General features: G+C 69.4%; 55 protein-coding genes and 1 pseudogene (1 of these 56 cut by a window edge). 38 read left to right on the top strand and 18 right to left on the bottom strand.

Features of this window, described 5'->3' with window-relative positions; all coding sequences use genetic code 11:
- A pseudogene (locus tag SK571_RS00280) lies at positions 1–870 on the top strand (acyltransferase family protein); its annotated part reaches 90 nt to the left of the window's first position; the annotation flags it as partial.
- Between the two features lie 47 nt (positions 871–917).
- On the opposite strand, the gene SK571_RS00275 reads toward SK571_RS00280, so the two are convergent.
- A complete protein-coding gene (locus SK571_RS00275) occupies positions 918–1,670 on the bottom strand; it encodes a maleylpyruvate isomerase family mycothiol-dependent enzyme (protein ID WP_319981990.1) in 753 nt (250 codons plus the stop codon).
- 225 nt (positions 1,671–1,895) lie between these two features.
- Between SK571_RS00275 and uvrA the strand changes: the two genes are divergently transcribed.
- From uvrA to SK571_RS00260, 3 genes are all read left to right on the top strand, one after another.
- Positions 1,896–4,775, top strand: coding sequence for an excinuclease ABC subunit UvrA (uvrA, locus tag SK571_RS00270; protein ID WP_319981989.1), 2,880 nt, complete (start codon positions 1,896–1,898; stop codon positions 4,773–4,775).
- A complete protein-coding gene (locus tag SK571_RS00265) occupies positions 4,775–4,957 on the top strand; it encodes a hypothetical protein (protein WP_143027994.1) in 183 nt (60 codons plus the stop codon). The genes uvrA and SK571_RS00265 overlap by 1 nt, the downstream gene beginning before the upstream one ends.
- Before the next feature lie 129 nt (positions 4,958–5,086).
- Entirely contained in the window at positions 5,087–5,551 is a 465-nt protein-coding gene (locus SK571_RS00260; protein ID WP_319981988.1) for an SRPBCC family protein, read from the top strand.
- Here SK571_RS00260 and SK571_RS00255 read toward each other — a convergent pair.
- Genes SK571_RS00255 through SK571_RS00245 form a run of 3 tightly spaced genes read right to left on the bottom strand, consistent with a single transcriptional unit; the run spans position 5,548 to position 8,497 of the window.
- A complete protein-coding gene (locus SK571_RS00255; protein ID WP_319981987.1) occupies positions 5,548–6,735 on the bottom strand; it encodes a hypothetical protein in 1,188 nt (395 codons plus the stop codon). The genes SK571_RS00260 and SK571_RS00255 overlap by 4 nt on opposite strands.
- On the bottom strand, positions 6,732–7,856 hold the full coding sequence (locus tag SK571_RS00250; RefSeq protein ID WP_319981986.1) for a VWA domain-containing protein: 1,125 nt from the start codon (positions 7,854–7,856) through the stop codon (positions 6,732–6,734). The genes SK571_RS00255 and SK571_RS00250 overlap by 4 nt, the downstream gene beginning before the upstream one ends.
- 44 nt (positions 7,857–7,900) lie before the next feature.
- Positions 7,901–8,497 (bottom strand): TetR/AcrR family transcriptional regulator, encoded by a 597-nt coding sequence (locus tag SK571_RS00245; protein ID WP_319981985.1) that lies wholly within the window; start codon positions 8,495–8,497, stop codon positions 7,901–7,903.
- 75 nt (positions 8,498–8,572) lie between these two features.
- On the opposite strand from SK571_RS00245, the gene SK571_RS00240 reads away from it, so the two are divergent.
- Together SK571_RS00240 and SK571_RS00235 are read left to right on the top strand one after the other, a co-directional pair.
- Complete coding sequence (locus tag SK571_RS00240) at positions 8,573–9,733, top strand: FAD-dependent oxidoreductase (RefSeq protein WP_319981984.1); 1,161 nt, start codon at positions 8,573–8,575, stop codon at positions 9,731–9,733.
- 70 nt (positions 9,734–9,803) lie between these two features.
- On the top strand, positions 9,804–10,967 hold the full coding sequence (locus SK571_RS00235) for a hypothetical protein (protein ID WP_319981983.1): 1,164 nt from the start codon (positions 9,804–9,806) through the stop codon (positions 10,965–10,967).
- Positions 10,968–11,016: 49 nt separating this feature from the next.
- On the opposite strand, the gene SK571_RS00230 is transcribed toward SK571_RS00235, so the two are convergent.
- The 4 genes from SK571_RS00230 to SK571_RS00215 all read right to left on the bottom strand — a co-directional run bounded on the left by SK571_RS00230 (position 11,017) and on the right by SK571_RS00215 (position 17,489).
- Positions 11,017–13,107 (bottom strand): alpha-galactosidase, encoded by a 2,091-nt coding sequence (locus tag SK571_RS00230; RefSeq protein WP_319981982.1) that lies wholly within the window; start codon positions 13,105–13,107, stop codon positions 11,017–11,019.
- Between the two features lie 98 nt (positions 13,108–13,205).
- The gene (locus SK571_RS00225; protein ID WP_319981981.1) at positions 13,206–14,603 is read right to left on the bottom strand and encodes a GntP family permease; all 1,398 of its coding nucleotides are present in this window, start codon (positions 14,601–14,603) and stop codon (positions 13,206–13,208) included.
- Positions 14,600–16,183 (bottom strand): N-acyl-D-amino-acid deacylase family protein, encoded by a 1,584-nt coding sequence (locus SK571_RS00220; RefSeq protein ID WP_319981980.1) that lies wholly within the window; start codon positions 16,181–16,183, stop codon positions 14,600–14,602. Before SK571_RS00220 ends, SK571_RS00225 begins: the two co-directional genes overlap by 4 nt.
- A gap of 13 nt (positions 16,184–16,196) precedes the next feature.
- On the bottom strand, positions 16,197–17,489 hold the full coding sequence (locus SK571_RS00215) for an amino acid deaminase (RefSeq protein WP_319981979.1): 1,293 nt from the start codon (positions 17,487–17,489) through the stop codon (positions 16,197–16,199).
- 85 nt (positions 17,490–17,574) lie between these two features.
- Between SK571_RS00215 and SK571_RS00210 the strand changes: the two genes are divergently transcribed.
- The 6 genes from SK571_RS00210 (at position 17,575) to SK571_RS00185 (ending at position 21,476) form a co-directional block, all read left to right on the top strand.
- A complete protein-coding gene (locus tag SK571_RS00210; RefSeq protein ID WP_319981978.1) occupies positions 17,575–18,540 on the top strand; it encodes a sugar kinase in 966 nt (321 codons plus the stop codon).
- Positions 18,540–19,286: an IclR family transcriptional regulator gene (locus tag SK571_RS00205; RefSeq protein ID WP_319981977.1), complete on the top strand. Its 747-nt coding sequence runs from the start codon at positions 18,540–18,542 to the stop codon at positions 19,284–19,286. The genes SK571_RS00210 and SK571_RS00205 overlap by 1 nt, the downstream gene beginning before the upstream one ends.
- A 12-nt stretch (positions 19,287–19,298) precedes the next feature.
- Positions 19,299–19,679: a RidA family protein gene (locus SK571_RS00200; protein ID WP_030481733.1), complete on the top strand. Its 381-nt coding sequence runs from the start codon at positions 19,299–19,301 to the stop codon at positions 19,677–19,679.
- Positions 19,680–19,831: 152 nt separating this feature from the next.
- Positions 19,832–20,422, top strand: a complete 591-nt coding sequence (locus SK571_RS00195; protein ID WP_319981976.1) for a hypothetical protein — start codon at positions 19,832–19,834, stop codon at positions 20,420–20,422.
- On the top strand, positions 20,419–21,072 hold the full coding sequence (locus SK571_RS00190) for a hypothetical protein (RefSeq protein ID WP_319981975.1): 654 nt from the start codon (positions 20,419–20,421) through the stop codon (positions 21,070–21,072). Before SK571_RS00195 ends, SK571_RS00190 begins: the two co-directional genes overlap by 4 nt.
- Positions 21,069–21,476: a hypothetical protein gene (locus tag SK571_RS00185; protein WP_319981974.1), complete on the top strand. Its 408-nt coding sequence runs from the start codon at positions 21,069–21,071 to the stop codon at positions 21,474–21,476. Before SK571_RS00190 ends, SK571_RS00185 begins: the two co-directional genes overlap by 4 nt.
- Here SK571_RS00185 and SK571_RS00180 read toward each other — a convergent pair.
- Positions 21,457–21,798, bottom strand: coding sequence for a DUF1844 domain-containing protein (locus SK571_RS00180; protein ID WP_090012317.1), 342 nt, complete (start codon positions 21,796–21,798; stop codon positions 21,457–21,459). The two genes, SK571_RS00185 and SK571_RS00180, sit on opposite strands and share 20 nt — an antisense overlap.
- A gap of 298 nt (positions 21,799–22,096) precedes the next feature.
- Between SK571_RS00180 and infC the strand changes: the two genes are divergently transcribed.
- From infC to SK571_RS00155, 5 genes are all read left to right on the top strand, one after another.
- On the top strand, positions 22,097–22,708 hold the full coding sequence (gene infC, locus SK571_RS00175) for a translation initiation factor IF-3 (protein WP_319981973.1): 612 nt from the start codon (positions 22,097–22,099) through the stop codon (positions 22,706–22,708).
- A 49-nt stretch (positions 22,709–22,757) separates the two neighbouring features.
- Positions 22,758–22,952: a 50S ribosomal protein L35 gene (gene rpmI, locus SK571_RS00170; RefSeq protein ID WP_258948200.1), complete on the top strand. Its 195-nt coding sequence runs from the start codon at positions 22,758–22,760 to the stop codon at positions 22,950–22,952.
- Positions 22,953–23,028: 76 nt separating this feature from the next.
- Positions 23,029–23,418, top strand: a complete 390-nt coding sequence (gene rplT, locus SK571_RS00165; RefSeq protein WP_090067920.1) for a 50S ribosomal protein L20 — start codon at positions 23,029–23,031, stop codon at positions 23,416–23,418.
- On the top strand, positions 23,415–24,257 hold the full coding sequence (locus SK571_RS00160) for a TrmH family RNA methyltransferase (RefSeq protein ID WP_319982532.1): 843 nt from the start codon (positions 23,415–23,417) through the stop codon (positions 24,255–24,257). The genes rplT and SK571_RS00160 overlap by 4 nt, the downstream gene beginning before the upstream one ends.
- Positions 24,258–24,294: 37 nt before the next feature.
- On the top strand, positions 24,295–25,176 hold the full coding sequence (locus tag SK571_RS00155) for a S41 family peptidase (RefSeq protein ID WP_319981972.1): 882 nt from the start codon (positions 24,295–24,297) through the stop codon (positions 25,174–25,176).
- On the opposite strand, the gene SK571_RS00150 is transcribed toward SK571_RS00155, so the two are convergent.
- A complete protein-coding gene (locus SK571_RS00150; protein WP_319981971.1) occupies positions 25,173–27,875 on the bottom strand; it encodes a hypothetical protein in 2,703 nt (900 codons plus the stop codon). The two genes, SK571_RS00155 and SK571_RS00150, sit on opposite strands and share 4 nt — an antisense overlap.
- A gap of 2 nt (positions 27,876–27,877) precedes the next feature.
- Positions 27,878–29,671: an HSP90 family protein gene (locus tag SK571_RS00145; RefSeq protein ID WP_319981970.1), complete on the bottom strand. Its 1,794-nt coding sequence runs from the start codon at positions 29,669–29,671 to the stop codon at positions 27,878–27,880.
- 73 nt (positions 29,672–29,744) lie between these two features.
- Here SK571_RS00145 and SK571_RS00140 point away from each other — a divergent pair, with 73 nt between their 5' ends.
- The 8 genes from SK571_RS00140 (at position 29,745) to SK571_RS00105 (ending at position 36,167) form a co-directional block, all read left to right on the top strand.
- Positions 29,745–29,909 carry a hypothetical protein gene (locus SK571_RS00140; protein ID WP_319981969.1) on the top strand — a complete coding sequence of 55 codons (165 nt, stop codon included), beginning with the start codon at positions 29,745–29,747 and terminating at the stop codon, positions 29,907–29,909.
- 62 nt (positions 29,910–29,971) lie between these two features.
- Positions 29,972–31,039 carry a phenylalanine--tRNA ligase subunit alpha gene (gene pheS / locus SK571_RS00135; protein ID WP_319981968.1) on the top strand — a complete coding sequence of 356 codons (1,068 nt, stop codon included), beginning with the start codon at positions 29,972–29,974 and terminating at the stop codon, positions 31,037–31,039.
- A 5-nt stretch (positions 31,040–31,044) separates the two neighbouring features.
- Positions 31,045–33,522 carry a phenylalanine--tRNA ligase subunit beta gene (gene pheT / locus SK571_RS00130; RefSeq protein ID WP_319981967.1) on the top strand — a complete coding sequence of 826 codons (2,478 nt, stop codon included), beginning with the start codon at positions 31,045–31,047 and terminating at the stop codon, positions 33,520–33,522.
- A 222-nt stretch (positions 33,523–33,744) separates the two neighbouring features.
- Positions 33,745–34,185, top strand: coding sequence for a hypothetical protein (locus tag SK571_RS00125; protein ID WP_319981966.1), 441 nt, complete (start codon positions 33,745–33,747; stop codon positions 34,183–34,185).
- A gap of 3 nt (positions 34,186–34,188) precedes the next feature.
- On the top strand, positions 34,189–34,578 hold the full coding sequence (locus tag SK571_RS00120) for a hypothetical protein (protein ID WP_319981965.1): 390 nt from the start codon (positions 34,189–34,191) through the stop codon (positions 34,576–34,578).
- Complete coding sequence (locus tag SK571_RS00115) at positions 34,575–35,039, top strand: hypothetical protein (RefSeq protein ID WP_319981964.1); 465 nt, start codon at positions 34,575–34,577, stop codon at positions 35,037–35,039. The genes SK571_RS00120 and SK571_RS00115 overlap by 4 nt, the downstream gene beginning before the upstream one ends.
- On the top strand, positions 35,036–35,386 hold the full coding sequence (locus tag SK571_RS00110) for a hypothetical protein (protein ID WP_319981963.1): 351 nt from the start codon (positions 35,036–35,038) through the stop codon (positions 35,384–35,386). The genes SK571_RS00115 and SK571_RS00110 overlap by 4 nt, the downstream gene beginning before the upstream one ends.
- Before the next feature lie 283 nt (positions 35,387–35,669).
- On the top strand, positions 35,670–36,167 hold the full coding sequence (locus tag SK571_RS00105; RefSeq protein WP_319981962.1) for a hypothetical protein: 498 nt from the start codon (positions 35,670–35,672) through the stop codon (positions 36,165–36,167).
- A 36-nt stretch (positions 36,168–36,203) separates the two neighbouring features.
- Here SK571_RS00105 and SK571_RS00100 read toward each other — a convergent pair whose 3' ends face one another.
- Positions 36,204–36,872 carry a DNA alkylation repair protein gene (locus SK571_RS00100; RefSeq protein ID WP_319981961.1) on the bottom strand — a complete coding sequence of 223 codons (669 nt, stop codon included), beginning with the start codon at positions 36,870–36,872 and terminating at the stop codon, positions 36,204–36,206.
- A 146-nt stretch (positions 36,873–37,018) separates the two neighbouring features.
- On the opposite strand from SK571_RS00100, the gene SK571_RS00095 reads away from it, so the two are divergent.
- Positions 37,019–38,020, top strand: coding sequence for a hypothetical protein (locus SK571_RS00095; protein WP_319981960.1), 1,002 nt, complete (start codon positions 37,019–37,021; stop codon positions 38,018–38,020).
- Here the strand turns inward: SK571_RS00095 and SK571_RS00090 are convergent.
- Positions 37,986–39,026: a 2-oxoglutarate and iron-dependent oxygenase domain-containing protein gene (locus SK571_RS00090; protein WP_319981959.1), complete on the bottom strand. Its 1,041-nt coding sequence runs from the start codon at positions 39,024–39,026 to the stop codon at positions 37,986–37,988. The two genes, SK571_RS00095 and SK571_RS00090, sit on opposite strands and share 35 nt — an antisense overlap.
- Positions 39,027–39,109: 83 nt before the next feature.
- On the opposite strand from SK571_RS00090, the gene sthA reads away from it, so the two are divergent.
- Positions 39,110–40,525: a Si-specific NAD(P)(+) transhydrogenase gene (gene sthA, locus SK571_RS00085; protein WP_319981958.1), complete on the top strand. Its 1,416-nt coding sequence runs from the start codon at positions 39,110–39,112 to the stop codon at positions 40,523–40,525.
- Here sthA and SK571_RS00080 read toward each other — a convergent pair whose 3' ends face one another.
- From SK571_RS00080 to SK571_RS00070, 3 genes are read right to left on the bottom strand one after another with little or no spacing between them, the layout of a single operon-like run.
- Complete coding sequence (locus tag SK571_RS00080) at positions 40,526–41,167, bottom strand: response regulator transcription factor (RefSeq protein ID WP_319981957.1); 642 nt, start codon at positions 41,165–41,167, stop codon at positions 40,526–40,528.
- 10 nt (positions 41,168–41,177) lie between these two features.
- Entirely contained in the window at positions 41,178–42,650 is a 1,473-nt protein-coding gene (locus SK571_RS00075) for a sensor histidine kinase (RefSeq protein ID WP_319981956.1), read from the bottom strand.
- Complete coding sequence (locus SK571_RS00070; RefSeq protein ID WP_319981955.1) at positions 42,647–44,143, bottom strand: sensor histidine kinase; 1,497 nt, start codon at positions 44,141–44,143, stop codon at positions 42,647–42,649. Before SK571_RS00070 ends, SK571_RS00075 begins: the two co-directional genes overlap by 4 nt.
- Before the next feature lie 117 nt (positions 44,144–44,260).
- Here SK571_RS00070 and argC point away from each other — a divergent pair, with 117 nt between their 5' ends.
- The 9 genes from argC to SK571_RS00025 all read left to right on the top strand — a co-directional run bounded on the left by argC (position 44,261) and on the right by SK571_RS00025 (position 52,239).
- On the top strand, positions 44,261–45,289 hold the full coding sequence (gene argC, locus SK571_RS00065) for an N-acetyl-gamma-glutamyl-phosphate reductase (protein ID WP_319981954.1): 1,029 nt from the start codon (positions 44,261–44,263) through the stop codon (positions 45,287–45,289).
- Positions 45,286–46,458: a bifunctional glutamate N-acetyltransferase/amino-acid acetyltransferase ArgJ gene (gene argJ, locus SK571_RS00060; RefSeq protein ID WP_319981953.1), complete on the top strand. Its 1,173-nt coding sequence runs from the start codon at positions 45,286–45,288 to the stop codon at positions 46,456–46,458. Before argC ends, argJ begins: the two co-directional genes overlap by 4 nt.
- On the top strand, positions 46,455–47,327 hold the full coding sequence (gene argB, locus SK571_RS00055; protein WP_319981952.1) for an acetylglutamate kinase: 873 nt from the start codon (positions 46,455–46,457) through the stop codon (positions 47,325–47,327). Before argJ ends, argB begins: the two co-directional genes overlap by 4 nt.
- Before the next feature lie 88 nt (positions 47,328–47,415).
- Positions 47,416–48,573: an acetylornithine transaminase gene (locus SK571_RS00050; RefSeq protein WP_406601919.1), complete on the top strand. Its 1,158-nt coding sequence runs from the start codon at positions 47,416–47,418 to the stop codon at positions 48,571–48,573.
- Positions 48,570–49,502 carry an ornithine carbamoyltransferase gene (gene argF / locus SK571_RS00045; protein ID WP_319981951.1) on the top strand — a complete coding sequence of 311 codons (933 nt, stop codon included), beginning with the start codon at positions 48,570–48,572 and terminating at the stop codon, positions 49,500–49,502. Before SK571_RS00050 ends, argF begins: the two co-directional genes overlap by 4 nt.
- Positions 49,499–49,984: an arginine repressor gene (locus SK571_RS00040; RefSeq protein ID WP_319981950.1), complete on the top strand. Its 486-nt coding sequence runs from the start codon at positions 49,499–49,501 to the stop codon at positions 49,982–49,984. The genes argF and SK571_RS00040 overlap by 4 nt, the downstream gene beginning before the upstream one ends.
- Positions 49,977–50,243, top strand: a complete 267-nt coding sequence (locus SK571_RS46290; protein WP_402904957.1) for an argininosuccinate synthase — start codon at positions 49,977–49,979, stop codon at positions 50,241–50,243. The genes SK571_RS00040 and SK571_RS46290 overlap by 8 nt, the downstream gene beginning before the upstream one ends.
- 12 nt (positions 50,244–50,255) lie before the next feature.
- Entirely contained in the window at positions 50,256–51,647 is a 1,392-nt protein-coding gene (argH, locus tag SK571_RS00030) for an argininosuccinate lyase (protein ID WP_266041858.1), read from the top strand.
- The gene (locus tag SK571_RS00025; protein WP_319981949.1) at positions 51,637–52,239 is read left to right on the top strand and encodes a DNA-3-methyladenine glycosylase; all 603 of its coding nucleotides are present in this window, start codon (positions 51,637–51,639) and stop codon (positions 52,237–52,239) included. Before argH ends, SK571_RS00025 begins: the two co-directional genes overlap by 11 nt.
- On the opposite strand, the gene SK571_RS00020 is transcribed toward SK571_RS00025, so the two are convergent.
- Positions 52,231–53,274 (bottom strand): toll/interleukin-1 receptor domain-containing protein, encoded by a 1,044-nt coding sequence (locus tag SK571_RS00020; RefSeq protein ID WP_319981948.1) that lies wholly within the window; start codon positions 53,272–53,274, stop codon positions 52,231–52,233. The two genes, SK571_RS00025 and SK571_RS00020, sit on opposite strands and share 9 nt — an antisense overlap.
- Before the next feature lie 42 nt (positions 53,275–53,316).
- Between SK571_RS00020 and SK571_RS00015 the strand changes: the two genes are divergently transcribed.
- Positions 53,317–54,537, top strand: a complete 1,221-nt coding sequence (locus SK571_RS00015; protein WP_319981947.1) for an SMI1/KNR4 family protein — start codon at positions 53,317–53,319, stop codon at positions 54,535–54,537.
- Here the strand turns inward: SK571_RS00015 and SK571_RS00010 are convergent.
- Complete coding sequence (locus SK571_RS00010) at positions 54,521–54,919, bottom strand: hypothetical protein (protein ID WP_319981946.1); 399 nt, start codon at positions 54,917–54,919, stop codon at positions 54,521–54,523. The genes SK571_RS00015 and SK571_RS00010 overlap by 17 nt on opposite strands.
- 112 nt (positions 54,920–55,031) lie before the next feature.
- On the opposite strand from SK571_RS00010, the gene tyrS reads away from it, so the two are divergent.
- A complete protein-coding gene (tyrS, locus tag SK571_RS00005; RefSeq protein WP_319981945.1) occupies positions 55,032–56,306 on the top strand; it encodes a tyrosine--tRNA ligase in 1,275 nt (424 codons plus the stop codon).
- Positions 56,307–56,695: the final 389 nt, after the last annotated feature.

The raw sequence follows: 56,695 nt of genomic DNA, 5'->3' as shown, positions 1-56,695 counted from the left end.
CACCACGCCACGCTCACGAGCGTCAGCAGCCATCCCGACCTCGGGCCGTTGCCGTTCACCTTCCCGATGTCGATGGGCGCCAGCACGTTGATGGTCGTCTCGGCGTTCTTCGCCTGCGTGTCGCTCGACAGCGGCAAGCCAGGACGGTTCCTGTGGAGAAGACTCGCCAGACTGCTGCCCGCGTACATGGCGGCGGTCCTGCTCACATATTCGGTGCAGAGATGGATCGCGCCGGAGGGGTGGAGTCAGCTCGACGGCAGAGACGTCGTCTACAACCTGTTGCTGATCAACCAGTGGATGCCGGACGTCGACATCGTCGACTTCGCCTACTGGACCGTGCCGGTGCAGCTCGCCGCGTTCATCGCCGGTGCCGTGCTCGTGAAGTTCCTGAGAGGCACGCGGCTCCGGATCTTCCTGTGGGCGCTCGTCGTCGTGCCGCTGCTGCTCAGGCCGTTGCTGGACCACTCGCACGCGCTGTTCGTGGTCTACAACGGTCTCGCGCTGCACAGGGCGCAGCTGTTCGCGGCCGGCATCGCGATCTGGCTGTGGCACAAGGACAGGCTGAGGACGCCGCACCTCGTCGCGCTCCTGGCGGCCACGCTGGTCGCGCAGGCGGTGCACACGACCGAGTACGGATCGACGCTCGGCTTCGCCGTGCTGCTGCTCATGGTGTGCGCGGCGGCAGCCGGTCCCGACTGGGTGTTCTTCGACCCGGTCGCGCGGCCCGTCACGTGGCTCGCGGGCATCTCGTACGGGGTCTACCTCGTGCACCAGCAGATCGGCACCGTGGTGATGGACCGCATGCACGCCGTTGGGCTGCGGTCCTGGTGGCTGCTCGCCGGCTTCGTCACCTCGGCGCTGGTGCTCGGCTGGGCGATGACGAAGTTCGTCGAACGCCCCGCCTACAAGCTGCTCACTCAGATCCAGTCGGGCAGGTCCGGCAACTCCCCGCGCAGGTCCGAGCCGTCGGTCCTGCCGGTCAGCCACCCCAGGACGGCGCTCGCCGACCCGCTGACGGAGTTGCGGCTCACCGGGCCGTTGAGCGTCCAGCTGCGCTGACTGCCGTCGGGCAGGGTCACCTCGACGCCGAAGGGGTCGACCCTGCCCTCGAACTGCTTCACCGCGTCGTCGAGGAACTCCTCCACGAAGTCGGCGGGCAGGTCGCCGAACCCGACACCGGCGTTCAGGTCGATGAGGTGGATCCAGATCTCGCGCAGGCGGAACAACGGCACGACGGACGCGGGGATCGGCTGGCCCTTGGGCGCCGTCACCTCCGAACGCCACGCGTGCGCGGGGAACTCGCGGCACGCGACGTCGAACCGCTGGCACGCGGAGTCCAGGTCGGCCTTGAGCACCTGCAGCAGCCGGTGGGAACCCTCCTCGATGTCGGCGTCGCGGTCCGTGCGGGAGGTGTAGGCCTGGTGCTCGACCCCGGTCTTCGCCCACGTGAGCAGGTTCACCAGCGCGTCGGCGTTGCGCGCGAGGTGGGTGATGACGTGTCCGCGGGTCCAGCCGGGCAGCAGGCTCTGGCCGCGCACCGCGGCCTCGTCCAGCTCCTCGACGACCTCGTACAGCACGTCCGTCGCCTCGCGCACCGCGGTGATGTGCCGGTCTGGCACCCCTCGCGGTGCAGGTACGGACGTGTGCTGCGTGGACGGCGTGTAGGTCATGTGCTGCCTCTCCCCGACGTTGAGGCTCCTGATCGAAGTGACCAGACTATGAGTAAAGCCAGCTCAGGGGAATGCGATAGCCCTCGGAACCGTTTTTGTCAGGGGTCCGCCCTAGCATGGTCGGCGGGTCGTTCGCAGCCTCCGAACCGATGCTAGTACTCTTCGAACGCTTGTTCGGAAGAGTGTGGCGTGAGTGACCCGCCAATCGCAGCCGAAGGGACCCCAGTGGCAGACCGTCTTGTTGTTCGCGGCGCCCGCGAGCACAACCTGCGCGGCGTGGATATCGACCTGCCGCGGGACAGCCTGATCGTCTTCACGGGGCTGTCCGGCTCCGGCAAGTCGAGCCTGGCTTTCGACACGATCTTCGCCGAGGGCCAGCGCCGCTACGTCGAGTCGCTCTCGGCCTACGCGCGCCAGTTCCTCGGGCAGATGGACAAGCCCGACGTCGACTTCATCGAGGGCCTCTCGCCCGCGGTCTCGATCGACCAGAAGTCCACGAGCCGCAACCCGCGCTCGACCGTGGGCACGATCACCGAGGTCTACGACTACCTGCGCCTGCTCTACGCCCGCGCCGGCAAGCCGCACTGCCCGCAGTGCGGCGAGGCGATCGGCAAGCAGACGCCGCAGGAGATCGTCGACCAGGTGCTCGCGATGGAGCAGGGCACCAAGTTCCAGGTGCTCGCGCCGGTCATCCGCGGCCGCAAGGGCGAGTACCTCGACCTGTTCCAGAACCTGCAGACGCAGGGCTACTCGCGCGCGAAGGTCGACGGTGTCGTCTACGCGCTCGCCGAGGTGCCCAAGCTCAAGAAGCAGGAGAAGCACCACATCGCGGTCGTCATCGACCGGCTGTCGGTCAAGGCCTCGTCCAAGCAGCGCCTCACCGACTCGGTGGAGACGGCGCTGCGACTCGCGGACGGCCTGGTCGAGCTGGAGTTCGTCGACCTCCCGGAGACCGACCCGAAGCGGATCAGGGGCTTCTCGGAGAACCTGGCGTGCCCCAACGGCCACCCGCTCGCGATCGAGGACCTGGAGCCGCGGTCGTTCTCCTTCAACTCGCCCTACGGCGCGTGCGTGGTCTGCACGGGCATCGGCGTGCGCAAGGAGGTCGACCCGGAGCTCGTGGTCCCGGACGACGAGCTGAGCCTCGAGGACGGTGCGATCGCGCCGTGGGCGGGCGGGCAGACCGCGGAGTACTTCCTCCGGCTGCTGCAGTCGCTCGGCGAGACCATCGGCTACCGCATGGACACGCAGTGGCGGCACCTGCCCGCCAAGGTGCAGAAGGCGATCCTGCACGGCATCGACGAGCAGGTGCACGTCCGCTACAAGAACCGCTACGGCCGTGAGCGCTCCTACTACGCCAACTACGAGGGCGTCATCCCGTTCCTCGAACGGCGCCAGGAGCAGACCGAGTCCGAATACATGAGGGAGAAGTACGAGGGCTACATGCGCGAGGTCCCGTGCCCCGCGTGTTCGGGCACCCGCCTCAAGCCGGAGATCCTCGCCGTCACGCTGCACCACGGCAAAAAGGGCGACAGGTCCATCGCCGAGGTCTGCGCGATGAGCGTGTCGGAGTGCTCCGACTTCCTCGACGGCCTCAAGCTCGGCAAGCGCGAGTCGATGATCGCGGGCGCGGTGCTCAAGGAGATCCAGGCCCGCCTGCACTTCCTGCTCGACGTCGGCCTCGACTACCTCTCGCTCGACCGCGCGTCGGGAACGCTGTCCGGCGGCGAGGCGCAGCGCATCCGGCTCGCCACCCAGATCGGCTCCGGCCTGGTCGGCGTGCTGTACGTGCTGGACGAGCCGTCGATCGGCCTGCACCAGCGCGACAACCACCGCCTGATCGAGACGCTGACGAGGCTGCGCAACCTCGGCAACACGCTCATCGTCGTCGAGCACGACGAGGACACGATCCGCGCGTCGGACTGGGTCGTCGACATCGGCCCCGGCGCCGGCGAGCACGGCGGCAAGGTCGTGCACAGCGGCCCGTACAAGAAGCTGCTGACGAACAAGGAGTCGATGACCGGCGCCTACCTGTCGGGTCGCAAGTCGATCCCGATGCCGGCCAAGCGCCGCAAGATCGACAAGAAGCGCCAGCTCACGGTCGTCGGCGCGCGCGAGCACAACCTGCGCGGCATCGACGTGTCGTTCCCGCTCGGCACCCTCACCTCGGTCACGGGCGTGTCCGGTTCCGGCAAGTCGACGCTGGTCAACGACATCCTGGCCACGGTGCTCGCGAACAAGCTCAACGGCGCGCGCCAGGTGCCGGGCCGCCACACCCGCATCAACGGCCTGAACGAGGTCGACAAGCTGGTGCGCGTCGACCAGTCGCCGATCGGCCGCACCCCGCGGTCGAACCCGGCCACCTACACCGGCGTGTTCGACCACGTCCGCAAGCTGTTCGCGGCGACCACGGAGGCGAAGGTCCGCGGCTACCAGCCGGGCCGCTTCTCGTTCAACGTCAAGGGCGGCCGCTGCGAGGCGTGCGCGGGCGACGGCACGATCAAGATCGAGATGAACTTCCTCCCGGACGTCTACGTCCCCTGCGAGGTCTGCAAGGGCGCGCGGTACAACCGCGAGACGCTGGAAGTGCACTACAAGGGCAAGACGATCTCCGAAGTCCTCGACATGCCGATCGAGGAGGCGGCCACGTTCTTCGAGCCGATCAACGCGATCTACCGCCACCTGCGCACGCTGGTCGACGTGGGTCTCGGCTACGTGCGGCTGGGCCAGCCGGCGCCGACGCTGTCCGGTGGTGAGGCGCAGCGCGTGAAGCTCGCGTCGGAGCTGCAGAAGCGCTCGACGGGCAAGACGGTCTACATCCTCGACGAGCCCACGACGGGCCTGCACTTCGAGGACATCCGCAAGCTGCTGGGCGTGATCAACGGCCTGGTGGACAAGGGGAACACCGTCATCGTCATCGAGCACAACCTCGACGTCATCAAGACGTCCGACTGGATCGTCGACATGGGTCCCGAAGGGGGCTCCGGCGGCGGTATGGTCATAGCAGAGGGCACGCCCGAGCAGGTCTCTCAGGTCGAGAAGAGCTACACGGGGCAGTTCTTGCTGCAGGTGCTCGAAAATGAGGAGGTGTCAGCAGCAGGGTGATGATCCCACTCGATGCGCTGGCCCACCGCGAGCGCGCCCTTCAGGCGTCGCGCGGCGAGCCCACGGCGTACCCCTTCAGCCTCGTTGAGGTGCTCGACTCGTCGGAGCAGGCACTCCGTCGCGTCGCGGCTGTCGGTTGGTTGCGGGCCCTGGAACGGCTTCCTCATCTAGTCGACAAGTGAACTCGTCCGGCCTAGTGAGACAGTGGAGTCTCACTAGAGCCGCAGTACAGCCGGTGAGGAATTCCCGGTCCGCTGTGAGATGTGTCCAGGAGCTGTCACTCGGACGAGGTATCCGGGATGATGGCGGCCGTGTCACTGAACCGCTATCGCTTCCGCAGCGTGTGGCACGTCGACGCGTCCCCGGCTGATGTGTACGAGGTGCTGTCCGACATCGCGAACTACCCGCTGTGGTGGCACGAGGTCCGGAGAGCCACGAAGATCGACGACGAGACCGGCGAGCTCAGGTGCCGGTCGTTCCTGCCGTTCGACCTGGTCGTGCAGGTCAAGCACAGCATTCGCAACCAGCAGGCCGGCCTGCTGCGGGCGACGTTGTCCGGTGATCTCGAAGGCTATGCGAGCTGGGAGATCATCGGCCGCGACGGCGGCACCGACCTCGTGTTCGACCAGGAGGTCGTGGTCACCAAGCCGTTGTTGCGGCGCCTGGTGCTCATCGCCAAGCCGTTCTTCCGCGGCAACCACGACATGATGATGCGCGGCGGCTTCAAGGGCCTGAAGCAGGTCCTCGAGGCGAAGGCCGCGAGCCGCGAGTCCTAACGCTGGTAGTCGCCCAGCTGCACGACCATGTTGTCGGTCGTCCGCACGCATTTCAGCGGTATCTGGACGTGGGCGAGATCGCCCTCGTAGGGCCACGAACACGACCACTCGCCTGAGGTCCAGAGCAGCCCTTGACCCTCCGCCTGCCCGCTCTGGGTCGCCGCCCGGTAGCGGTCCGCGATGTCGATGGCCGCCGGGCACCCGACGCCGTTGAGGTCCGTGACCTTCTGGGCGCCATCACGGCAGACGACGGCTTCGAACTCGCATGTCGCGCCCCACGCCTTCCACACCTCCGCCGGGATGGAGAGGCAGGGCAACACCGTGCCGGAACGCAGGTACCGCCAAGCATGGTCCTTGTACTCGAAGAGCACGGCGAGATCGTCGAACCGGGCCGGGGTCGTGTTCGCCTTGGAGAGGACATACCGGTCCTGCTGGCATCTGATGTCGAAGTAGCGCACGTCGGGCCCCAGCGGATGTGCGGCCGCGAGCACCTCCGGGGTCGCCTCGTCGCACGGGGCCTTGAGCCGCCCGGCGACCAGACCGGAGGGGACCGAGATCTCCTTCATCGTGGTGACGAGCTCATCGGGTGGTGCGGGCAGCGGTGGTTGCCGGGAGTTCGTCGAGGCCGCGATGGTGTTGAGGTCCTTGGTCTGCTCGGGTGTGAGCCGATGCCCGACGAACCGGAGCTCGATCTTCACACCGGCCCGCGCGGCGCGTTCACCGACGGTCGCGCGGATCTCGTCGAGGCTCTTGCCGCACATGTCCAAGCCGCCGTGCGCGAACAGGACGACGCGGTTCGTCTCGTTGCCGCGCAGGGGGTGGAAGCCCGCGAAGTCGTCGATCGCCGCGAGAAGGCCGTTCAGCACCGTCGGCCTGCCGCTCGGGGTGATCGCTCGGGCCGCGGCGCCGATCTCACCCGCCTGTCCGGTGCCCGGTGCGACCAGCTCGGACGTGGCCGGGGAGTCGCACGAGCCGCCGAACTTGCGCAACGCCAGCGCGTCGCCGGTCGCCATGTTCGCCGCGGCGGCCCCGACGGCGTCCGCGACCTCGCGGAAGTCCGGCGAGTCGGACGCGTCGACGAGGAACGTCGTGCGATGGCCGGGGGTGAGGAAGAGCCAGAGTCCAGCGGACACCAGGCCCAGTACCAGCAGCACCACGGCTCCCGTCGCGACCCGGCGCCTCACCGCCTGCCTCCCGGGCCGAGCGCGCGCAGGTCCGTCAGGGCCTTCGTCATGGTCCCGGCCTCGGCGTTGTACGCGTCGGCAGCCCTGGAGTAGCCCGCCAGCGGGTTCGTCAGGTCGTCTCCGGACCGCGCCGACCCGATCAACGTCTCGGCGGCGGCGACCACCTCTGTCTGCAACGTGCGCAGCCGGACCGCCTTGTCCCTCAGCCGGGCCGCGTCGGCCGAGGACCCGGTGCGGCTGTCGAGGTCCTCGATCTCCAGGTCGGCGACGGCGTCGCGGGCGTCGGTCAGCGCGGCGTCGGCGACGTCGAACCGGCCGTTCCTGATCGACGTGGTGACAGTGTTGAGCTTCTCGACGGCGGGGTTGAGGACGTTGACGACCGACTGCGACGACCGCAACACCGGCTCGACGTTCGCGAACCAGTCCAGATGGCGGCGCAGCTCGTCCGGTGAGGTCGCGAAGGCCGGTTCCTGCGTCTGCAACGACGCCGCCAGGTCGGTGAGGCCGCCGGTGTCCTCGACCTGGTAGCCGACGAACCGGAACTCGATCTTCAGTCCCGCCGCGGCCACCCGATCGCGGATCTGCGCCCGGACGAACGCGCTGTCGGTGTCGCAGGCGTCCTCGCCGTGCCGGGTGACGACGATGATCCTGTTGACCTGCCTGGCCTTCAGCGCGAAAGGGGTGGTGAAGTCGCCGACCGCCTCGAGGATGCCGCGCTGCAGCGTTGCTTTCGCGCCCTGCCGCACTGATCGCGCGGCCTCGGCGATCTCCTCCCGGTTGCCGGTGCCGAATCCGACGAGCCGGGCGGTGTTGTCCTCCGCGCCGCACTCGCCGCCGAAACTGCGCAGCGACTGGGAGTCCCGCTCACCCGAGTTCCCGGCGACGGCGGTCAGCGCCTCGACGACGCTCGGCAGGTCGCCCCCGGCCGCGTCGATCAGGAACGCCGTCTTGTACAGCGGCGCGAACAGCAGGCGGTACCCCACGATCCCGCCGGAGACCAGCACGACCACCAGGGCGACGGCCAGGGTCAGCCACAGGCCGCGGCGCCGGGGCTTCAGCCCGGCCTGCGTCTTCTGGATCGCAGATGACAGCTTGTCCGCCGCGCTGACGGGGAGCGCCATGTCGTCCACATCCGCAAGGTAGCGAAGTTCGGGGACGAATGAAGTCAGGTTCGCGCAGACAGGTGCCGCACCAGCAACGCCAGCTGCTCCGCGTACTTCGCGGCGAACTCGGGCGTGGCCGGGTCCTCGCCGGTGATCTGGCCCGCGGTCTGCCGCAGCGTCAACGGCGCTGAGGCCGCCGCCATCAGGGCCAGCAGCAGGAACGCGGGGTCCAGGCCCGCGGGCAGTTCGCCGGCGGCCTGACGAGCCCGCATCTCCTCCACCTGACCCCGGAGGAACTCCCCGTCGGTCGGTGGGCTGTCGCCCGCCAGGTTCGCCCACGCCCACATGCGGCCGTGGTCGGTGAGCGTGGTCATGACGAACCCCGCCGCCACCTCGTCCAGCGGCTGCTGCTGGCTCGCGAGTTCGGCGGCGGAGGAGTGCCAGCTCGTGGCGAGCTCCTTGTAGATGCCTTCCTTGCCGCCGAAGTAGTACGAGATCAGCTGCTTGTTCACGCCTGCCCGCGCCGCGATGTCCGTCGTGCGCGTGGCCGCGTACCCCTTCGCGCCGAACTCCGCCGCGGCCGCTTCCAGGAGCAGGGCCCGCGTGCGTTCCGGGTCGCGCTTGCGTTCCGAGGCGCGGGGAGAACGGCGTTGATCCACGTCGACACGGTAGCCGACGGGCAGTTTTCAACCAACGGGTTGACTTAGTCAACCAAACGGTTGAAACTCGACGGCATGAGGATCGCAGTGATCGGTGGGGGAATCGGCGGGCTGTGCCTGGCGCATGGATTGCGCAAAGCCGGCGTGGACGTGGCGGTGTACGAGCGCGACCTCTCGCGCACGGATCGCCTGCAGGGGTACCGGGTGCACATCAACGCGCACGGTGCCGCTGCCTTGAGGGAGTGCTTGCCCGCGGCGAGCTGGGAGCGGTTCGAACGGAGCGCGGGCACCGGCGGCAACGGGTTCGGGTTCCTGACCGAACAGCTCAAACCCCTGCTCGTGCTGGAACCGGACGAGGAGAAGCACTACTCGGCCAGCCGGATCACGCTCCGGCAGGTGCTGCTCGACGGGCTGGACGTCCGGTTCGGCAAGCGGTTCGAGCGCTACGAGCAGGGCGACGACATCAAGCTGTGCTTCGAGGACGGCACGGCCGAGTCCTGCGACGTGCTGGTCGGCGCGGACGGCATCCGGTCGCGGGTGCGCGCGCAGTACCTGCCGCACGCGGGCACGGAGAAGATCGGCGTCACGGCGATCGCGGGGAAGCTGTTCCTCGACGACAACGACTGGGTGCCGCGGGAGCTGGTCGACAGGGCCAACACGGTCGTCCCGACGTCCCGGGCCGGCATGTTCCTGGCCGCGCACGACGGGCTCGGCGTCACCGACGACGACGACGATCTGTTGTTCGACAACGTGCGTCCCTACCTGATGTGGGCCTACGCCGCCGCGGACTTGACCGTCCACGATGGACAGGACCTGCAACGCGAGGTGCTCGCCAGGATCGCGCGGTGGAGCCCCGGGCTGACCGGGATCGTCGCGGCCTCGCCCGCCGAGACCATCAGCGAGTGGCGCATCCGCTCGTCCAGGCCGATCGGACGCTGGCAGCCGACGAACGTCACGTTGCTCGGCGACGCCGTCCACGCGATGACGCCGATGAGGGGCATCGGGGCGAACATCGCGCTCAGGGACGCGCAACTGCTCGCGCGGTGCATCGCCGAAGGTGGCGACGCCATCGCCAGGTACGAGAAGGAGATGTACGACTACGGCTTCGCGGCCGTGCGCGACTCGCTCAGGGCCGCCCGTCAGTTCGCCGACGGTGGCCCGGTCGCGCGGACGATCTTCAAGACCGTGCTCAGGACCGCGAGCGCCGTGCCCGCGTTGAAGCGCGCGATGTTCTGAAAATCAGTTTGAACCGTTCTTGCTCGCTCTACGTGTGATGGGCGTCGGAGCACTAGCCAGGAGGTTCAGGATGATCCGCAGGAGTGTTGCGGTCGTCGCGCTGGGACTGATCTCGCTGACCGCCTGCGCGGGGACGCCGGAGAGCAAGCCGGTGGCACAGCAGCAGCAAGAGGGCGCGGTGGCGTTGAAGACCGCGGAGATCGTGGACCTCGGCTCGGTCGTCACCGACGACAAGGGCTTCACCCTGTACCGGTTCGACAACGACAAGCCGGGTGAGTCCACTTGCGACGGTGAGTGTGCGGCGGCCTGGCCTCCCGCCACGGTGCCCGGCGAGAACTTCTCGGTGGACGGCGTCGACCAGGGCCTGGTCGGGTCCATCGTCCGCAAGGACGGCAGCCGCCAGATCACCGTCGACGGCATGCCGCAGTACCGGTTCGCCAAGGACACCAAGCCCGGTGAGACCAAGGGCCAGGGCCTGCAGGGCAAGTGGTTCGCCACCGGCACGGACGGCGCCCGCACCCAGCTCGCGGCCCGGACGGGTGTCGTCGCGGGGCTCGGCGCGGTGCTGACCAACAACGCGGGCCTCACGCTCTACCGGTTCGACGACGACACGGCCCAGCCGCCGGCGTCGAACTGCGACGGCGGCTGCGCGGAGAACTGGCCACCGGTCGTCGTGGAGGGCGACACGCCGCGGGTGAAGGGCGTCGACCCGAAGCTGCTCGGCACGGTCACCCGCAAGGACGGCAAGAAGCAGCTGACCGTCGCGAACTGGCCGCAGTACACGTTCAAGAACGACAGCAAGCCCGGTGAGGCCAAGGGCGTCACGGTGCCGAAGTGGTCCGCCACCGCCACCGACGGCAAGAAAGCCCAGCAGAACAAGGCGATCGCGCTCACCAGCGCGACCGTCGGGGACCTCGGCGTCGTCGCCACCGATTCCGACGGCATGACGCTCTACCGGTTCGACGACGACACCGCGGACCCGCCGACGAGCAACTGCTCCGGCGACTGCGCGGTGCAGTGGCCGCCCGCCTTCGTCAGCGAGGGCTTCCAGGTGCAGGGCGTGGACGCCTCGCTCGTGGGGACGATCGAGCGGGACGGGAAGAAACAGCTCACCATCGCGGGGTTGCCGCAGTACCTGTTCGCAGGGGACGAGGTCTGCGGTGAGGCCAACGGGCAGGGCGTTGGCGGGAAGTGGTGGGCCACCAAGGCCGACGGAAGTCGCGCCGGCCGGTAAGAGGGGAGAGGAAGGTCCCGGCGGGAAGCACTCCGCCGGGACCTTCTTCCTACTTGAGGCGCAACAGAAGTGCCTGCTCCGGTTCGAGCACCGGCAGCTGGACACCGACCTCCGACAGCACGGAACCGGGCAGCTCCACCGGCTTCCAGTCCGGGGCCAGTCGCTGGGTCAGCCTGGGCCGCCCGGCCGGGGCGTCGAATGACAGCCGGTACGTCCGGGACGGGTCGAGTCCGGGCAGCCGCACCCGCCGCGGCTTGTTCTGCACCGAGGTCGCGAGCTGCACGTACCCGAACAGGGCCTCGGACCGGTCGGTGGCGACGATTCCGTGCACCCACGCCGCGGGGTCCGGGTGGTCGGAGTGCACGGTGACACCGGTGTGCACCAACGCCCGCACGTCCTTGTAGTACTCGATCGCGGCCTGCAGCCCGTCCCGTTCCTCGTCCGTGGCCGAGTTGATGTCCCACTCGATCCCGAAGTGCCCGAACATCGCCGTGGCCACGCGGAACGACAGGTCGTGCACCCGCCCGGTCGTGTGCGACTTCGTGGGGCCGACGTGCGCGCCCATCAGCTCCGGCGGCAGGAACACGCCGGTCCACCGCTGGATCAGCTGGCGTTCCAGGGCGTCGTTGCAGTCCGACGTCCACACCCGGTCTGTGCGCGAGAGCACGCCGAGGTCGATCCGCCCGCCACCGGACGAGCAGCTCTCGATCTCCACGTGCGGGTGCCGGAGCCGCAGCTCGTCGAGCAGCCGGTAGAACGCGGCCGTCTGGTCGTGCACCCGCGAACCGGTCAGGTCGCGGTTGTGGTCCCACTTCACGAACGCGATGTCGTTGTCCGACAACACCGACGAGACGCGGTCGAGGATGTGCGCGTACGCCTCGGGGTGCGCGATGTTCAGCACCTGCTGGTTGCGCGACGGCGGCGGCAGCACGCCGGGACGCGGTCCGAGCACCCAGTCCGGGTGAGCGCGGTAGAGGTCGGAGTCGGTGTTGATCATCTCGGGCTCGAACCACAGCCCGAACTCCATGCCGAGCGCGCGGACATGCTTGATCAACGGCGTCAGCCCGTCCGGCCACACCGTCTCGTCGACGTACCAGTCACCGAGGCCGGCGGAGTCGTCGCGGCGGTGCCGGAACCAGCCGTCGTCCAGCACGAACCGCTCGACGCCCATCGCGGCGGCGGTGTCGGCGAGCGAGGTCAGCCGCGCGAGGTCGTGGTCGAAGTAGACGGCCTCCCACGTGTTGAGCACGACCGGGCGTGGCCGCAGTGAACGCTCCCGCAGCTGCTGGTGGAACGCGGCGCTGATGCCGTCGATGCCGGTGGACGAGTAGGCCGCGTAGAGCCACGGCGACTCGTACTCCTCGCCCGGCGCCAGCGTGATCTCGCCCGGCAGCAGCAGTTCGCCACCGCCCAGGACGGGCGAGCCGTCGACCAGGTTCTCCGCGTACGTCACGTGGTTGCCGCTCCACGCCACGTGCAGCGCCCACACCTCGCCGTCGCGGAACGAGAACCCCGGCGTGCCGGCCAGCAACCCGATGGTCGCGTCGTGCCCGGTGCGGCCCCGCCTGCTCTCGCGCACCCACGACCCGTACTGCAGAGACTGCCGCTGCGGCGAGCGCTCGCGGCTCCAGCGTCCGGTGAAGTCGAGCAGTTCGGTGGCGTGCGAAGGGACGGGGAGCGCGGTTTCCAGGCCCTCCAACGAATACGGCGTCTCGCCGTCGTTGCGGACGACGTGGCGCAGCCGGAGCATGCCGGACGGCAGCAGTTCCAGGGTGCCGGTCACGGTCAGCCCGGCAGCCTCGTCCGACGCGACGTAGCGGAAGATCGAGCCGTCCTCGCCGGAGAACGACGTCACCGACAGCGCGGGCGCGAAGTGCTCGCCGCCGCGGTGGCCGCGCAGTCCGGGACGGCCGACGTACCCGGCACCGGCGTCGGGCAGCAGCGCGAGCGGGACCGGCGCGTCCGGCGCGTTGTTCGGGTTGGTCCACGAAACGACGTCGACCAGGCCGTGCAGCGCGGCCTGGTCGACGTCTCCGAGCGTTCGCCCCCAGTGCGTCACGACCGGCAGGCTCGCGCCCGCGAGGGTGATGACGACGCTGGAGGTGTCGTCGTGCAGGTGCACGACCTCCGTGTTGCTCATGCGGGCCCCGTCCACATCAAACACAAATGAACATTGCGCCGATCCTCAGACGCGGGCGGGGTGTTGTCAAGCGTTGGGGAATGTTGAGTTGTGTCTGATCAGACGACCAGACTGAGCACCGCGGCGACCACGAAACCGACCACCGAGAGGATGGTCTCGAGGACCGTCCACGACTGCAGCGTCTCCTTCACCGACAGCCCGAAGTACCGCGACACGATCCAGAAGCCGCCGTCGTTGACGTGCGAGGCGATGATCGAACCGGACGCGATGGCCATCACGACCAGCGCGAGCTGCGGCTGCGAGTAGTTCAGGTCCGCCAGCACCGGTGCCACGATGCCCGCGGTCGTCACGATCGCGACCGTCGCCGAACCCTGCGCGATGCGGATGACGCAGCTGATCACGTACGCCAGCGCGATCACCGGCAGGCCGATGCCGGACAGTTCGGTCGCCAGCGTCTTGCCGATGCCCGTCGCGGCCAGCACGGCGCCGAAGAAGCCACCGGCACCGACCACGAGCAGGATCATCGCGACCGGCTTCAGTGAGGCGGCGGACAGCTCCGCGACCTTCTCCCGCGTCATGCCGCGCCGGAAACCCAGCAGCCAGAACGCGAGCAGCACCGAGATCGTCAGCGCCACCGCGGGCGTGCCGAAGAACGTCGCCACCGAGTACAGCCGCGTGCCCTTGGTCAGCAGGATCGAGCCGAACGTGCCGGCGAGGATCAGCACCAGCGGCAGGCCGATGATCGAGAGCACCAGGCCGAGCGACGGCGGTTCGCGATCACCGTTGTCCTCGCGCGCGGCCTCGGCCGCCGCCAGCATCTCCTCCGGCACCGGCACGTTGATGCGCTTGCCGATCCAGTACGAGTACAGGACACCGCCGACGAACCACGACGGGAGCGCCACCGCGAGACCCATGATGATGATCCAGCCGAGCGACACGCCCAGGAGACCGGCCGCCGCCACGGGGCCGGGGTGCGGTGGCATGAACGCGTGCATGACCGAAAGGCCTGCCAGCAAAGGCATGCTGAACAGCACGATCGACTTGCCGCTGCGCTTGGCCGCCACGTAGACGAGCGGTGCGAGCACGAAGATGCCGATGTCGAAGAAGACCGGCACGCCGAAGATCAGGCCGGCGAGGCCGATCGCGACCGGTGCCTTCTTCTCGCCGAACGCGTGCATCAGCTTGTCCATCAGGACCTGCGCGCCGCCGGACGCCTCGAGGATCGCGCCCAGCAGCGTGCCGAGACCGATGATCGCGGCGATGTGCCCGAGGATCGAGCCGAAGCCCTTCTCCAGCAACGAGTCCGAGGCCTTCTGCGCCGACCCGACCAGTGTCTCCACCGGCACGCCCGCCAGGAGCGCGACCAGCAGCGCGACGACGATCAGCGCGATGAACGGCTCGACCTTGAACTTGATGATCAGTAGCAGCAGCACCGCGATGCTGACCACGGCGAGGGTGAGCAAGCCCCCTGTTGAGTGTTGCAACCAGTCGATCACGGGCGGCTCCTGAGTGAATGGCCTGGCAATGAGCCGGTGGCGGTTCCGTCGTCGATCACCGTCACCCCGTTGCAGAACACGTACGGGATGCCGGCAGCCTGCTGTCGCGGCTCGTCGAACGTCGCCGTGTCGGCGATCGTCGCGGGGTCGAACAGCACCAGGTCGGCCGCGTAGCCCTCGCGGACCAGACCTCGGTCGGTGAGCCGCAAACGTTTGGCGGCGCGACCGGTGAGGTGCTCGACGCACTCCTCCAGGCTCAGCACGCCCAGTTCGCGGACGTAGCGCGCGAAGTACCGGGGGAACGTGCCCCACGCGCGCGGATGTGGCCGGTCGCCGACCAGCAGCCCGTCGCTGCCGCCGGTGTGCGCCGGATGCTTCATGATCGCCTGCACGTTCTCCTCGTGGCCCACGTGCATGAGGCAGGACGTACCCATCCGCTCGTCGATCAACACGTCGAAGTACAGGTCGGCCGGTGCGCGTCCGAGTCGCAGCGCGGAGGCGTGGACGCTGGCGCCGACGAGGTGCGCGTTGCGGTCGTTGCGGACGCCGTTGATCTCGATGGAGTCCCAGTCGACCGGTACGCCGTGGCAGCCGTCCGAACCGGTCTCCTCGATCTCGGCCCGGATGCGTTCGCGGGTGTCCACATCGGACAACCTCGCCAGCGCCCTGTCCGGCCCGCCTTCCGTGGCCCACGACGGCAGCAGCGCACTCAGGTAGGTCGCCCCCGGCAGGTACGGGTAGGTGTCGAGTGAGATGTCGGCGCCGTTCGCCATGGCGTCGTCGAGCAACGCCAGCAGTTCCGGTGCCTTGCCCTTGTTGACCGGGAAGTTCATCGTCGCGTGCGCGAGGTGCAGCGCACAGCCCGAGCGCTTCGAGACGTCCACCATCTCCGCGTAGGCCTCCAACGCGCCGGCGCCGTAGCTGCGGTGGTGCGGGCTGTAGAAGCCGTTGTGCTGCCCGACGACCTCGCAGAGCTGCACGAGCTCGGACGTGTCCGCGTACATGCCCGGCGTGTAGGTGAGCCCGGACGACATGCCCATCGCGCCCTCGGCGAGCGACCGCGCGAGAACGGACTTCATCGTGTCCATTTCGGACTCGGTCGGCCGCCGGTCGTCCCAGCCGACGACGAGCATCCGCAGTGTTCCCTGCGGCACCAGGTACGCGGCGTTCACCGCGATGCCCCGGTCGAGCCGGTCGAGGTACTCGCCGACCGAGCGCCAGTTCCAGTCGAAGCCCGGCGGGTCGTCGTTCCACCCGGCGAGCTGGCCGCGCAGCGTCGCGAGCACCTCGTCGTTCACCGGCGCGTAGGACAGGCCGTCCTGGCCGAGCACCTCGGTCGTGACGCCTTGGGAGACCTTCGCCAGGTGGTCGGGTTCAGCGAGGACCCGCAGGTCCGAGTGCGAGTGCATGTCGATGAACCCCGGCGCGAGCACCAGCCCGTCCGCGTCGATCGACCTCTTGGCGCTCACCGGAGTCCCGATGGACGAGATGACGCCGTCCTTGATCCCCACATCCGCCTGGTAGGCGGGTGCGCCCGTGCCGTCGGCGATCAGCGGGCCGTGCAGGACGACGTCGTCCATCGGTGCACTCCTTCTAGAAGTAGGTGCGGATCAGGTCGACCACGGTCGTGCCCCGCACGACCGGGATCAGCTGCCACTTGTCGAACACCGTGCAGGGGTGCGACAGACCGAGCCCGATCCAGTCGCCGACGCGGACGGTGGCCTCGGGGCCGAGCCGGAGGAACGCGTGCTGGTCGTTCAGCGCGGTGACCGTCGCTCCCGCCAGCGGGGCGATCGCGCCGTCGCCGCGGCGGATGAGCTGCGGTTCCGGCAGGCCCTCGTCGAACGACGCGTCGCGCTTGCCGATCGTCAGCAGCGCCAGGTCGCGCTGCGGCCGTGACGTCACCTGGGCCCAGGCCCGCAGCGCGGAACGGAACGGCTCCACGCCGTCGATCCGCGCGAACGGCGAGATCCCGCGGTAGAACCCGTCGTCGTGCGTGATGTACGCACCGCTGCGCAGCACCGGGGTCACCGGCATCGGCCACGGCTGCGACAGCGTCGCCGCCACCTGGTCGAAGTACGCGCTGCCGCCCGCGGTGACGATCACCGAGTCCAGCTCGTCGAGCAGCCCGCCGTCGGCCAGGCGCAGCACGAGCGTGCGCAGGTCGGTCAGGTAGCTGTCCACGATGGACTGCGACGACTCGGACGCGTCGTGCGCGAGCGCGCCCTCGTAGCCACCGGCGCCCACCAGCCGCAGCACCGGGCTCTGGTCCACCGCCCGCGCCACGGCCAGCGCCGTCTCCAGATCACGCGCACCCGTCCGGCCACCGGGAGCGCCGAGCTCGACCAGCACGTCGACCGGCCGGGACGGCTGGAGCTCCTGCAGCGTCTCGCTCATCAGCGCGACCCCGGCCTCGGAGTCGGCCCAGCAGCTGAACTCGAAGCCGGGGTCCCGGTCGAGCTCGCGGACCAGCCAGCGCAGCGCGGCGGGGTCGAGGAGCTGGTTCGCCAGCAGGACCCGGTTCACCCCGAACGCCCGGTAGACCCGCAGCTGCGACGCGTTGGCCGCGGTCAGGGCCCACACGCCGTGCTCGATCTGACGCTGGAACAGCTGCGGTGCCATCGTCGTCTTGCCGTGCGGCGCCAGCTTGACGCCGTGGTTGTCGCACCACTTCGCCATCGTTGTCAGGTTGTGCGCCAACGCGTCCGCGTCCAGCACGACGAGCGGCCCGACGAACTCGTCGCCGAACAGGTCGAGGCGCTGGCCGGCGACCTCGCCGATGGTCGAGCCGAACGTGCTCGACGGCAGGCCCTTGAAGCGCCAGCTGACCTGTTCCGACCTGATGTCCGCGACGGCCGCGAGGTCCATCTCCATCAGATGTTGCATATTTTGCAACTCCCATTGCGCGATGTGATGCTGAGTTGTGTAGCATTCGGTCTCGCCGCCGTCAACGAACACCTCTGGAGCGCGCATGCGGTTCGATCACGTCGGCGGTGTCGTGTGTCTCGGCGAGACCATGGTGATGATGGTTCCGGCTGAACCCGGTCCCGTGCACCTGGTGCGAACCTGGCACAGGGCCGTCGGTGGCGCCGAGTCCAACGTCGCCGTGCACCTGACGCGCCTGGGCGTCCGGTCGTCGTGGGTCAGCGCGGTCGGCGACGACTCGTTCGGGCTGGCGGTGCTCGACGCGGTGGGCGGCTTCGGCGTCGACGTGTCGCGCGTCCGGGTCGACCCGGCGCGCCCGACCGGCCTCTACGTCAAGGAGGCCTCGCCGCACGGCAGCCCGGTGCGCTACTACCGGCGCGGTTCGGCGGCCTCGGGCATGGGGCTGGAGATGATCGACCGGCTGGGCCTCGGCGAGGTGAAGCTGGTGCACCTCAGCGGCATCACGGCCGCCCTGTCCGACTCGTGCCTCGCGATGATGCGCGAACTGCTGCGCCGGCCGCGGCACGGGTTCCTGATCTCGTTCGACCTGAACTGGCGGCCCGCGCTGTGGACCGACCGCGACCCGCGCGTGCTGCGTGAGCTCGCCGACATGGCGGACGTCGTGCTGGCGGGCTCCGACGAGGCGGAACTGGTGTGGGGCACGGGTGATCCCGCCCGGTTGCGGCGGCTGCTGCCCGGCCCGGCGTCGCTCGTGGTCAAGCAGGGCGCGGACGGCGCGACGCTGCTGGAAGGCGGTTCGTCGTACTTCGAACCCGCGCTGGAGGTCGACGTCGTGGAACCGGTCGGCGCGGGCGACGCGTTCGCGGCGGGCTTCCTCGCGGCCACCCTGGCGGGGGAGTCCCCGTCGGTGCGGTTGCGCGCCGGGCACCTGCAGGCGGCATCCGCTTTGCTCACCGCCGAGGACGTCGGAGATCCTTTGCCGGACGACGTGACGGTACCGCTGCTGCACGCCGACCCGCAGACCTGGGCGTCCGCCCGCTTGGAGGTGTGATGAGCCAGAGTCTCGACAGAGCGCTCACCCTGGTGAGCCAGCTCGCGACGGGCCCGAAGACGCTGGACGAGCTGTCCGGCGTGATCGGTGTCCACAAGTCGACGACGCTGCGGCTGCTGCGCACGCTCGAGTCGCACCGCTTCGTGCAGCGCGACGGAGTGCACCACTACCGCCTCGGCACGGCGCTGTTCGACCTCGCCAACCGGGCACTGGAGGAACGCGACGTCCGCCGCGCCGCCGAACCCGCGTTGCGGGACCTCAACTCCCGCCTCGGCCACACCGTCCATCTCGCGTCCTACGAGGACGGTGAGGTGATCTACATCGACAAGTACGAGTCCAGGCACCAGATGCGCATGTACTCGCGCATCGGCCGCCGCGCGCCGCTGCACTGCACGGCCGTGGCGAAGATCCTGCTGGCCGACCTGCCCGCGCCCGCGCTGCAGAAGGTGGTGTCCGGCATGGAGTTCCCGCGCCTGACCGAGAACACCATCCTCGGCCCGGCCGCGTACCTGGCCGAGCTGGACCGCGTGCGCGCCAACGGTTACGCCGTCGACAACTCCGAGCACGAGGACTTCATCCACTGCATCGCGGCCCCGATCAAGGGCGCGCGGGGCGAGGTGCTCGCGGCCGTGTCGATGTCGGTGCCGAAGGTGCTCCTCGACTACGAGGGCCTGCTGTCACACCTGCCTGACCTGCTCGCCACCGCCGAAGCTGCATCAGTCGAATGCGGTTATGTTCCAAGGTAAAGGGGAAATCCGTTGTCCAAGGTAGAGATCAAGACCGCTGACGCTCCGCAGCCGGTGGCCCGCTTCTCGCAGGGTGTGCGCAAGGGCAACATCCTGCAGGTGGCCGGACAGGTCGCGTTCGACCCGAAGTCGGGCGAGATCGTCGGCACCACCGTCGCCGAGCAGACGCGCCAGACGTTCGCGAACCTGCACGCCGTCCTCGCCGCCGGCGGCGCGTCGATCGACGACGTCGTGATGATCCGCGTCTACCTCACCGACACCGCGCACTTCGCTGAGCTGAACGAGGTCTACGGCGAGTTCGTCACCGACCCGGCACCCGCCCGCACCACCGTCTACGTCGGGCTGCCCGCCGGCCTGCTGGTGGAGATCGACGCGCTGGCCGTCGTCGACTGACCGTTCGCACGGATGAAGGCGCGCTTCGAACTTCAGGGCGCGCCTTCATCGTGTTCTGATGCATTTTCGGGACGTGCCGACCGTCGCAGGTTCGCGTCGCACAGCCCGGGTGATCATCGACGCCTGAACGGTCACGTGGCAGCATCCGCAACATGAAGTGGTACGCGGACAGACCGGCAAGGTTCACGCGTCAGCTGATCGCCGACCTCCTGGCCCTGGCCTGGGTCGCCCTCTGGATCTGGGTGGCGACCACCGTCCACGACTGGGTGCTGCAGCTCAGGGCCCCGGGAGACGGCCTGGTCAACGCGGGCGGCAGCATTCGCGACGTCTTCACCAACGCGGCGAGCAAGGCCAGGGGCGTGCCCTTCGTGGGCGAGGACCTGGCCGGCGCGCTGGGCAACGGCACGCAGGCCGGCCAGACGCTCACCGACGCGGGCAACGCGCAGATCAGCGTGGTGCAGGACAGCGCTTTCTGGCTCGCCGCCGCCCTCGTCGTCGTCCCGGTCCTGTTCCTGCTCATCACCTGGCTGCCGGTCCGGCTCCGGTACGCGCGCAAGGCGGCCAACACCGCGCGGCTGCGCGACAAGCCCGACCTGCTGGCGTTGAGAGCGCTCACAAGCCTCAGCCCCAGGCAGCTGAGCAAGTTCGACGGCGACCCCGCCGTGGCGTGGCGGACGGGGGACACGGACGTGATCGACGAGTTGGCACGACGTCAGCTGGCCTCGGTGGGGGTGAAGGCATGATCGTCCTGTCGGTGATCGCCGCCGTGGTGGCGATGTGCGCGGTGGCCGTGTCCCTGTGGCAGGCCCGCGAGGCGAAGCACGCTCAGACGGCCGCGCAGGCAGCGCAGGAGTCCGCCACCAGGGCTCAGGACGAGGCACAGGCCGCGCGCAAGGCCGTCGAACAGGCCACGGCGAGCGCGTTGCAGGCCAAGAACTCGGTGGAGGAAGCCAAGAAGGCGGTCGTCAAGGCCGAGGAGAGAGCGGCGAAGGCGGAGGAAGCCGCCACGGCGTCACGGATGCTGGCCGACGAGGCCCAGCTCACCGCCCAGCAGGCGACGGCGCAGATCAACGAGTTCGTCGAGGTCCTCGCCGCCGCGCGCAGCCGCAGCGGCATGCCGACGTTCGCGATCACGCCCGGCGCGCCCGACGAGTTCCGGCTCAGCTACTTCGGCGGGCCCGCCGTCATCGAGCAGCTCACGGTGTCCGTGGTGCCGGGCAGCCGCGTGCTCGGGCTCTCCCAGTACGACGAGCCGCCGGCCGAGCACCTCGAGGTGGGTCCGCTCTACAACGGCTCCGCCATCACCTTCCGGGCCGCGACCGGGCAACGGGCCAGCGCGGTGTTCCAGGTCAAGGCCGAGCCGTGGGAACCGGTCGTGGTGCGAGCCGAGTGATCAGCCAGGCGGCGGAGCTCGACGTGCCCTGCGGGACCTGCGGGGCGCCCGGCGCGGACTGGGTGGTGCAGCTCGTCCAGGACGGCGAGCTGCGGTGGGAGCAGGACGGGGAGTGCGCGGAGTGCCACGCCGCCTCGTGCGACCGGGGAGCAGGTGCGCCCGCGTGGATCCGCGACGCGATCCTGGCCCGGCACGGCGCCTACCGCCTGACGCTGACGGACCAGACCGTCAAGGGTGCGGCGGTGCTGAAGGCCTTCCGCGACGCGCTCGGGTTCTCCGTCGAGGAGGCTCGGGAAGCGGCGCGAGCGTTGAGAGGTGCCGGCTACGAGGGCACCTACGTGGAGCTGACGCTCGTAGCCGGCGTGTTGAACCTGGAAGCGCCGGTCAGTACACGGGACCGGTGAACTTCTCGCCGGGACCCTGACCGGGCTCGTCCGGCACGGCCGAGGCCTCGCGGAACGCGCGCTGCACCGACTGCAGGCCGTCCTTCAGGGGAGCGGCGTGCGGGCCGAGGTACTCGGAGGTCGCCGTGACCAGGCCGGCCAGGCCGGTGATCAGGCGGCGGGCCTCGTCGAGGTCGCGGCGCGGGGAGTTGTCGGGGTCCGGGTCGGCGAGGCCCAGGCGCTCCGCGGAGGCGGACAGCAGCATCACCGCGGCCCGGCTGATCACCTCGATGCTGGGGACATCGCCCAGGTCACGGATGCTGTCTTCAAGCGGATCGGTCACGCCCTATTCAAGCAAGCCGCCGTGCAGGGCCTACGTCACAGGCCCGCGATTCGGGGGTTGACAAGAGCGTCTGCTAGTATTTCGGACGCGACCAGCTCTCGTTAGTGCGAGAGCGGCAAGTGGAGCCCCGCTCCCACCCGCGTTCACCGCTTCTTGAGGTGGCCGGGTCCGGTCCTCCAGGTTACTGGCACACGGGTGCTCGTAGTCCTGAGGTGCGATCGGTCGGAAGCGGGCCCCTTCACCGGGAGACGGTGACGGGGCTCTTGTTTTTGGCGCAACCGAGTCTCAAAGGACGTGAATGACAAGTCCCTCGAACCGCGGTGCACCCGTCAGCACCGAGCCGCGCATCAACGACCGCATCCGGGTGCCGGAAGTTCGTCTGGTCGGGCCGAATGGTGAGCAGGTCGGGATCGTTCGCATCGAGGACGCGCTCCGACTCGCGCAGGAAGCGGATCTCGACCTCGTCGAGGTCGCCGCTCAGGCTCGCCCGCCGGTCTGCAAGCTCATGGACTACGGCAAGTTCAAGTACGAGACCGCGCAGAAGGCTCGCGAGTCGCGTCGGAACCAGCAGCTGACGGTCATCAAGGAGCAGAAGCTCCGCCCGAAGATCGACCCGCACGACTACCTGACGAAGAAGGGCCACGTGGCCCGCTTCCTGTCGCACGGGAACAAGGTCAAGGTGACCATCATGTTCCGCGGTCGCGAGCAGTCGCGCCCCGAACTGGGTTACAGGCTTCTGCAGAAGCTGGCGGAGGACGTCGCGGAGCTGGGCTTCGTCGAGTCGAACCCCAAGCAGGACGGCCGCAACATGATCATGGTGTTGGCGCCGCACAAGAACATCAAGCCGCGCGTGGTCAAGCATGACGACGACGCGCCCGAGGCGGACGACACCGCTTCGGAAGAGGCGTAGGACGCACGCCCGCCCCCGACCCGGTGGGTAGCACGAGACGAGGACGGAAATGCCGAAGAACAAGACTCACAGCGGGACCTCGAAGCGCTTCAAGGTCACGGGCAGCGGCAAGATCCTCCGGGAGAAGGCCGGCAAGCGCCACATCCTGGAGAAGAAGTCCAGCAAGGTGACGCGTCGCATGAGCGGCACCGCGGTCGTGTCGGACCACGACGCTCCGCGCATCAAGAAGCTGCTCGGTCTCTGACCCGCTTCGACACCCCCAGCTAATTCGGGAACCGGCCCCCGACGCCGGTTCCCCATGAGATCGACAGGATGTACCCGTGGCACGCGTCAAGCGGGCTGTAAACGCCCAGAAGAAGCGTCGTACCGTTCTCGAGCTGGCCAGCGGTTACCGCGGTCAGCGCTCGCGGCTGTACCGCAAGGCCAAGGAGCAGGTGCTCCACTCGCTCAACTACGCGTACCGCGACCGCCGTGCGCGCAAGGGCGACTTCCGCAAGCTGTGGATCCAGCGCATCAACGCTGCGTCCCGTGCGAACGGCATGACCTACAACCGCCTCATCCAGGGCCTGCGCCTGGGCGGTGTCGAGGTCGACCGCAAGATCCTCGCGGACCTCGCCGTCCACGACGCCACCGCCTTCACGGCGCTCGTCGAGATCGCCCGCAAGGCGCTCCCGGCCGACGTGAACGCTCCTGCCGGGGACCAGGCCTGAGCCAGCACCCTCGCGACAGCAACCGACCCGAGGCAGATCCGTTCACCGAACGGACGCCTCGGGTCGTTGCTGCTCGCCACCTGACCCGCCGCCAGGGCCGCGACAAGGCAGGCCGCTTCCTCGTCGAGGGCGCCCAGGCCGTGCGCGAGGCACTTGCCTGGCAGGGCGGCGAGGTGCACGAACTCTTCGTCACGGCGACGGCCGCGGAACGCAACACCGCATTGCTCCAGAGCGCCTCCGAGCGAGGCATCCGGATCAGCGAGGTCACCGACAAGGCCGCCGAGTCGCTGTCGGAAACCGTGACGCCGCAGGGCATCGTCGCGGTGTGCGACGCGGTCCCGCGGTCGCTCGAATCCGCCCTGCAGGGCACGCCGCGTCTCGTCGCCGTGCTCCACGGCGTCTCCGATCCCGGCAACGCGGGCACCGTCACGCGCGTGGCCGACGCGGCCGGAGCGGACGCGGTGATCTTCGCGGGCGACACGGTCGACCCGCACAACGGCAAGTGCGTGCGCGCCTCCACCGGCTCGCTCTTCCACCTGCCTATCGCTCGTTCCCGGGACGCGGACGAGGTCTTCGCCGCGTGCCGCCAGGCCGGTCTGAGGCTCGTGGCCGCCGACGGCTACGCGAAGCAGGACCTGGTCGAGGCGTCGGCGAACGGCGACCTGGCGCAGCCCACGGCGTGGGTCTTCGGCAGCGAGGCGCACGGCCTGCCCGACGACGTCGTCGCGAAGCTGGACACCTCGCTGAGGGTGCCGCTGTACGGCGCCGCCGAGAGCCTGAACCTGGCGACGGCCGCCGCGGTGTGCCTCTACGCCTCCGCGCGGGACCAGCGGAATTGAGCTGACGGGCGACGGGCGCGCGGCTACTGTGCGCCCCGTGCGCGAACCCGAGATCAAAACCCTGTGCTCCCAGCTCGCCTCCTACTACGTCTTCCCGGACAAGGCCGAAGAGATCGCGAAGGTCATTCGCGCCCGCCTCGACGAGGGTGCTTACTCCGATGTGGACGATGAGGAGTTCGCGGCGAGAGTGACCGCGGACCTGCAGAGCGTCAACGGCGACAAGCACCTCCGCCTGCTCTACAGCGCCGAGGAGGTCCCCGAGACCGGCCAGGAGTCGGCGTGGGACCCGGTGGCGTACAAGAAGGAAGCCGAGCTCGACGCGTTCGGCATTCGCAGGATCGAGCGGCTCGAAGGCAACGTCGGCCTCCTCGAACTCCGCCTGCTGCACGACGCCGAGATCGCCACCCCGGCCGTCGTCGCGGCGATGAACCTCATCGCGCACACCGACGCGTTGATCATCGACCTGCGCAACAACGGCGGTGGCGACCCGCACACGGTCGCGTTGATCTGCAGCTACCTGTTCGACGAACCGGTGCACCTCAACGACATCTACAACCGCCCGGACGACACCACCCGGCAGTTCTGGACGCTCCCGCACGTGCCAGGCCCGAAGTTCGGCGGCAAGAAACCCGTCTACGTCCTCACGAGCAGCCGCACGTTCTCCGGCGCCGAGGAACTGAGCTACAACCTCCAGCAGAACGAGCGCGCCACCCTCATCGGCGAGACCACCAAGGGCGGCGCCCACCCCGGCGACCGCTACCGGGTCGGCCCGCACCTCAAGTCCGCGGTGCCCAACGGCCGCGCCATCAACCCGATCTCCGGCACCAACTGGGAGGGCGTCGGAGTGGTCCCGCACATCCAGGTGCCCGCGGAGGAAGCGTTCGAGGTCGCCTACGAGAAGGCGACCTCGAACAACTAGTCCAGGCGAGCGGTCAGCTCGCGCACCAGCGGATCGGTGCCGGACGGCTTGTTCTGGCGCCGCAACGCTTCCGACAACATCGAGAGCACGTTGGAGACCTGGCTGTCGTCGGGCAGCAGCGATGCCGCCCGGCGTGCCTCGGCCTCCGCTCCCGCGGCGTCGTCGGCGATGAGCAGCACGTGCGCCGCCTTCAGCACGACGAACACCCGCCAGCCCTCGTCGCCCAGCGACACCACCAGCGCCTCGGCGTCGCGGTACTGCTTCATCGCCAGCGCGAACTCACCGGTCTGACCGTGCACCCATGCGCGGATCGCGGCGATCTCGGCCTGGCGCCGGGTGACCTCGGCCGGCTCGTCCAGCAACGGCAGCAACGCCTCGGCGTCGTTCACGGCCGCACGGGTCTCGGTGATCTCGTCGTCGGGCAGGCTCGACGCCAGCTCGACCAGCGAGCCGATCGCCTCCGAGAGGTTGCCCTCCTGCTGCCACAACGCGGCACCGGCACGCCAGGACGCGATCGCCTCGTCGTGCTTGTCCAGCCGGCCCTGCACCGAGGCGAGCGCGTCGAGCAGGAACGCCCGGCGCCCCGTCTCCTCGGGCGGCAGCAGTTCGGCCGCCTCGCGCAGGTAGCGCTCGGCCGCCGGCAGCTCGCCCAGCTTGCGGCACACCTGGCCGAGCCGGAACACCACCTGCAGCCGCAAATCCTCCTGGCCTTCCTGCAGCAGCCGCAACGACTCCTCCAGGACCTCGGCGGCCTCGACGAACCGGTCCGTCTGCACGTAGCCGCCGCTCAGCGCGAAGCAGAAGTGCGCGGTGTGGCCGGGGGAGAGGTGCACGCGGGAGATCGCGACGGCGTCGCGCAGATCACCCAGGCAGGCCCCTTCCTGGTCCAGCTCCTGGATCGTCGCGACCTGGTACCAGCGCGCCTCCGCGGATTCCGGCAGGGGGAACGCCGACACGAACTCCCGTGCCGTCGCCACCGCCTCGGGAACCTTGCGCAGCAACGTCTCCAGCCGCAACCGCAGCCGGTAGCCCTCGAACCGGGCGTTCAGCGGGAGCTCGCCCGCCATGACCGCCAGGACGTCCGCGTACGCGCCTTCGAGGTCCTGCTGCCGCGCCTTGTGCTCGGCCGTCTCGACCGCGACCCGGCCGCGCAGCTCCGGAACGTCCAAAGAGGACGCCAATGCGATCATCTCGTTCGCCTGCTCGTGCGCGTGCGCGTCGTCGTACAGCTCGGCCAGCGACAGTGCCGCGACCGTCCGCGTGTAGTCCGTCGTCGCCTCGGCCAGGCACCGCTCGGCGAGCGCCTGGCCGTCCGGAAGTCCCATCGCGAGCCGTGCCTGGTAGCGCAGCGCGAGGTCGGCGGGCAGCGCCGTCAGCAGCCCGTCGAACACGGCCGGGTCGAACGGAACGAGCCCGGTCGTCATCCGGCGGATGCCCGCGTGCGCGGCGAGATCGGGTGGCAGCAACGAGTCCATGTCCGCGGGCAGCGAGTCGAGCATCCGCCGCGCCTTCACGAAGTCGCCCTGCTCGTACAGCGTCACCATCGACTCGGCGATCTCCACCGGGTCGCCGAACACGACGGACTCCTCGGCGGTCGCGGTGACGGGTGCGGCCGGCACCGCGAGCTCCACCGCCGGGTAGTCCTTCTGCTCCAGCGACTTCGTGATCCGGTCGAGCCACGCCGGCGTGCCGTTGCGCTCGTCGAACTGCTTCGCCAGCTGGACCGCCCGCTTCGACAGCCGGTCGAGGAGCTCGGCGGCCGTCCGCGACCCGACCGCGGGGACCTCGAACACCGTGCCGGCCGGAAGACGCTGCAGCAGCACGGAAGCGCACTCCGCGAACGACATCTCGTCGGCAGGCAGCTGCACGGCCGTCACCTTGTGCAGCGAGCGGCGCAGGATGTCCTCGCCGCGCGAGAGGTTGCCCGTCAGCGCGCAGAACCGGATGTGCTCGTGCACGTACGAGGTGATCTCGTCGTCCTTGATCAACCGGTACGCTGTGGTGTGCGCGTGCGCCGCCTTCTCCAGCTCGCCGATCTCCAGCAACGGCCACAGCAGCGCGGACAGGATGCCCTGCGGCTGCGTGGCGCAGCCGGAGTCGCCCGACAGGCCTTCCCAGCCGTGCGCGGCGGCCTCCTGGTGGCGGCCGAGGCGCGCCAGCATCCACACCTGCTCCTCGATCACGCACGCCTCGCAGTCCGCCATCGGCCCGCGTTCCGTGGCGAGGTAGCGCCCGAGGTGTTCGGCGAGGCCCGCCATGTCACCGACGTGGTAGGCGTACTCGGCGCGGGCGCCGTGCACCGGCTGCACCGAGAAACCGAGCTTGCCGTAGCGGTCCGCGAGCTGCCCGATCACGGCCTGCAGCTGTTCGAGGGAGAACTTCGGGTCGCGGCGCAGCCCCGTCGCGATCCACTTGTGCGCCCAGTTCAGCGAGTGCACCTCGTACTCGTTGAACGCCTCGGGGTCCTTCTCCTCGGCGGCCCGCACCCACGCGAACGGCGCGAGCATCAGGTCGTAGCGCGAGAGGTAGTACGCCGAGTCGATCAGCGCGGTCCGGCAGGAGACGCCGAGCGGCAGGTGCCCGAGCGCGTCGGACATGCGCGCGGCCCGTTCCAGCGCCTCGTGCTTCGGCATGCCCGTGGGCATGTTGTACGCCTCCAGGAACGCCCGCTCCGCGTCCTCTGCGGTGAAGTCGGCCATGTTCACTTGCCCCCAACGGCGCGGTCCAGCAGTTCCAGGAACGAGCGGTTCAGCGCCGCCGTGTCCTTCGGTCGCATCGCTCGCCGAGCCTGCAGAACGGCGTGCACGTACAGAGATTCGAGCGTCAGCTCCACCAGAGCGGGGTCGGTCAGCCGCGCCAGCCGCTGCACCAGCGGGTTGCGGCAGTTGAGGACCAGCTGCTCGGCGCGCGACGAACCGGAGCCCGCGGTCAGCTGCCCGAGCAGCTCCGCCCACAACGGGTCCGTCACCTCCTCCGCGGTCTGCTCGGTGTCGAGCTTGCGCTGCTGCTCCGCGTTGGTGATCAGCAAGGCGGGCAACGAGACCGGGTCGAAGTCGCGGATGACCGCGTCGCAGTCGTGCCGGTCCAGCGCCGCCGCGCCCTCGCAGAGCCGCAGCCGCAGCGCCGTCTCGATGTCCGGTTCCGGATCGGCCAGCGCCGCCAGCAGTTCCGACGGCGCGACCCGGCGTGCGACGGCGGGGCCGTCCAGCGCGCTCAGCCGGTTCAGCAGCTCCATGTCGTAGGCGTAGCCGGCGTTCACCAGGCCCAGCCCCTGCGCGGCCGCGACCGGCGCGAGCTGGTGGAACTCGTCGACGTCCGGGATGTAGAGGATCGCGCCGTGCTTGCGCTTGAACTGCCGCAACGGGATCGCGCCCTCGGTCGTCTCGAACGGCAGCCACCGCTCGACCAGCCGCAGCATCTCGTCGTCCGAGCGCGCCAGCGACTTGATGCCCAGGTGGTGCGCGGCCAGCAGCTCACCGGCCCGGCGCGGTTCGATCGCGTCCAGCCGGATCAGCCAGTCGCGGATCTGCTCGCCCAGTTCCTCGCGCACCGCCAGCAGCATCTCGTCCTGGTAGAGCGACTCGCGTGACGCCGTGGGCCGGATCGCGGAAGCGTCGACCACGCACCGCACGAAGTACGCCCAGTCCGGCAGCAGGCCCTCGACGTTGTCGCCGACCAGCATCCGCTTCAGGTACACCCGGTGCGTCTGGCGGGTGCCGGGGTGCACGCCGGACGGCAGCACGAACGCGACACCGGTCAGTCCCGCCGCCTCGACCTCGATCGGGATCGCCTCGAAGGGCTTGAACCCGAAGACCTGCTCGCAGTACCCGGAAAGGTCCGCGTCGTCGTCATCCCACGGCCGTTCGCCACGGGTGACCGCCGCACCGTCCAGCGTCACGACGGCCGGCAGCAGATCGCCGTAGTCGCTCACCAACGGCCGCACGACGTCGGCTTCGAGCCAGTGCTCGTTGCCCCGCGACGCACTCAGCCTCACCGTCGTACCGACCGGCACACCGTCCGCAGTGTCTACTTCGGACACGGTGTAGTTGCCGGACGAATCCGCCTCCCACTGCACGGCCGGACCGCCGCGGGCGGACCGCGTGACGACCGTCACCGAAGAGGCGACCAGGAAGCACGACAGCATGCCGACGCCGAACTGGCCGAGGAACCCCTCGCGGGCGAACCCCAGGTCGTCCCTCTTGGACGTGCGGCCGAGCGTGGACAGCAGCTCGTGGACCTCGTCCTCGGTGAGCCCCACACCGGTGTCGGTGATCGTCAGCGTCGGACCGCAGGTGATCGTGACGTCGGCGGGGCACGACGGGTCGAGCTCGCGCCGTGCCGTGATCGCGTCCACGGCGTTCTGCAGCAGTTCGCGCACGTAGACGCGCGGGCTGCTGTACAGGTGGTGGCTGAGCAGGTCGATGATGCCGCGCAGGTCGACGCGGAAGGTGTGCGACATGATGCCGCCCATCCTAGGGACGACCGTGTGGTTCATGCCGCTTTTTATGAGCACCCGGGGGAACGCGATGTGGTTCTGGACGTGGAGATCGGCAGTGCTCCTGGGCTGTGTGACGGCCACGGTCCTGCTGAGCCAGCGGCTCGGGGATCCCTGGGACGTGTACCTGCCGCTGGTGGTCGCGCTGGTGGTGCTGCCACCCGTCGTGCAGCGCTGGCGAGCGCGGTATCGGGCCGATAGAGGAAGCGGCCCGAGCGGTCAAGACGGCACCGACTAGGATCGGCCTGTTCATTACCGAGGTCCGCTGTGTGGATCAAAACTGGGAGCTGTCCACAAACCATGTCCGGAGCCAACGACCCGTACGACCCGAAGCAGGTCGCGGCGCTGTCGGCCGAGCACCTCGACGCGGCCGTGCAGAAGGCGCGCGAGGCGTTCGCCGGAGCAGCCGACCTCGAGGCACTCGCCGCGGTCAAGCCCGGCCACCTCGGTGACCGGTCGCCCGTGCTGCTGGCCCGCCGCGAGATCGGTGCCCTGCCCCCCAAGGCCAAGGCCGAGGCGGGAAAGCGGGTGAACGAGGCGCAGTCCGCGATCAGGACCGCGTTCGACGAGCGCTTCGCCGTTCTCCAGGTCGAGCGCGACGAGCGGGTGCTGCGCGAGGAGTCCGTCGACGTCACGCTGCCCTGGGACCGCTTCCCGCGCGGCGCGCGCCACCCGATCACCACGCTCGCCGAGCGCATCGGTGACGTCTTCGTGGCCATGGGCTACGAGATCGCCGAAGGCCCCGAGCTCGAGACCGAGTGGTTCAACTTCGACGCGCTGAACTTCGGCAAGGACCACCCGGCCCGCTCGATGCAGGACACGTTCTACATCGCGCCGGGTGACTCGCAGCTGGTCCTGCGCACGCACACCTCTCCCGTGCAGGCCCGCACGCTGCTGGAGCGCGACCTGCCGGTGTACGTCGTGTGCCCCGGCCGCACGTTCCGCACCGACGAGCTCGACGCGACGCACACCCCGGTGTTCCACCAGGTCGAGGGCCTCGCGGTCGACAAGGGCCTGACGATGGGCCACCTCAAGGGCACGCTCGACGCGTTCGCCCGCGCCATGTTCGGCGAGGACTCGAAGACCCGCCTGCGCCCGAGCTTCTTCCCGTTCACCGAGCCGTCGGCCGAGGTCGACGTCTGGTTCCCGGAGAAGAAGGGCGGCGCCGGCTGGGTCGAGTGGGGCGGCTGCGGCATGGTCAACCCCAACGTGCTGCGCGCCACCGGCGTCGACCCGGACGTCTACTCCGGCTTCGCGTTCGGCATGGGCCTGGAACGCACCCTGCAGTTCCGCAACGGCCTTCCCGACATGCGCGACATGGTCGAGGGCGACGTCCGCTTCACCCAGCCTTTCGGAACGGAGGCCTGATCCGGATGCGCGTCCCGGTCAGCTGGCTGGTCGAACACCTCGGTTTCGACGAAGTCCCCACGCCCGACGAGCTCGCCGAGGCGTTCACCCGCATCGGCATCGAGGTCGAGGAGGTGAGCCCGCTCGGTCCCGTGACCGGCCCGATCGTCGCCGGTCGCGTCGTCGAGATCGAGGAGCTCACCGAGTTCAAGAAGCCCATCCGCTACTGCAAGGTCGAGGTCGGCCCCGAGCAGGTCAACCAGATCATCTGCGGTGCCACGAACTTCGTCGAGGGCGACTCGGTCGTCGTCGCGCTGCCCGGCGCCGTGCTGCCCGGTGGCTTCGCGATCTCCGAGCGCAAGACGTACGGCCGCGTGTCGCAGGGCATGATCTGCGCCTCCGACGAGCTCGGCATCGGTGACGACCACTCGGGCATCCTCGTGCTGCCCACCGGCACCGCTCAGCCCGGCGACGACGCGCTGGAGCTGCTCGGCCTGAACGACAGCGTCATCGAGCTCGCGCCGACCCCGGACCGCGGTTACGCGTTCTCGGTCCGCGGCCTCGCCCGCGAGATCGCGTGCGCGCTGGACGTCCCGTTCGGCGACCCCGGCGTGGTCGAGATCCCCGAGCCCGAGGGCGAGGCGTGGCCGGTCCACATCGAGGACCGTCCCGGCTGCTCCCGGTTCGTCGCGCGCCGCGTCACCGGTGTCGACCCGACGGCGCCGACACCGTGGTGGATGCGCCGCCGCCTGATGCTCGCGGGCATGCGCTCGATCTCGCTGCCGGTCGACGTCACGAACTACGTGATGCTCGAACTGGGCCAGCCGCTGCACGCGTTCGACGCGTCTTCCCTGTCCGGCGCGCTGACGGTGCGCCGGGCGCTGGCGGGGGAGAAGCTCACGACGCTCGACGACCAGGTCCGCGCGCTCGACGCCGACGACATCGTGATCGCCGACGACTCCGGCGTGATCTCGCTGGCCGGTGTCATGGGCGGTGCGTCGACCGAGGTCGGCGACACCTCCTCGGACATCCTGCTCGAGGCCGCGAACTGGGACCCGGCGTCCATCGCGCGCACGGTCCGCCGGCACAAGCTGCCGTCCGAGGCCGCGAAGCGCTTCGAGCGCACCGTCGACCCGGCTCTCGCGCCCGTCGCGCTGGAGCGGGCCGCGAAGCTGCTCAACCACTACGCCGAGGGCCAGATCAAGCCCGGCCGCACGGACGTGGGCGCGCCCGCGCTGCCCGAGCCGGTGTCGATGCCGATCGACCTTCCGGACCGCATCGCCGGGGTCCGCTACGCGCGGGGCGTCACGGCCCGCCGTCTCGGCCAGATCGGCTGCCAGGTCTCGGTGACCACCTCGGAGGAGGGCCAGACGATCGTCACGGCCGTGCCGCCGACGTGGCGGTCCGACCTGGTGCAGCCCGCCGACCTGGTGGAGGAGGTGCTGCGCCTGGAGGGCTACGACACGATTCCGTCGGTGCTGCCGCCCGCTCCCGCCGGTCGCGGCCTGACCGAGCAGCAGCGCCGTCGCCGCACGGTGTGGCGCACGCTGGCCGAGGACGGGTTCGTCGAGGTCAAGCCGTTCCCGTTCATCGACCCGTCGGTGTTCGACGCCTTCGGCCTGCCGGCGGACGACATCCGCCGCAACACGGTCGGCGTGCTGAACCCGTTGGAGGCGGACAAGAACGTCCTGGCGACGACTCTGCTGCCGGGCCTCCTGGAGACCCTCCAGCGCAACCTCGCCCGTGGTGTGAAGGACGTCGCGCTCTACAACATCGCCCAGGTGACGCTGCCGCGCGCCCAGCAGGTTCCAGTGCCGTCGCTGGGCGTGGACCGCCGGCCGACCGAGGCCGAGGTGGCCTCGCTGCTGGCCGCGCTGCCGAACCAGCCGCTGCACGTCGCCGGTGTCCTCACCGGCCACCGCGAACTGGCCGGCTGGTGGGGCAAGGGCCGCATCGCCGACTGGTCGGACGCCGTCGAGGCCGCCCGTCGCGCCGCTCAGGCCTACGGCGTGCAGCTGCGCGTCGTGGCGTCGGACCTGCTGCCGTGGCACCCCGGCCGTTGCGCCGAGCTGCGGGTCGGCGACTGGCCCGTCGGCCACGCCGGCGAGCTGCACCCGAAGGTGATCGAGGCGCTCGGCCTGCCCAAGCGCACCGTGGCGTTCGAGCTCGACCTCGACGCGCTGCCGCTGGACGACCACCGCCCGGCCCCGATGGTGTCGGCCTACCCGCCGGTGCTGCTGGACGTGGCCCTGGTCGTGGACGCCTCCGTGCCGGTGCAGTCGGTGTCCGAGGTCCTGGGCGCGTCCGCGGGCGACCTGCTGGAGGACATCCGCCTGTTCGACGTCTACACGGGTGAGCAGGTGGGCGAGGGCAAGAAGTCGCTCGCGTACTCCTTGCGCTTCCGCGCGCCGGACCGCACGCTCACCGTGGAGGAGGCGACTTCGGCCCGCGACGCCGCCGTCGCCGCCGCCGGCGAGCGCCTGGGCGCGGCTCTCCGCGCCTGATCAGTCACACCGCGTGAGGCCCGGGATTCTTCGAGAATCCCGGGCCTTTTCGCGTAAGGACAGCCCTGACCTCTGGTCCGCGTGCGCAGGTAACCGATCCATGCCGGTTGACAACAGTGCCGCCAGGGTCCTCGTTCTGGAGTCTTGTGCACGCTGTGTAGTGATTGAAGGTTCTCCAAACTTGGTGCCGTCCCACCGAGCACCACCCCTCAGGAGAACGAAATGCGCAAGCGCAACGTGGTCATCGCAGCAGTCGCAGTCTTCGCAGTCGGCGGCGGCGTCGCCTACGCGGCGTGGTCGAGCACCGGCGCCGGGTCCGGTTCCGTCGGCTCCACCACGAGCGTCAACTCGGTCATCAGCCCGGTGAACGGCGCCGGTGGCCTGTACCCCGGCGCCACCGTCAGCTTCCAGGTGACGATCACCAACCCGAACCCCTACGCCGTCGCCGTCACCTCGATCAGCGCGGGCGCCTCGGCACTCACCGCGGACGGCTGCTCCGAGGGCACCGTCACCAGCCCGGCCGTGAGTGATCAGGGCACGATCCTCGCCGGCCAGTCGGGCACGTACACGCTGCAGGCGACCATGAGCGCCGACGCCGCCGACAACTGCAAGTCCCAGACCTTCTCGCTGCCGCTGACGGCCGCGCTCGTCTCGGCTGCCTGAGCCGTGCGCCGCGCCCTGATCGTGCTCGCCGCGCTGCTGGTCCTCTCCCCGGTCAGCAGCGCGGCGGACAGCCCCGGCAAGGCGTTCACGATCGCGGACGCCGGCGCGGCGACGGGGTTGGTCCCCGGTGGGACGGTGATCCGCGGGGTGCGGGTCACCAATCCCAACAACCAGGACATCAAGGTCACCCGGCTGGACACCTCGGTCGGGCGCCCGTCCCCGGACTGCCCCGCGAACATCGTGACCGTCGCACCGCTGGCGGCACCGGTCGTGATCGCCAGGAACAAGTACGCCGACGTGCCGCTGACCGTCCGGATGGCTTCGTCGGCACCGGACGCCTGCAAGAACCTCACCTTCCCCCTCACCTACTCGGGAACGGCCATCAAGCCATGATCAGCTTCAGGGAACTCGTCCGTCGGCGGTACGTCCGCCGAGGCGTCATCGTCTTCGCGGTCGCGACGGCCGCACTCGGTTCCGGCGTCGCCTACGCGGCCTGGACGAGCTCTGGTACCGGCAGTGCCACCACCCAGGCGGGCACCGCACTGGCTCCGGTGGTGACCGGCGGCGCGGTCACCACCGGTGTGCTCTACCCCGGCACCTCGGGCAACGCGGTCGTCACCGTGTCGAACCCCAACCCGTACCCGGTGACGGTCACCTCGATCGCGCCGAACGGTGCCGGTACGTGCGGCGTCTCGTTCGCCGAGCGTTTCCCCGGCACGCAGCTGGTCGCGAACAGCGCTCCGGTGGCCATCACGTTCAGCGTGTCGATGGCCCTGAACGCGCCGAACTCCTGCCAGGGCGCGTCGATCGACGTGCCTGTCGTCGTGACGATCGCGAGCGGGACCGGGGCATGAAGCGCCCGGTGATCGCGGCGGCGGTGCTGTGCCTGCTCGCGGCGCAGCCCGCCTCAGCGGCCTGGCAGACGTCGAAGGCGGGGACGGCGCAGGCCAGGGCGGGCACCGTGCAGGCGCTGGTGATCACGTCGTGCGTGAAGGGCAACCCGACCGTCGTGAAGTGGGACGCGGTGCCGGGCGCCACTATGTACACAGTATTGTGGCAACAGGGCGGCGGCGGACCCTTCAACAAGGAGTTCTCCACTGCCGCTCTTACCTACAACGTGCCCCTCGCAATCGACCGCGTACAGGTTCGAGCCACGGTCGGCAGCTGGTCCACGAGTCACACGCAGATAAATTGCCCATGAAAGTTCGCTCGATCGGCTGAGTCCCGCAAGTCGGGATTTGGGATCAAATCAGCAGGTGGTAGCCCTGCGTAGCTGTCAAGGTGCCAAAAGTCCCTCATTACAAGGGGAAATCGGCGCCCGTCAGACGCTTGCGCAGTACGTGAAGCTTCTCCAAGATTGGCGGCGCGGCCCGCTAGGGCCGAGGGGCGAAGCGATGAACCACCGGGCGAGTATGGTCGCCGGTCCGGTGGGGAGCTAGAGGCGAACCCACCGCCTGGGAGCAACAACTCTGGAGAGTTGCGCCATGCGTAGTCTGGGTCCGCGCCTTGAGATCGCCGTGTCCTTGACGATCCTCATGGTCGGCGCGGCGGTCGTGGCGGCCATGCACCTCACGTGGCCTGAGCCGCAGTCGCCCGCGATGGCGTATTCCGTGAGCAGCGGCGAGTCGGGCATGCAGCAGCTCAAGCCATTCGAGATCAACGACATCTCCGGCGCTCCCGTGGAGCTCACGCCGGGTGCCGTGGGCGAGCGCAAGGTGCGGCTGTCCAACCCCAACCCCGTCGTCATCATCGTCGAGAGCCTGTCGGCCGTGCCCGGCCAGCCGCTCGACGGCACCCAGCAGCGCGTCGAGGGCTGCCCGTCCGGTGTGCTGTCGGTCGTGCCGCTCACCGACATCGTGGAGATCCCCGCGGGAGGTGCGGTCGAGGTCGCCATGAAGGTCGAGGTCGCCGCCGACGTCCCGGCAGCGTGCGCCGAGCTCGTCTTCCCGCTCACCTACTCGGGTCGCGCGAAACACGGCTAGTCAGCCGCTCGGCTGCCCGGCAACCACGTCCACGCGCTAGAGGTGTTTCAACGCCTCGCGCCGTGACAACGGCGACAGCCCCGGCCGCGCCTCGACGAACGAGCGCACCCACCCCGGCTCGGTCTTCGCGAACTCCCGCAGCGCCCAGCCGATCCCCTTGCGCAGGAAGAAGTCGGGATCGTCCACGTTGGCGTCGACGCACGCCGTCAGCAGGTCCACGTCGGTCGCGCCCTTGAACCCGAGCTGGCAGATCACCGACGTCCGGCGGCGCCACCTGTCGGCGTCGACCGACCACTTCAGCATCAACGGCCGCACGACGTCAGGCGTCGAACGCAGCAACGGCCCGATCCGTTTCGACGCGATCTCGTCGACGTAGTCCCACCACGCGCCGGTCACGATCATCTCGTCGAACCACGGCAGCAGATCGACGGACTGGAATCGGCGATCACCGCTCAGTGACAACGCGATGTAGCGCTCCTCGCGATAGGTCGCCTCGCGCCACAACGCCCGGATCGCGTCGAGCCACTCGTCCCGGTCGTGCAACCGGGGCAGTGACTTCAGCAGTGCGACCCGTCCCGGTTTCTGCACACCCAGGAACGGCATGCCGGACTTCATGTACGCCTGCATCTCCAGTGCCTTCACCGGATCCGCGCGCTCCTCGAGTCCCGCTCGAACCGCCTCGATCAAGGAAACCTCAAGAGTCACTCCCAAACGTTATAGGCATAAGGAGTAGCCCTGTTGAGATTTATGGCCCCATCGGTACCGGAAGTGCTAACGAACGCGCAAAACATCACTTGACCGGGTGCTCAAGTGAACGGAAAGGGTGCTTGATCCGGATACAGTTCGCGTTCATGCGCGTGCTCATGGTCGTGGCGGCGCTCGTGCTCGGCAGCATGGGTGCCACCAAAGCGGACACGGTGGATTATCTCGATCTGCCGCTGGTGAACGGAAACGGCGAACAGCGGGGTGGAGTGCACCCCGATCTGCCGTCCGATCGTGCCGCGATCGAGCAGGCGCTGACCGCGTACCGGGCCAAGGGCATCGCGCCGGCGAGGTTCAGGGCGTTGCTGTGGCAGTACTGGATCGTGCGCGCCGCCGAGGACGCGGGCGTCAACCTGTCCGAGTGGGACCCGCAGCGTTCCGCCGCCTCGAACCGCGCGGTGATCTTCGCCGTCTACGACTTCTACGCGAAGCTCTACCTGACGCACCCGGACACGTTGCGGTGGATGGGTTTCGCGAACATCGGCGCCCCAGCGTTCGCCGCCGGGATGCTCGACCTCGGCACGGTCCCGGAACTGCGCTGGTTCTCGTCGATGCTGATGTCGATGCAGAAGCACATCTTCATGGACTTAGGCGCGATGCACGCCGCCTATCTGCACGGTGGCATGAAGGCCGTGGAGGAGTTGCGCGACGCGGGCATCATCGACGCGGACACCACGGCGGCGTGGGCGGATCCGGCGCAGGCCGTCATGGAGTTCTCGTCGCGCGAGCAGAACCTGGTGATCGCCGACCAGTTCGACCGGATGCGGTCCCGGTTGCTGCCGCCCGGCGAGATGGTCACGTACGCGATCACGGTCGCCGGGCCGATGCCCGTTCCCGGCGGGAAGACGCCCGCGCAGTACCGGCCGTTGTTCGGCGGTCCGCTGCCCGCGTTCAACTACGCGGACCGGGTGGCGCGCTGGGACTTCCTGAGCAACGACACGGTGCCCGCCTACGAGCGGCTCGGCAAGGACGCCGTGCACAGGATCGTGCAGCGGCCGTTCGCCGAGCGGGTCGCGGACTACCGGGCCACCGGCCGCCTGCTGGATCTGCTGCCGTTCAGGAGTGGAGAGTCCCGGACCGGAGTTCGCTGAGCACGGTCAGCCGGTCCTCCTCGATGATTCGGCGCGTGGTGACGCGGTCGGGGTAGCAGCGCATGAACATCGAGGTGAAGTGCGTGCCGTAGTGGAGGGCGTCGCCGTCCGGGCAGTCCAGCGGACGCACGACGGCCTCGAAGCTCGGCTCGTGGAAGTACGCCATCGTGAACCGCTCGCGGGTGTTGAGCAGCACTTTGTGCGGTGTGGACAGCAGTTTGCCGCCGGTGATGAACTGCAGGACGTCACCGGGGAACACGGTGAAGACGTGTTCGACCGGGGCGACGAGGTTCCAGCCGTGGGCGTCCTGGAAGCAGCCCGCCGCGGACTCGTCCGCGAGCCAGTTGCGCGGCCGGTCCTCGCCCTCGATCGGGGGACGGACGTAGAGGCCGCCGACATCGTCCTGCGCGGCCAGCACGAGCATCCCGTAGTCGGTGTGGGCGCCGATGCCGCGGTCGGTGGTCTCGGACTTCGCCGGGAAGCGCAGCACTCGCATGTGGTGCCAGCCGTCCGCGGTGAGTTTCGTGAACGTGTCGGCGGGAAGCCCGAAGCCCAGAGCGGTCAGTCGCAGGACGCGTTCGCCAGCACTGCCGAGCATCGTCATGAACTCCCGCATGGCGTCGCGGTAGCTCTCGTCCGGCCACGGAACCGGTCCGTGGCACGGCCATTTGCCGGTCACGCGCGCGTCGTCGAGCGGAACGTCCTTGCAGACCGTGAAGATCTCCGAGTAGTCCGCGATGCCGTCGGTGACCTCTTCTCCGGAAGCGATGTAACCGGAGTAGGTCAGGTCGCTCACGAGCCGTAGCTTCTCTTCGAGCGTCAATCCGTGGAAGAACCGTCTGCTGGCGGCCATTGCGTCCGCTGTCGTCCGGTCCTGCGTCGCGTCGGTCGCGATCTGCAGGATCCCGTCGGTTTGCCAGGCTGCGATCAGCCGGCGGCCGAGCTCGATGTCGTCGTCCGAACCGGTGACGGTCGCGGGAAGACGGAAGGTGCGTAGTCCAGTCATGGACCTACGCACGTCACAATTCATCGCAAGGTTCAAAATCCGTTCCGGGGTGGAATCGCAGCCGTCGAAGTAGTCTGACGACCATGACGTCGTACGACTACGACCTGATCGTCATCGGCTCTGGGCCTGGCGGCCAGAAGGCGGCGATCGCGGGTGCGAAACTGGGCAAGCGCGTTGCGATCATCGACAAGCAGGAGATGGTCGGCGGTGTCTGCGCGAACACGGGCACCATCCCGTCGAAGACGCTGCGGGAAGCCGTCATGTTCCTGACGGGCATGAGCCAGCGCGAGCTGTACGGCGCCAGCTACCGCGTCAAGCAGGACATCACGATCACCGACCTGATGGCCCGCACGCAGCACGTGATCGGCCGCGAGGTCCAGGTCGTGCGCGCGCAACTGCACCGCAACGGCATCGACCTCCTCAACGGCTGGGGCCGCTTCGTCGACGAGCACACCGTCGCCGTCGACGGCAGCCACCGCGGCGACCACACCACGATCTCCGGCGAGTACGTCGTCATCGCGACCGGCACGACACCGGCCCGTCCCTCCGTGGTGGACTTCGACGAGGAGCGGATCCTCGACTCCGACGAGGTCTTCGCGCTGCAGGAGATCCCGGCGTCGCTCGTGGTCGTCGGCGCGGGCGTGATCGGCATCGAGTACGCCTCGATGTTCGCCGCCCTGGGCACGCGCGTGACGGTCGTGGAGCAGCGCGAGCGGATGCTGGACTTCTGCGACCCCGAGATCGTCGAGTCGCTGAAGTTCCACCTGCGCGACCAGGCCGTCACCTTCCGCTTCGGCGAGAAGGTCGTGAACGTCGAGGTGTCCCAGGGCGGCACCATCACCACGCTGGCGTCGGGCAAGCGCATCCCGGCCGCCGCCGTCATGTACTCGGCGGGCCGTCAGGGCACCACCGACAAGCTGAACCTCGCCGCCGCCGGCATCGAGGCCGACAACCGCGGCCGCCTGTCCGTCGACGAGCACTACCGCACGCCGGTCGAGCACATCTACGCCGTCGGCGACGTGATCGGCTTCCCGGCGCTGGCCGCGACGTCGATGGACCAGGGCCGGCTGGCCGCGTACCACGCGTTCGGCGAGCCGGTGCACGAACTGACCTCGCTGCAGCCGATCGGCATCTACACGATCCCCGAGATCTCCTACTGCGGTGCCACCGAGGCCGAGCTGACGTCGTCCGCGGTGCCGTACGAGGTCGGCATCTCCCGGTACCGCGAGCTCGCGCGCGGCCAGATCGTCGGCGACGCGTACGGCATGCTGAAGCTGCTGGTGTCCACTGTGGACCGGAAGATTCTCGGTGTGCACGTCTTCGGCACCGGCGCCACGGACCTCGTGCACATCGGCCAGGCCGTGATGGGCTGCGGCGGCACGGTCGACTACCTGGTCAACACGGTCTTCAACTACCCGACGCTGTCCGAGGCCTACAAGGTCGCGGCGCTGGACGCCACGAACAAGATCCGCGCGCTGGACCGCTTCACGACCCGGTGATCACGACCGGGTGAGGCCGGCCTCGTGGGCCACGATGGCGGCCTGCACGCGGTTGGAACACTCCAGCTTGGGCAGGATCCGGCTGATGTGCGCCTTCACCGTGCCGGTCGCCATGAAGAGCTGCTCGCCGATCTCGGTGTTGGACAGCCCTTCACCCACGAGCTTCAGCACACCCCGTTCGGTCTCGGTGAGCGCGTCGATCTTGCGGCGCGCCTCCGGGCCGTCGTCCGGTGCGACGAGGTGCTTCTCGATCAGGCGCCTGGTGATCTGCGGGGCCAGGATCGGTTCGCCCCGCGCGGCCTTGCGGACGGCGTTGATCAGCTCCTGCGGCGGGGTGTCCTTGAGCAGGAACCCGGTCGCGCCGACCTTCAGCGCCTGCGCCACGTAGGAGTCCTCGCCGAACGTCGTGAGCATGACGACGTTGGCCCTGGCCGCGATCTGCTCGGCGGCCTTGAGCCCGTCACCACCCGGCATGCGGATGTCGAGCAACGCGACGTCGATCGTGTGCCTCAGGGTCAGCTCGACGGCCTGCCTGCCGTCACCGGCCTCGGCGACCACGGTGATCTCGGGGTCGTTCTCCAGGATCAGCCGGATGCCGGCCCGCATGAGCGTTTCGTCGTCGGCGATGAGAACTCGGATCACGCGGGCCAGCCTACGTGCGCTCCTGCTCCTTCGAGGACAACTTGCCGTCGCGGAAGCACAGCTTGTAGGAGAGGTCGGCGTTGTGCGACGCCCGGAACCGCGAGCACCCGTCCACGCCGAGCTGCCCGAGGCCGAACTCCTCGTACACGTCCCCTTCGGCCGTGACGCCCACCCGCAACGAGTCGAAGTACGGCGCGTTCATCTGCGTCGGGTTGAGCAACGCGAAGAGCAGCAACACGACCAGCGCGCCCGCGACCGGCAGCAGCGTCAGCAACCCGAGGCAGCCACCGCCCAGCACGCGCGGCACGGTCAGCACCTCGGCGGCGAGCGGCGGAGGCACCTCCTCGACCTCGGCGGCGGTCAGGTCCGCCTGCGCCGGTGGGTTCAGCGGCACGTCCGCCGCCACCCGGAAACCACCCTCGACCGGCGGGCCCGCGCTGAACGACCCGCCGAGCAGCCCGACGCGTTCCTCCAGTCCGATCAGGCCGCGCCGGGTGCCCTTGCCGGGAGTCGCCGGCGACGGGCCGTTCACCACCTGGATGCGGGCGCGGCCCCCCTGGACCGCGACCTGCACCCGCGTGCGGGCGGACGGCGCGTGCTTGGCGACGTTGGTCAGGGCCTCGCGGACCACCCGGTGCACCGCGCGGCGGGTGCGCTGGTCGGCACCGTGCAGGTCGTCACCGGACCAGTCGAGCGTCGCGCTGAGCCCGGAACCCTCGACCAGCGCGGCGATGTCGGAACGGGTGCCGGTGTCCTCGTCGAGCGACTCGGGCTCGGGGTTCGTCCGCAGCACGCCGAGGATCTCGCGCAGTTCGGCCATCGCGAGCGACGACGTGGTGCGGATCAGTTCGGCCTGCTCGTGCAGCTGGGGAGCCTTGCGGGCGGTCGTGAGCTCGAGTGCCCCGGCGTGGATGGAGATGAGGCTGAGCCGGTGGCCGAGCATGTCGTGCATCTCGCCGGCGATGTGCGCGCGTTCGTCGGCGCGGGCGGACGCGGCGGTCAGGGCGCGGGCGCGTTCGAGGTACTCGTTGCGTTCCTGCAGCAGCCGGACCATCGGCCTGCGGCGGCCGAGCAGCATGCCCGAGACGGCCGGGAACAGCACGAAGAACACCGAACCGACGATCGCGCCGGTCACGGCCTCCCAGAGCGGCATGCTCCGGTAGCTCTCCTGGAACTGGCTGAACGCGGTCTGCAGCAGCGTCATGATCCCGAGCACCGCCCACAACCGGCCCAGGCGCGGGAGGCGGCGGCACGCGGCGAAGACCACGAACGTCGTGATGGCCTGTGCCCACAGGTTGTTCACCGCGAAGAGCGGCGCGGTGAGCAGCAGCGCCCACTCGGGCCTGTCCGGCGCGATCCACACCAGCGCGGCGATCCACACCGCGGTCGCGACCGTCAGCGCGGGATGGGGGACCGGTGCCAGCGGGGCGATCAGCGGCACCAGGCCGACCAGGAACGCGAGCAGCGTCCAGACGTACCTCATCGGGCGAGCTCCCTCTTCGCGGTCATGAGCCCGCTGTCCCGGTCGAAGCAGACCTCGAAGTCGCGGTCGTCCGAGCCGTCGACGTGGTAGCGGTAGCACCCCGCGTGGTCTGAAGGGACGCCGAACCCGAACGTCTCGGTGACCTCCCCCTCGTTCGTGACCGACATCTGGAACTTCTCGAACTCCTCCTGGCTGATCTCGCTGCGACTGAAGACCGCGACCAGGAGCAGCACGAACGCCGTGCCGAGCGCCGGAACCAGCGAGAGCGTGGCGAGGCAGCCGCTGCCGACCACGCGCGGCATCGTCAGGACCTCGGCGGTGATCGGCGGTGGCGCCTCCACCACCGCGCTCGCGCCACCCGTCTCCTCCTGCACGACGGGGTGCGACGGCAGGTCGGCCAGCACCCGGAACCCGCCGCCCGCCGGTACACCGGCGAGGAACGACCCGCCGATCAGCTCGACGCGTTCCTCCAGGCCGATGAGTCCGCGCCGGGTACCGGCGCCCCGGGGTGCCGCGCTGGGACCGTTGACGACCTCCACCCGCACCCGGTCGGCGACGGTCACAGCCACCCGAGTCCGGGCTGATGGGGCGTGCTTGTGCACGTTCGTGAGTGCTTCACGCACGACCCGATGCACTGCCCTGCGCAGGCGTGCGTCGGCATCGGCCAGATCAGCGCCTGACCAGTCGAGGTGCACGGAAAGGCCCGCCGCGGAAGACGCCGCCACGAGTCGTTGGACGTCCGCGCGCGTGCCGGCGTCCTCGTCGTGTTCGGAGGAGGTGCCCAGCACGCCGAGGATCTCGCGCAGTTCCTCCATCGCGACCGCGGACGTCTTGCGGATCAGTTCGACCTGCTCGCGCAGCTCCGGCGCGTGCTCGGCGGCGGACTGCTCCAGCGCGTCCGCGTGCGTGGTCAGCTGCCGGAGCCGATGGCTGAGCATGTCGTGCATCTCGCTGGCGATGTGGGCGCGCGTGGCCGAACGAGCGGTGCTCGCCGTCAACGCGCGCGCGTGTTCCAAGTAGTCGTTGCGCTCCATCAGCACCTGCGTCAACGGCTTGCGCCGCCCGATCAGCGCACCGGACACAGCGGGGAAGATCAGCAGGAACACGACCGAGAACAGCGTGCCGAGCAGGTATTCGACGAGGCTGTCGTCCGCCCGCCACGAGTGCAGGCCGCCGAACGCCGCCTGCAGCACCACCGTGACGCCCACCAGCGCCCACAGCTGACCCTGCGAACGGATCGACCGCGCCGAGCGGAAGACCACCAGCGACGTCGGGGCGAGGGCGAGCAGGTTGTTGACCCCGTTGAGGGGAGCGGTGAGCACGATCGCCCACCGCGGCCAGCGAGCGCTGATCGGCACGAGTGCCGCCGCCCACACCGCGGACGCGACGACCAGCCACCAGTGCACGGGCCTGCCGAGCGGCGCGAACAGCGTCACCAACGCCAACAGGAGGGCACCTGCCGCCCACAACCCGTCGCGCACCTTCACGTTCACGCCGATCATCATCGTCGACCGCGTTCGGCGCCCCACAGCGCCAGGTGGCTCCGATCGGGTGGCCAGGTGGCCATGCTCCTGTTGAGTGAGTTTGCATGTCAGTGCATAATCATGCGTATGACAGTGAGGATCGCGGTCGCGGGCGCCAGCGGGTACGCGGGTGGCGAGCTGCTCCGCCTGCTACTCGGCCATCCGGACATCGAGATCGGCGCGCTGACGGCCAACAGCAGTGCCGGCGACAAGCTGCTCAAGCACCAGCCGCACCTCCTGCCGCTCGCAGACCGAGAACTACAAGACACCACAGTCGACACCCTCAAGGGCCACGACGTGGTGTTCCTCGCACTTCCCCACGGTCACTCAGCCGCGCTGGCCGAGCAACTCGGCGACGACACGGTCGTGATCGACTGCGGCGCCGACCACCGGCTGACCAGCGCCGACGACTGGAAGCGGTGGTACGGCGGTGAGCACGCGGGCACCTGGCCGTACGGGCTTCCCGAACTTCCCAACGGGCGGGACGCGCTCGTCGGCGCACGCCGCGTCGCCGTTCCCGGCTGCTACCCGACGGTGTCCTCACTGGCCCTGGCGCCGGCCGTCGACCTCATCGAGGACGAGGTCGTCATCGTCGCCGTGTCGGGCACCAGCGGCGCCGGCAAGTCGTTGAAGACGAACCTGCTCGGTTCCGAGGTCATGGGGTCGGCCAGCGCGTACGGCGTCGGCGGCGCCCACCGGCACACGCCCGAGATCACCCAGAACCTGAGCGCGGCGGCGGGCCGGCCGATCAAGGTCAGCTTCACGCCGGTGCTCGCGCCGATGTCCCGGGGCATTCTCGCCACCTGTTCCGCGCAGCTCAAAACAGTCACCTCACAAGATGGCGCAAACGTTCGCGAGGCCTACGAGAAGGCGTACGCGGACGAGCCGTTCGTGCACCTCCTGCCCGAAGGTCTCTGGCCGACGACGAACGCCGTTCTCGGTTCGAACGCCGTCCAGCTGCAAGTCACCGTCGACGCCGACCTGGGCCGGCTCGTGGTCGTGGCCGCCGTCGACAACCTGGCGAAGGGCACCGCGGGTGCCGCCGTCCAGTGCATGAACCTCGCTCTCGGACTGCCGGAAACGACCGGCCTCTCGACCGTTGGAGTCGCTCCGTGAACCGCAACAAGGGCGTCACCGGACCCCAGGGCTTCCGGGCCGCCGGGATCGCCGCCGGAATCAAGGAATCCGGCGCTCTCGACCTGACGCTCGTCGTGAACGACGGGCCCTCCGACGCCGCCGCGGGTGTGTTCACCACGAACAAGGTGAAGGCCGCGCCGGTGCTGTGGTCGCAGCAGGTGATCCAGTCCCGGCGGCTGACCGCGGTCGTGCTCAACTCCGGCGGCGCCAACGCGTGCACCGGTCCCGAAGGCTTCCAGGACACCCACGCCACCGCGGAGAAGGTCGCCGAGGTGCTCGGCACCGGTGCCGTCGACGTCGCGGTCTGCTCCACCGGCCTGATCGGCGAGCGCCTCCCGATGGACAAGGTCCTGACCGGCGTCGAGAACGTCGCGAAGGAGCTGGACTCCACGGTGGAGGCCGGGCTCAACGCCGCCACCGGCGTCATGACCACGGACAGCCGCCCCAAGCAGTCGTGGAAGGCCTCCGAGCAGGGCTGGTCGGTCGGCGGGTTCGTGAAGGGCGCGGGCATGCTCGCCCCGAACATGGCCACGATGCTGTCGGTCATCACGACCGACGCCAAGATCTCCGGCGACTCGCTGGACAAGGCGCTGCGCCTGGCCACGGGCCGCACGTTCGACCGGCTCGACGTCGACGGCGGCACGTCCACCAACGACACGGTGCTGGTGCTGGCCTCGGGCGCCTCGGGTGTCGAGCCCTCGTTCGAGGACTTCACCGCGTTGCTGACCGAGGTCGCGGGTGACCTGGTCAAGCAGCTCCAGGGTGACGCCGAGGGCGTGACGAAGGAAATCAGCATCACCGTCAAGCAGGCCGCCACCGAGGCCGAGGCCGTCCACATCGGACGAACCGTCGCCGAGGACAACCTGGTGAAGACGGCGCTGTTCGGCAGCGACCCGAACTGGGGCCGCATCGCGATGGCGCTCGGCCGCGCGGACGCCGAGATCGACCCGGACGTGCTGCAGATCCTGATCAACGGCGTGTCCCTGTACCGCAACGGAACCCGCGACCGCGACCGCAGCGAGGCCGACCTGTCCGGCCGCGACATCGAGATCGTCATCGACCTCAACGTCGGCGAGGCCGAAGCCACGGTGCTCACCACTGACCTGTCCCACGACTACGTCGAAGAGAACAGCGCTTACTCCTCATGAACGCACAAGAGAAGGCGGCAGTCCTCGTAGAGGCACTGCCGTGGCTGGAACGTTTCCGCGGCGCGCTCGTGGTCGTCAAGTACGGCGGCAACGCCATGGTCGACGACGAGCTGAAGAAGGCGTTCGCCGAGGACATGGTGTTCCTGCGGCTGTGCGGCCTGCGCCCGGTCGTCGTGCACGGCGGTGGCCCGCAGATCAAGTCCATGTTGGACAGGCTCGGCATCCACAGCGAGTTCCGCGGCGGCCTGCGCGTCACGACGCCGGAGGCCATGGACGTCGTGCGGATGGTCCTGGTCGGGCAGGTCGGGCGTGAGCTCGTCGGCCTGATCAACCAGCACGGTCCTTACGCCGTAGGCATCTCCGGCGAGGACGCGCACCTGTTCACGGCCACGCGCCGGGGTGCGGTCGTGGACGGCGAAGAGGTCGACATCGGTCTCGTCGGCGACATCACCGAGGTCAACCCGGACGCGGTGCTCGACATCGTGCGCGCGGGCCGCATCCCGGTCGTGTCGTCGGTCGCGCCGGACATCCACGGCGTGCCGCACAACGTGAACGCGGACACGGCAGCAGGCGCTCTCGCGGTCGCTCTCGGCGCCGAGAAGCTGGTCGTGCTGACCGATGTCGAAGGTCTGTACGCGAACTGGCCCGACAGGTCGTCGCTGCTGAACCAGATCCGGGCCTCCGAGCTGGAGAAGATCCTGCCGGACCTGGAAAGCGGCATGGTGCCGAAGATGGAGGCCTGCCTGCGCGCGGTGCGCGGCGGTGTTCCGCAGGCGCACGTGATCGACGGCAGGCTGGCCCACAGCGTTCTGCTCGAAGTCTTCACCACTGAGGGTGTGGGCACGATGGTCTTGGGCGACACCCGATGACCCGCGAGTTCGCGTCGGACGGCCGACTTCCCGGCGAACTCGCCGCCGCCTGCGGAGCAGCGGCCAACGAACACAGTTTGGGGGACAAGTGACCACGCGGTGGCAACAGTCCATGATGGACAACTACGGCACACCTCAGCTGGTTCTGGAGCGAGGTGAGGGCGCACACGTCTGGGACGCGGACGGGAACCGTTACGTCGACCTGCTGACCGGCCTCGCCGTCAACGCCCTCGGCCACGCGCACCCGGCGATCGTCGAGGCGGTGTCCACGCAGATCGCGAAGCTCGGCCACACCGGCAACCTGTACGTCAACGAGCCCGCGCTGAAGCTCGCCGAACGCCTGCTGGACCTCGCGGGCGAACCCGGCAAGGTCTTCTTCTGCAACTCCGGCGCCGAGGCCAACGAGGCGGCGCTCAAGATGGCCCGCCTCACCGGCCGCACCAAGATCGTCTCCACGATCGGCGGGTTCCACGGCCGCACGATGGGCGCGCTGACGCTCACCGGCCAGGAGCCCAAGCGCGCGCCGTTCGCACCCCTCGTGCCCGGTGTCTCGCACATCCCGTTCGGTGACGTGGCAGCACTTGAGGCCGCGATCGACGACGACACCGCGGCGTTCATCGTCGAGCCGATCCAGGGCGAGCAGGGCGTCATGGTGCCGCCCGCCGGCTACCTGCAGGAGGCCCGCCGGATCACCGCCGAGCACGGCGCGCTGTTCATCCTCGACGAGGTGCAGACCGGCATCGGCCGCACCGGCACGTGGTTCGCGTTCCAGCAGGCCGGGATCGTGCCGGACGTCATGACGCTCGCCAAGGGCATCGGCGGCGGCCTGCCGCTGGGAGCCACGATCGGCTTCGGCGCGGCGGCGGAGCTGTTCAAGCCGGGTCACCACGGCACGACGTACGGCGGCAACCCGGTGTGCTGCGCAGCCGGGCTCGCGGTGCTCGACACGATCGCCTCGGAAGGCCTGCTGGAGCACGCCTCGTCCGTGGGCAAGGAGATCGCCGCGGGGGTGGAGGCGTTGCACCACCCCGCGATCTCCGGTGTTCGGGGAGCCGGCCTGCTGCTCGGCATCACGCTGCGCGAGGCGGTCTCGGCGAAGGCCGCGGCGGCCGCGCAGAAGGCCGGTTACCTGATCAACCCGATCCAGCCCGACGTGCTGCGGCTCGCCCCGCCGCTCGTGCTGGAGGAGTCCGACGCGCAGGCCTTCGTCGCCGCGCTCCCCACGTTCTTCGAGGAGACGCCGTGAGCCCGAGACACTTCCTGCGCGACGACGACCTGTCCACCGCGGAGCAGGCCGCCGTCCTCGACCTGGCGGACACCTACAAGGCGGACCGGTTCACCGCGAAGCCGCTGGCAGGTCCCAAGTCCGTCGCCGTGATCTTCGAGAAGAACTCCACGCGCACCCGGCTGTCGTTCGAGGTCGGCATCGCGCAGCTCGGCGGCAACCCGGTGATCATCGACGGCCGGTCGATGCAGCTGGGCCGCGAGGAGACGATCGAGGACACCTCGCGGATCCTGTCCGGGTACGTGGACGCCGTGGTGTGGCGGACGTTCGCCCAGGCCCGCATGGAGGCGATGGCCTCCGTGTCGCGCATTCCCGTGGTGAACGCGCTGACCGACGAGTTCCACCCGTGCCAGGTGCTCGCGGACCTGCAGACGATCCGCCGCCGTTACGGCAGGCTGGCCGGTCTGACGCTGACGTACCTGGGCGACGGCGCCAACAACATGGCGCATTCGCTGCTGCTCGGTGGTGCCACGGCCGGTATGCACGTCCGGATCGGCGCGCCCGCCGGCTTCGTGCCGAACCCGCAGTTCTTGGAGGACGCCAAGAAGCGGGCCGCCGAGACCGGTGGCTCGGTGGCGTTGATCAGCGACCCGCGCGAGTCGGTCGACGGGTCGGACGTGCTGGTCACCGACACCTGGACGTCGATGGGGCAGGAGAACGACGGCAAGGACCGCGTCGGCCCGTTCCGCCCGTACCAGGTGAACGCCTCGTTGCTGGAGGCGACGGGCAAGCCCGACTCGACGGTGCTGCACTGCCTGCCCGCGCACCGCGGCTGGGAGATCACCGACGAGGTGCTCGACGGCCCGCAGTCGCTGGTCTGGCAGGAGGCGGAGAACCGGCTGCACGCGCAGAAGGCGTTGCTCGTGTGGTTGCTGGAGCAGTCGTCATGACCCGCACCGCCCGCCAGGGCCGCATCGTCGAGGTGGTGTCGCAGCGTGCCGTGCGCAGCCAGTCCGAGCTCGCGAAACTGCTCGCGGCGGAAGGCATCGACGTCACGCAGGCCACGTTGTCGCGCGACCTCGACGAGCTCGGCGCGGTCAAGCTGCGCGGCCCTGACGGCGGTGCGCCGGTCTACGTGATCCCGGAGGACGGCAGTCCCGTGCGCGGTGTCCAGGGCGGCACGACGCGCCTGGTCCGCGTGCTGGGCGAGCTGCTGGTGTCGACGGACTACTCCGGCAACCTCGCGGTGCTGCGGACTCCGCCCGGTGCCGCGCAGTTCCTGGCCTCCGCGCTGGACCGCGCGGCGTTGCACGAGGTCGTCGGCACCATCGCGGGTGACGACACGATCCTGGTCGTGGCCCGCGAGCCGATGACCGGATCCGAGCTCGCCGACCGGATCACCGCGCTGGCCTCGGGTTCCGTCGATGAATGAGCCCGTGCACGCCGTTCTGACGTTCGACGCGGGTGTCCCGGTGGCGGTGGACGGCGAGACCGTCTCCGTCGCCGAGGCCGTCCGCGAGCTCAACTTCCGCGCCGGCGTCGTCAGGTCCAGCCTGGGCTCGGTCGCCGTGCGGGTCGCGCGGATGGCTTTGCCGTCGGGTTCCGGCGAGGTCGACGTCGCGCTGTACCAGGGGCGCGTCGTCGGGCTGGTGGCCCGTTCGGAAGAATCGCTCTACGACTTCGCTAGCTGAGAGTTGCGTGCAATGAGTTCTTTGTGGGGTGGCCGGTTCGAGTCGGGACCGGCCGAGGCGATGGCGCGGCTGTCGCTGTCGACGCATTTCGACTGGCGGCTCGCGCCGTACGACATCGCGGGCTCGCGCGCGCACGCCCGTGTGCTGCACGCCGCGGGTCTGCTGTCGGACGAGGAGCTCTCCGGCATGCAGAAGGCGTTGGACGAGCTGCTCGCCGACGTCGAGTCCGGCGCGTTCACCCCGGTGCTGGAGGACGAGGACGTCCACACGGCGCTGGAGCGGGGCCTGATCGACCGCGCCGGCACCGAGCTCGGCGGCAAGCTGCGCGCCGGCCGTTCCCGCAACGACCAGGTCGCCACGCTGTTCCGCATGTGGCTGCGCGACGCCGCCCGCCGCGTCGCCGCCGGTGTGCTGGACGTCGTCGACGCCCTGGCCGCGCAGTCCGAGACGCACTTCGGTGCCGTCATGCCGGGCCGCACGCACCTGCAGTCCGCCCAGCCCGTGCTGCTCTCGCACCACCTGCTGGCGCACGCCCACGCGTTGCTGCGCGACGTCGACCGCCTGCACGACTGGGACAAGCGCGCCGGGTTCTCCCCGTACGGCTCGGGCGCGCTGGCCGGTTCCTCGCTGGGCCTGGACCCCGCCAAGGTGGCCGCCGACCTGGGCTTCTACGCCCCGGTCGAGAACTCGATCGACGGCACCGCCTCCCGCGACTTCGCCGCCGAGATCGCCTTCGTGCTGGCCATGATCAGCGTGAACCTCTCCCGCGTGGCCGAGGAGATCATCATCTGGACCACCGCCGAGTTCCGCTTCGCGGTGCTCGACGACGCCTGGTCCACCGGCAGCTCGATCATGCCGCAGAAGAAGAACCCGGACGTGGCCGAACTCGCGCGCGGCAAGTCGGGCCGCCTGATCGGCAACCTGGCGGGCCTCCTGGCCACCCTGAAGGCCCAGCCCCTGGCCTACAACCGCGACCTGCAGGAGGACAAGGAGCCCCTGTTCGACTCGGTCGAGCAGCTCGAACTGCTGCTCCCGGCCTTCGCGGGCATGGTGGCGACGTTGAAGTTCGACGTCGACCGCATGGCGTCCTTGGCTCCGGCCGGCTTCACACTGGCCACGGACATCGCGGAATGGCTTGTGCGCCAAGGCGTCCCGTTCCGCGTGGCCCACGAGGCAGCCGGCGCGTGCGTCCGCGCGGCCGAGACCCGCGGCGTCGGCCTGGAGGACCTGACCGACGACGAGTTCCGCGCCATCTCACCCGCCCTGACCCCCGAGGTCCGCTCGGTTCTCACCGTCGAGGGCTCGATCGCGTCGCGCGACGCCCACGGCGGCACGGCACCCGCACGCGTCCGCGAACAGCTCGACGCACTCGTGGCGAAGGCTGCTTCCGCACGTGAGTTCTAGGCTCCTGACCAGGGAGGAGCTGGCCATCGACCCGGTCGATGCGTCCCGGCTCCTCCTCGGTTCCCATCTCGAAGCCAGCGGCGTGCGCGTGCGCATCGTCGAGGTGGAGGCGTACCGGGGAGGCGACGACCCGGCGTCCCACTGCTACCGCGGCAAGACCCCTCGCAACGAGGTGATGTTCGGCCCGGCCGGCTTCCTGTACGTCTACTTCGTCTACGGGATGCACTTCTGCGCGAACGTCGTGACCCTGACCGACGGCGTACCGGGCGCGGTGTTGTTGCGCGCGGCCGAGGTCGTTTCGGGCGAGGACATCGCCTTCTCTCGCCGCCCTGCTTCGCGTTCCGCGGCCGAACTGGGCAAAGGGCCCGCACGGTTGTGCAAGGTCCTCGGGCTGGACCGTTCTCAGAACGGTGTCGACCTGACCTCTGCCGACTCGCCCGTGCGGTTGTACGCGGGTGAACCGGCGACGACGGTGCACGCGGGTCCGCGCGTTGGTGTTGCCGTGGCGATGGACGTGCCTTGGCGGTTCTGGATCGACTCACCGGCCGTGTCGACGTACAAGAGAGGCGGCAAGCGCCGCTCGTCAGCGTGAGAGCTTGTCCAGCGCCGCTTTGAACTCCCGCTCCAACGACGGCTCCACCTCGAACACCAGCGGCACCGTCATGTCGATCCGCTCCCCGGCGGTCAACCGTTCGACCAGCGTGTCCGCCACCTCGCGCAGATCCCGCGCCACCGCGTGCATCGCCTCGAGCTGCCGGTCCGCGAACCGCGCCTGCACCCGAGCGGCGGCACGGGCGGGCTCGTGCGCGTAGCTGGTCCCGTGGATTCCCCGCGCCCAGTCGAGGATCTCGTCGAACGTGCGCACGAACAGCTCGCCGAGGTGCACGATCCGGTCCGCGTCGCCCGCCTCGCCGGACCTGCCGAACGCGGCCTCCTGGGTGCCGGCGGTGAAGACGGACTCCACGGCGACCTTGATGATCTCGCCCAGCAGCACGTTGCGGTCGCGGATCAGGTCGATGCCGTTGCCGTGCTCGACGATGCCGTTGCGCGGCGAGTAGCGGAGGAAGTGCTCGCGGTACTTCTGCTGGAGATCGGCAAGGCCTTGCGCCACAACGGTTGCGTAGAGGAGGTATTCCCAGCCCCGTGGCTTCTCCCTGACCAGCGCGGCCACCGACTTGGGGGTGATCGGGGTCGAAGCCGTGAATGACGCACGGTGTTGTGCGAGCTTCTGCGCCACGGCGTCCGCGATCACGTTCGGACTGTGCCTGCGCATGTCCAGGAACCCGGTGCTGGACAGGAGACCTGGCACCTCGGTGTCGTCGAGCTTGATCGGCAGCACGTAGTCGTTCTGCTGCTCCAACGCCCTCGCCTGCGCGGTCTTGCGTTCGAGCCGTGCCCACTTATGCGAGACGTAGTGCTGCGAAGCGAACATCAGCACGTAGCGCACCTTGTGCGTCAGCGTCTCCGCGATGTGCTCGACCAGGTCGAGACCCCACCGAGCGACGACCTGGTCCTCGTCGTAGTAGACCCTGACGCCGAGCTCCTCCAAGCGCCGGACGACCGGCTCGACCTGGGCGCGGTCCTGCTCGGCGAACGAAGGGGCGACGTCGAACTCGTACTCGGCCACCGGGCTAAGGTACGGGCCCGTTCGACGTCCTGGGGGGACACCGTGGAGAAGCTGCTGGCCGGAGTGGCCGCGGAACTCGTCGCCAAAGCCAAGCCGGGGTGGGACTACCTGACGCTGCGCGCCACGTGCGACAGCGGGTACACGAACCACAGGGTCACGTCCGGGCCGTCAGACGATCACGCGCGCGTGCGCCATCTCAAGTCGTTGGTCGCGCTCGGCGGTGATGGCAACGTGGTCGTCGAGATGCGAGTGGAGCCGGACGGTGCGTTCACCGCTCTGCTCACCGACGGCCTCCACCAGCTCACCGGTCACCTGCCGCCGACCTACACCGTCGTGTTCGAACCGCGGCCGCGTCACGTGATCCCGCCGTACGAGCGGACCGAAGTGACGTCGACCGGCCCGTTGGCGGCCGTCGAAGCCGAGCTCGGCGTGCCGTTGCCGGCCGAGGTGCACGAGCTGTACCGCAGCGGTGTCACCGAGTTCGGAGACCACATCCTGTTGCCCGCCGACGAGATCCTGTCCGTCCGGCGTGAGCTGCTCGACTTCGAGGGGCGGCTCACGCGCAACCCGCACGACTGGGCGGAACTCGTCCCGTACGCCGGGCCCAGGGACGCGGTGCGACTCGTCGGCCGGCACCCGCTGTGGGTGCCGATCGTGCGGTATCCGTCCGGCGCCACCCTGTGCGTCGACCTGGCCCCCGGCCCGCGTGGTCGCGTCGGCCAGCTGATCGAGCCTGCCCTGACCTGCTGTCCACTGCAGTTTCTCGCCGAGTCCGTGACGGAGTGGCACCGTTCGCCCGAACGCCATGACCAGCCTGAGGAGGAACTCGGTCTGCACGAGCTGGGCGACGCGGACCTGACCTCACTCGCGAGCCTGGAAGACCTGCGGAGCCTGCATCTCAGCGGAGGGCGTCTGCGGATCGACGGCCTGGCCCATCTGCCGCTGGAACACCTCGAAATCACCGCGACAGACGTCACCGTGCCCGCGTTCCAGCGGCTGACCCGCCTCAAGGTCGATGGTGCGCGCGTCGAACTGCCCGAGTTGCCGATGCTGCGCGTCCTCGACGTGTCCCGCGCGGACGTCGACGTCGAGTCGTTGCCGCAGGTCGATCACCTGACGCTGAACGCCGAGCAGTGGCGGCGGTGCACCGTGCGCCCCGCCGCCGCCACACTCGTCGGCGAACGCTCGCTCGCCAAGGCTCTCGACTGGGCCGGGAGCCTTGGCGTGGAGTTGCCGCGCCGCGTCGTCAGCGGACGGCCGTAGTCCTGCGGTACCAGGCGCGGCGATGTCCGACCGGCAACGCGACGCGGGTGATCAGCGTGGTCAGCAGACCGCCGATGATCAGCCACAGCAGCGCGGCCAGGCCCTCGTTGAGCAGGGTCGCCACGGACGCGTTCTCCGGCGTGAAGAGACCGTCCAGGCCGAGGGTGATGCCGTCAGCCCACCCCGCGACGAACTGGAAGAACCCGTTGCTGACGTTCGCACCGGCGATCACCAGGAAGATGTGCACCAACAGCACGATGGCGAACGTCCAGCACACGATGTCAATGACCGCACAGACGGTTCGCACCGTCCGTACCCGGCGGTATTCGTCGTCGCGCTCGACGACGTGCTCCTCGACCACCGGTTCGTTCACGCGCGGCATGCGCTCGGTAGGCCGGCGTAACTCCGAATCACGTGGGTCCGTCATGGCCTCCGCATACCCGTCCGCCTACCAGGTCGAAACCCGTTGGACCAGGTAGGCGACAATGACAGCCGTGAGCGAGCACATCCTTGACGAACTGTCCTGGCGCGGCCTGATCGCGACGTCCACCGACCTCGACGCACTCCGGAAGGACCTGGACGCCGGCCCGCTCACGCTCTATTGCGGTTTCGACCCGACGGCGCCGTCTCTGCACGCGGGCAACATGGTCCCGCTGCTCATGCTCAGGCGCTTCCAGCGGGCGGGGCACCGGCCGATCGTGATGGCGGGTGGCGCCACGGGCATGATCGGCGACCCGCGCGACACCGGTGAGCGCACGCTGAACTCGCTGGACACCGTCGCCGAGTGGGCCGATCGCATCCGCGGTCAGCTGGAGCGGTTCGTGGACTTCGACGACTCGCCCACGGGCGCGATCGTCGAGAACAACCTCAACTGGACCGGCCAGGTCAGCGCGCTGGAGTTCCTGCGCGACGTCGGCAAGCACTTCTCGATCAACGTCATGCTGTCCAGGGAGACCGTGAAGCGGCGTCTCGAGGGCGACGGCATGTCGTACACCGAGTTCAGCTACCTGCTGCTGCAGTCGAACGACTACCTGGAGCTGCACCGCAAGTACGGCACCGCGCTGCAGGTCGGCGGCTCGGACCAGTGGGGCAACATCGTCGGCGGTGTCGACCTCATCCGCCGGGTCGAGGGCAAGCACGTGCACGCCCTGACCGCGCCGCTGGTCACCGATGCCGAGGGCCGCAAGTTCGGCAAGTCCACCGGTGGCGGCAGCGTGTGGCTCGACCCGGAGCTGACGTCGCCGTTCGCCTGGTACCAGTACTTCGTGAACGTCGACGACGTCACGGTGCTGAACTACCTCCGCCTGTTCACCTTCCTCACGCGTGAGGAACTCGACGAGCTGGAGAAGCAGACCGCGGAGGCGCCGCACCAGCGGGCCGCGCAGAAGCGTCTCGCGCAGGAGTTCACCGACCTGGTGCACGGGGAGCGCGCGACGCAGCAGGTCATCCTCGCGTCGTCGGCGCTGTTCGGCCGGGGCGAGCTGCGTGACCTCGACGCGTCCGTGCTGGAGGCGGCGCTGGCCGAGGCGCCCAAGGGCCGCGTGCGGCTGGCGGACGAACCCACGATCGTCGACCTGCTGATCGCGTCGGGCCTGGCCGAGAGCCGGGGTGCCGCGCGGCGGACGGTCAACGAGGGCGGTGCCTACGTGAACAACGCGAAGGTGACCGACGAGGAGTGGAAGCCGGCGCCGTCGGACCTGCTCCACGGCAAGTGGCTGGTGCTCCGCCGCGGCAAGCGGAACAACGCGGGCGTCGAGGCAGAGCTCTGACCTGCACGTTCTGGTCGTAGAAGGCCGCTGGTCCCACTCGGGACCGGCGGCCTTCGATGTTTCTGACTGTGATCGCGGTCACAGTGTGCGGGGATCGAGCCTGGGATAGCTTGTTCATGGGTCCTGTACGGGGCTGCTGACCTGCGGTTTCTAACTGCGGGCGGCCGTGGTGCCCCCGATTTGACCCTGCGTTGGCGTGCGTGTAACTTTCTCCATGTCAGCGAGGAACGGGCCGGGAACACCGGAACGGAGCGCGACACAGATCACGAACCAAGCTTCCACAGACTGTGGTAGAGTGGGTGATCTAGAAACGACGAAGACCCAGCCGGTAGCTCGTCTGAGCTCAGAGGCCAAGGGCGTCGGAAGTTTCAACCACAAAGCTTAAGTAC

Origin of the sequence: Lentzea kristufekii, from assembly GCF_033949925.1 — a bacterium.
In the GTDB taxonomy this organism is placed as follows: Bacteria; Actinomycetota; Actinomycetes; order Mycobacteriales; family Pseudonocardiaceae; genus Lentzea; species Lentzea kristufekii.
This window is presented reverse-complemented; position numbering and strand designations above follow the sequence as displayed.

Excerpts from the sequence above, each read along its gene's own strand:
- SK571_RS00275 (WP_319981990.1), bottom strand. The coding sequence starts at position 1,670 with ATGACCTACACGCCGTCCACGCAGCACACGTCCGTACCTGCACCGCGA.
- SK571_RS00265 (WP_143027994.1), top strand. The coding sequence starts at position 4,775 with ATGATCCCACTCGATGCGCTGGCCCACCGCGAGCGCGCCCTTCAGGCG.
- SK571_RS00250 (WP_319981986.1), bottom strand. The coding sequence starts at position 7,856 with ATGGCGCTCCCCGTCAGCGCGGCGGACAAGCTGTCATCTGCGATCCAG.
- SK571_RS00240 (WP_319981984.1), top strand. The coding sequence starts at position 8,573 with ATGAGGATCGCAGTGATCGGTGGGGGAATCGGCGGGCTGTGCCTGGCG.
- SK571_RS00235 (WP_319981983.1), top strand. The coding sequence starts at position 9,804 with ATGATCCGCAGGAGTGTTGCGGTCGTCGCGCTGGGACTGATCTCGCTG.
- SK571_RS00230 (WP_319981982.1), bottom strand. The coding sequence starts at position 13,107 with ATGAGCAACACGGAGGTCGTGCACCTGCACGACGACACCTCCAGCGTC.
- SK571_RS00220 (WP_319981980.1), bottom strand. The coding sequence starts at position 16,183 with ATGGACGACGTCGTCCTGCACGGCCCGCTGATCGCCGACGGCACGGGC.
- SK571_RS00215 (WP_319981979.1), bottom strand. The coding sequence starts at position 17,489 with ATGCAACATCTGATGGAGATGGACCTCGCGGCCGTCGCGGACATCAGG.
- SK571_RS00210 (WP_319981978.1), top strand. The coding sequence starts at position 17,575 with ATGCGGTTCGATCACGTCGGCGGTGTCGTGTGTCTCGGCGAGACCATG.
- SK571_RS00205 (WP_319981977.1), top strand. The coding sequence starts at position 18,540 with ATGAGCCAGAGTCTCGACAGAGCGCTCACCCTGGTGAGCCAGCTCGCG.
- SK571_RS00195 (WP_319981976.1), top strand. The coding sequence starts at position 19,832 with ATGAAGTGGTACGCGGACAGACCGGCAAGGTTCACGCGTCAGCTGATC.
- SK571_RS00190 (WP_319981975.1), top strand. The coding sequence starts at position 20,419 with ATGATCGTCCTGTCGGTGATCGCCGCCGTGGTGGCGATGTGCGCGGTG.
- infC (WP_319981973.1), top strand. The coding sequence starts at position 22,097 with ATGACAAGTCCCTCGAACCGCGGTGCACCCGTCAGCACCGAGCCGCGC.
- rpmI (WP_258948200.1), top strand. The coding sequence starts at position 22,758 with ATGCCGAAGAACAAGACTCACAGCGGGACCTCGAAGCGCTTCAAGGTC.
- SK571_RS00150 (WP_319981971.1), bottom strand. The coding sequence starts at position 27,875 with ATGGCCGACTTCACCGCAGAGGACGCGGAGCGGGCGTTCCTGGAGGCG.
- SK571_RS00145 (WP_319981970.1), bottom strand. The coding sequence starts at position 29,671 with ATGAACCACACGGTCGTCCCTAGGATGGGCGGCATCATGTCGCACACC.
- pheS (WP_319981968.1), top strand. The coding sequence starts at position 29,972 with ATGTCCGGAGCCAACGACCCGTACGACCCGAAGCAGGTCGCGGCGCTG.
- pheT (WP_319981967.1), top strand. The coding sequence starts at position 31,045 with ATGCGCGTCCCGGTCAGCTGGCTGGTCGAACACCTCGGTTTCGACGAA.
- SK571_RS00125 (WP_319981966.1), top strand. The coding sequence starts at position 33,745 with ATGCGCAAGCGCAACGTGGTCATCGCAGCAGTCGCAGTCTTCGCAGTC.
- SK571_RS00115 (WP_319981964.1), top strand. The coding sequence starts at position 34,575 with ATGATCAGCTTCAGGGAACTCGTCCGTCGGCGGTACGTCCGCCGAGGC.
- SK571_RS00110 (WP_319981963.1), top strand. The coding sequence starts at position 35,036 with ATGAAGCGCCCGGTGATCGCGGCGGCGGTGCTGTGCCTGCTCGCGGCG.
- SK571_RS00105 (WP_319981962.1), top strand. The coding sequence starts at position 35,670 with ATGCGTAGTCTGGGTCCGCGCCTTGAGATCGCCGTGTCCTTGACGATC.
- SK571_RS00095 (WP_319981960.1), top strand. The coding sequence starts at position 37,019 with ATGCGCGTGCTCATGGTCGTGGCGGCGCTCGTGCTCGGCAGCATGGGT.
- SK571_RS00090 (WP_319981959.1), bottom strand. The coding sequence starts at position 39,026 with ATGACTGGACTACGCACCTTCCGTCTTCCCGCGACCGTCACCGGTTCG.
- sthA (WP_319981958.1), top strand. The coding sequence starts at position 39,110 with ATGACGTCGTACGACTACGACCTGATCGTCATCGGCTCTGGGCCTGGC.
- SK571_RS00075 (WP_319981956.1), bottom strand. The coding sequence starts at position 42,650 with ATGAGGTACGTCTGGACGCTGCTCGCGTTCCTGGTCGGCCTGGTGCCG.
- argC (WP_319981954.1), top strand. The coding sequence starts at position 44,261 with ATGACAGTGAGGATCGCGGTCGCGGGCGCCAGCGGGTACGCGGGTGGC.
- argB (WP_319981952.1), top strand. The coding sequence starts at position 46,455 with ATGAACGCACAAGAGAAGGCGGCAGTCCTCGTAGAGGCACTGCCGTGG.
- SK571_RS00040 (WP_319981950.1), top strand. The coding sequence starts at position 49,499 with ATGACCCGCACCGCCCGCCAGGGCCGCATCGTCGAGGTGGTGTCGCAG.
- SK571_RS46290 (WP_402904957.1), top strand. The coding sequence starts at position 49,977 with ATGAATGAGCCCGTGCACGCCGTTCTGACGTTCGACGCGGGTGTCCCG.
- argH (WP_266041858.1), top strand. The coding sequence starts at position 50,256 with ATGAGTTCTTTGTGGGGTGGCCGGTTCGAGTCGGGACCGGCCGAGGCG.
- SK571_RS00010 (WP_319981946.1), bottom strand. The coding sequence starts at position 54,919 with ATGCCGCGCGTGAACGAACCGGTGGTCGAGGAGCACGTCGTCGAGCGC.